Below are 57,671 nucleotides of genomic sequence, written 5' to 3'. Positions count from 1 at the left end.
CTATGCCATTCCTGTCGAATTTGTCCAAATGACACGACTGGTTCAGGCTAATGAAATTTTTGCGATTGAAGGCCGAGAAACGATTGTTTTTGAAGACCAACCGATTTCCGTAGCTCAACTAGCTGATTTATTGGAAATTCGGTGGACTTCTTCTCAGTTTGAACCGGAATCTACAATTTCTCAAGAGTCCAAATCTCGTTTTTCCCTTTCCCCATCCTTGATCCAAAAAAATCCCAGTTCTCCCACAATGGATGTGGCTTCACCCTGCATTATTCTAAAAGTGGGAGAAGAAAAATTAGGATTGTTTGTTGATGCTTTAGTTGATGAGCAGGATGTGGTCTTAAAACCCCAAAGCCAACTATTAAAACGGGTCAGAAATGTGGCGGGAGCCACGATTTTAGGAACGGGGGAAGTCTGTATTATTTTAAGTCCTCAAGACTTAATTAAATCCATTCGTAAACAAGCGGGTGTGATCAGTTCCCCCATCGTCCGATCTGCTTTAAAGGTTCAGGATAATTCCTCTGTTAAACCGGTGATTTTATTAGTAGAAGATTCAATCACCACTCGGACTCAAGAAAAACGAATTTTAGAAGCCGCGGGTTATGAAGTTGTGACGGCGGTGGATGGATTAGATGGGTTTAATAAACTCGGCACTCGTTCCTTTGATGCGGTGGTTTCTGATATCCAGATGCCTAATTTGGATGGGTTAAGTTTAGTCACTAAAATTCGACAAAATCGGGACTATAGTGAACTACCGATTATTCTAGTGACTTCTCTAGCTTCCGATGAAGATAAACGCAAAGGTGCAGAAGTTGGGGCAAATGCCTATATTACTAAAGCGTCTTTCAATCAAGAAGTTTTGATCGAAACTCTAAAAAGATTAGTATGATTAGGAATATCTATCTAATCAGTGACTAACTGTAAAATGCCAATTCGAGTTGTCCTAGTTGAAGATTCGGCTGTTGCTTTGATTATTCTCAAACGAATTTTATCAACATCGACCGAGATAATTGTTGTAGGAACGGCTCGAACCGGTAAGGAAGCATTGATATTGGTGCCCACTGTCCAACCGGATGTGATTTGTACGGATTTTCATATGCCCCAAATGAACGGACTGGAATTTATCCAAGAAGTCATGGTGATTTATCCCCGTCCGATTTTGGTGATCAGTGCTTCGGTTCAATCCGATGATACTCAAAATGTTTTTCAACTGTTAAATGCTGGGGCCGTTGATGTGTTTCCTAAACCGACAACGGGTTTAGCCTCGGATTATGAATTGATCGGACGGGAATTAATTCAAAAAATTAAAGTGCTTGCGGGCGTCAAAGTTTTTACTAAACATCGTAAATCCCAACCCAACGTTAGTAATAACCATTTATCGATCACCTCACCTCCACTGATCAGTAAAACTCTTTTATCCTCACCCCATTCCAAAGTTGTAGGTGAACCCTCAAGATTTTTCGGTGCATCTTCTCAAACAATTAAAATTCTGGGGATTGGTGCTTCTACGGGTGGCCCCCAAGCTTTACATACAATTTTGACACAATTTCCCAGTAATTTTCCCGTTCCTATTGTTTGTGTTCAGCATATTAGCGAAGGATTTTTGCCCGGGTTAGTCAGTTGGTTAAATGGGGAATGCAATTTATCTATTAAAATCGCCATGGTCGGTGAACTTCCCCAGGCGGGCTCGGTTTATTTTGCCCCAGACGGATACCATTTAGAATTTAGCCATACGGGTCGTTTTTCCTATTCAAATGCACCCCCACTGGCGGGTCATCGTCCGGCGGTGACAGCTACTTTAAAGTCTGTTGCTGACTGTTATGGAGCCAGTGCTGCGGGGGTTTTGTTAACCGGAATGGGCCGGGATGGGGCTGATGGAATGAAGGCTATTTTCGATCAGGGTGGGTTAACGATTGCCCAAAATCATGATAGTTGTGTAGTCTTTGGAATGCCCGCAGAAGCGATCGCTTTAGGGGCTGCCCAACACATTCTATCGGTGAATGATATTGCTCCTTTTATTCTTAATCGGGTGAAGGGGTTAATCTAAGATTAATGTATTTTTGAATAAAGGACTATTAAAATGAAGTTTAAGTTAAATTTAAAACCGGAAGTTAATTGTCAGGATAGACTTTTAAACCTAAGCAAAGTTTTGGGTTTAATTGGAGGACTGTCTTTAGTTAATTTTCCGGCTTTGGCACAAATTAATCTTGCTACTTTGACTGATATTATTGGTAATAATAATCAAGTATTTATTGAAAATCAAGTGGCTGAAGTCACGGAAAAAGCGACATTAGGACAGGAAATTAGAACCGAACAAGCCCGCGCTCAAATTGATTTTAATACGGGTGCTAATGGCAGAATGGCAGAAAATTCTAAGATTACGGTTGGTCAATGTGCGGAAATCCAAGCAGGGGTTTTCATTGCTTCTGGCCCTGCTAATGGTTGTATCTTAGGATTTGCCACGGGAGTTCAAGGTACAACTTATGTGTTAAATGTTGATAAAAATAACCAAACCAATGTTACAACCGGGACAATTCAGGTTTTAGAAGGTAAAATTAAATTATTATCAAAAAATGATCTAAATAATCCTAACCCGCTCACAATTGAAGCCGGACAAAAAGTTTCCAGTTTAACCCCTGATTTAACCTTGTCTCAAATTTCTATTGAAAAAATGACGAAACAAGAATATGAGATGATCATTACAGGGCCATTATTCCAAGGGTTTAAAACTCCCCTGCTCCATCAAGATAAAATTAACGATGTTTGTAAAGTTCTCTATGGTAATTGTCGCCCCGTAGGAGGGGAGAAACCCGTGCGAGGATTATGGTAAGAATCAGTAGAGACGTGCCATGGCACGTCTCTACAATTAATCTAGTTCTTGTTCTAAAACATTGGCGATCGCTTGTCTGGCTGTTTCGTTAAATTCTCGAATATTTACACGATTTAATAATACAATTGCTAGAATCATGCCAACAGCTTGTACGGCAAAAACCGAACCATAAGCGAGGAAAGGAACCTGAAAGATCGCCCGTCCTAAATCTAAAATTGCCCCCCCTAAAACCGTTGCTAATCCCCGCGCCATAGCCTGTGCTAAACCCCAGGCTCCAATAAAGGTTCCGGCAGTTTCAGCTAAGGTTAAATCTAACATTAAATTAATCGCTCCTGCTGTCAAAATCCCCGAATTTAAACCAAACAATAATAACGCTCCTTTCAACAATCCAGCATTAGCATAAAAACCTGCTATTATAAAAAATAATAAACAAATTGCGACTCCAATACAGCCGATTTTGACGGTATTTTTTTTACCGATCCGGGGAATAATTAAAAATCCGGTTGTAGCAATTCCGATTAAAGTTCCGATGCCAAAAAACGCATTTAATTTGGTGGTTTCCGAGACACACATTCCAAACACTTCACCGCCATAGGGTTCTAATACAGCATCCTGCATAAATAAACTAATAGTCATCACCAATAAAAAGCTAAAAAATAATCCTGTTTGTCGGCTGGCGGTGAGAACTTTAAGGGCGCGACTAAAGGTAATTTGATCTTCCCTTTCAACTATCTTTGAGCGCAATTTGTAGCGAGAAAATTTGCGTTCAATACCAATTGTTGCCAGAAAAGATAAACCGATTACTATTAATGGGATAACAATAAATAACAGATTAACAGAGGTTTGTAATTGGGGTAAATTTGTAGTTGTTGATGTGGCGATGGGATTATCAACTAAAAGATCTGCACCACAGAGTTCGGGACGATGGAGAATTTTAGAACTAATAATTGCTCCAATTACAATTCCCACCATCAACATTGACCAAACAATACTGACTAATTTAGAGCGATTATTTTCATCGGAAATATCAAATAATAGGGCCGTAAAGGGGGTGGAACTTGCACTTAAAGCTAAACCATATCCAGCAAAAATTAATGCTAATAAACCCGCCCACAAATAGGCAATTCCATTGAATCCATTGCTTTGAATACTAGCACCTAATGGCCAAACTATTTGTAGGGCTACAAATGCCATACTGGTAAATAAAATTAACCCAATCCAAACATAGCTACTGCGATGATATCCCCATAACGGTTTAGCATCGGACATCTGACCAAACCATACCCTAGCCGGGGAAACAAATTGGTGCATAGCGATCGCTCCCGCCGCTACCAATGCTGGAACTTTTAACTCATCAATCATAATCCGATTAATCACCCCCAGGGTCAACAAAGACATAATCCCTAACCCCATTTGAAACAGACCTAACCGAAACATGGTTAATATGTTAATCGAGGGTAAGGGTTGCCCATTCGGGGGATCGGTCGATGGCAATTTATCCGAGGAATCACTATTTTTCATGGAATGTGAATTGGTACAACAAAAGGGGAAAACTAATCTTTGACAATTCCGATTAAAGTTTAGACAAAACTCTAATCTAAGATTATAATAGAATTTGCTCAGAAAAAACGGGTTGTATTTACTCCATAAAAGTTACTAAAAATATCATTAAAAAATGACTCATAAAACAGAAAAAGCACTGTTTCTTATCGGTGGATTAAGCAATGATGATCTACACTGGGTTGTCCATAAAGCAAAGGTAGAAACAATCCCCCCCGGAGAAAGGCTAATTTATGAAAGCCGCCCAATTAATGCGTTATATTTTGTATTAAGTGGATTATTAAGTGTGGTGATCGGTACAAATGAAGATCGAGAATTAGCCCAAATTACAAAGGGGGAAGTGGTGGGAGAAATTTCTTTTATTGATAGTCGGCCTCCTTTGGCAACGGTTAAAGCCATAGAAACGACTCAGGTTTTAGCAATTTCTCGATTTGAACTTAATAGTAAAATACACAGTGATGCTAAATTTGCTGCCCGATTTTATCAAGGTTTATCCCTGTGTTTAGCTAGTCGGATGCGAGGAACAATTCGGCGTTTAGGTTACGAAGATCTGATGGAATATGAACCAGAACCCGATGAATTAAGTTCACAAACACAGGAATTTCTAGCCTTGGCTCAAGCGAAGTTTAACTGGTTAGTTCAAAGTTTGAAATAAAGGGAATAGAAATTACTAATTTAATTTGATACAGAGGCGATTAGTGATTCTCTGTCACCATAATCCACTTCCAAAGCGGATGACTGGGCCCCTGTTTCAATATTTTAAAAATCTGCTGTTCTAAACGTTTTTGATAGGCGGGAGAAACCCCGAATAAAATGTTACGACTATGCCAAACTAATGTGGCTGTTGTTGTACCGAGACACAACCCTAAACCAAGGGCTGCAAAACGGTTATAAGCTAAACCATAGCGAACCGCAGACCAAGTAAAATAGTTTTGCAAAAGGGCAATTTCTTCCCGCAATCCCCACAAACTCAATGGTGCAACTATTACCCACAAAAGTCCAATTACCACCCATCGGCTGTAAACGGTAATTTGGTGCATTTTTTGGACTTGACGCTTAAAATTTGCATCATCCGGTGACGGGTTTAATTCCATTACTATCTCCCTTTTTTTAACTAAAAATAACTGTGTTTTTTAATTAGGACAATTTTAAATTTGGCTATTTTTAGGTATTAAATTGTTGAGCATAAAATTGAGCATAGCGATCGCCTTTTTCTAAGAGTTCTTGATGGGTTCCTGATTCCACAATTTTACCCTGTTCTAATACTAAAATCCGAGTTGCCCGTCTGACTGTGGCTAAACGGTGGGCAATAATAAACACCGTTCGATCCTGCATTAATCGTTCTAAGGCTTCTTGAACTAGGGCTTCTGACTCGGAATCTAAGGCGGATGTGGCTTCATCTAAGATTAAGATTCTAGGGTCTAATAATACGGCCCTGGCGATCGCAATTCTTTGTCGTTGTCCCCCCGATAAATTAACGCCACGTTCCCCAACAAGGGTTTGATATCCATTAGGAAACTCCATAATAAAGGCATGGGCATTAGCAATTTTAGCTGCATTTTCTACGTCATTTAATTCATAATAGGATTGACCAAAGGCAATATTTTGGGCAATAGTTCCTGAGAATAAAGTAATATCTTGGGGGACAATTCCAATTTGTCGCCGTAGGCTTTTTAAGGTGACATCCTGAATATCAATATCATCAATTTTAATTGTTCCTGATTGACGATCATAAAATCGGGGTAACAGGGTAACTAAGGTGGTTTTTCCCGCTCCTGACGGCCCCACTAAGGCCACCATTTCCCCCGATTTAACTAATAGGTTCAAATTTTCTAAAACGGGTTTATTATCTTCCTGGCTTTGGGAAAAATCGGTTTTAGGATAGGTAAAACTAACGTTAGCATATTCAACTTTTCCGGTGACATGGGGTAGAATAAAAGCATGGGGTTTTTCCACAACCGTCGGTTGTACATCTAACAGTTCAAAAATGCGATCGCACGAAGCCTGACCCTGTTTAAAATCACTATAATTACTGGTAGTTAATGATATGGGATCGATTAATAATGCCACCGCCGCCACATAACTAATAAATCCGCCCCCAGTTAAATTCCCTTGGGAAATTTGCCATCCCCCCAAAAAGAATAATAAAATTACACTCATAGCTTCTAAAAAGCCAACAACCACAAATTGTAAAGCCTTAATTTGTTCAGCTAAATATTTAGCTTTGCGGTTTTGTTCGGCTTCTAAACTAAAGCGATTAATTTCATACTCCTCGGCGGCAAATGCCTGGACTAAGCGAATACCACTAAAGACTTCTGTTAATAAAGAGGCTAAATTAGAAACTCGGTTTTGACTATGGCGAGTAAAAGTTAATAATTTTTCGCCAAACCAACCAATTAATACCGCCATAAATGGGGCTATAATTAAAGTAGCTAAAGTTAATTGCCAGTTAAGATAAATCATATATCCCAAAACTACAATTAATTGCAGGATACAGGGAATAAATTGATGGAAAAATTTATTAATTACTTCCCCAATTCTATCAATATCTTCTGTAAGACGATAGGCGAGATCTCCAGTTTTGGCAGTTTCAAAATACCCAATATTTAGTTGTTGTAAATGACGATATACCTTTTTTCTTAATTCCAAAACAATCGTTAAAGCCGCTTTTGCCATCAGGGTATCCTGACCGTATTGTACCGTTCCTCGGACAAGGAAAACCACCGCCGCCACCCCCGCTAATTGAGCAATAGCGTTCACATCTCCCCTACCAATATAACCCGCCATTTGTCCGGCTAACCAGGCTAATAACGGCCAAAATACGGTAAATGCAACCGTACAAACCAAGGCTTTAGTAATAGTTTGTCCTTGGGTACGAATATAGGGAATTAATTTTTTGTAACTAGAGGGTTGTTTTTGTTTCAAGTTGCGATCGCCAAAATACTTTTTTTAACTTATCATATTTTGGTATTAAGGTTACGGTTTTTAGGATTGTTATATTGATAATAAATTGCCCAAATTGCCATCGCCCTTAAATAGTGACTAGCGCGGAAAGTTCCGGCGGCGGTAATTGCTTCTGGTGTGCGAAATTGTAAGCCATTATCATAGATTTGTTTAACCACAACTTCGGTTAATTCTAAGGCTTCGGCTTTCATACCCATTTGCAAGAAAAAGGCGGCTAAACCAAAATTAATTCCTGTCCAAACTTCTAAGGGGTGAGTATCTTTCGGGTTAACTGCTTCTCCATTGGGTCTGACACCATTGGCGGCTCCAAATTGTCCATTATGAAACTTTTTAAAACAGGAATCATAAACGGTTTTTAAAGCCGAAATTGTACAATCAGCAGGAACAATATCCGGCAATTCTAATAGTTTAGCATAGAATTGACCACATAATTGATCTGTCATTACTACATCGGAACCGCTACCACTATCTAAACGATAATATTGACCATTCCAAAGGGTTTTTTGATAGAGAGGTTTAGCGGTTTCTAACCATGTTTGATACAGGGGAATTACCGTATTAGGATGGGGTGTAACGGTTTCTTTTTCTAACAGTGTTCCCATGGCAATCATCGCTTCTAACGCGGCTAACCATAAGCCTCCACAATAGGCACTAATTCCCTGTAATTTCCAATCATCAAAAGTTTGATCCGGTGCGCCACTATTCTCAGGAATAGAATCTTGATCAAGATCAAAAGTTTTCAGATAATTGATGGTTTCAACCATCGCTGACCAACAATCTTTTAAAAACTCATAATCCGTTGCACCTGTCAATAGAAAATCTCGGTAAACTTGCAGGACAAAATCACAGGGTAAATCCTTCCATAAATTACAATCTTGATAACTGGTATAGTTAGTTTTCTCCCAGGGATGTTCATTCGGTGCGCCTAAATCATGGGGGGTTGCACCCACGGCTTTTCTAATAGCTGAAGCCTGATTATAACCAATTATTCGGGGAGTATTATCTCCTTGAGAAACTGCGCGAGAATAGGCAATTAATATGGATTTTTCTAACTCCGGCCATAACATTAATAGAGAAAATGATCCATATAACCGCACATCTAAACTTTCATACCAGCGATAATCTAAACATTCTAAAACCCCAAATTGACCGATAGGATCACGTTCATCCGCAGCACTCCAAATTGCTCCCCCATCGGTGAGTAAATATAACTCATTAAACAGTGCCATTTTAAACCAATTCGGTAAATCTTGACGCTGTAAAATTGGGTTTTGCCATGCTTGAATATGTTCTCGCCAGGTGTCAGAATGTTTCATTGCAGTGCGAATCATTGACCAAGCATTATGACCATTACGACCAAAAAAGTCAGTATAACGACGATAATAATTAATTCCCGATGCGAATTCAGTAATTGGTAAATCCCAAGCTAAATAAAAGGGAATCTTTCTGGTTTTCCCTGGTCTAATCGTAAATTTAACCGCCAAAGCCACCGCAATTCGTTCGTCTTCTTTAGCAGGATGTTCACTTTCTTGGTCTAAAAGTGTACCATCTTCTGAAAAACATTGCCAAATATCTTCCCCATTTCCTGTTGGGTTCCAACGGGTTTGATAATATACTTCAACCGCCGGATTTGTAATAGTTGCGATCGCAATTTGTCCATCTCCTTCCTGTACATCTTCATTGACAGTTGGGCGGGTCATTAAACAGCCAATACGATGAAAGTCTTCGACTAATCTATTAATACTTCCGGCACTTTTTCCCCAATTCGGTTGATATTCATAAACCGGACTTCCATCATCTCTAACTTTCACTTCTGGACTGGCTAAACTATTAGTAAACCAGCCAATTGTATTTTCCCAAGTTAATAATATACTTAATGTAATTGGTTCATCCGTTGGGTTATGGGCTGTCCATTCAAAAATTGCGATCGGATAACTACTTTCTTGATAGTTTTTTGCCCAAACTGGAGAAAATTGTTCACAAGTTAATTGGGCGGAAAAGACATTTTCATAAACAAACCAACTGCGAGGATATAGGGCATGATAGGTTCCATTTTCTGGTTGATTTGGATACCAATTCCATTCCGATAAACTACCATCTTCCGGGGATTCTGTTGATAAAGCATAGGCCTTTTTCTGACCGTTTATTTCTTCATAAATGCTAAATTGACAAGCCGGAAGTGTCTGAAAAATATGTTCTCCCCCGTCCAAATGCCAAAGGTTAAAATCTCCCCTGGAGGAGCGTCCAATGCAACCCGCACCCAACCCCCCTAAAGGCATTCCGTGCCAAGGGCCATCATCTAAATTACTTGCGTAGCGGACGGTATAGGGTTTTTCCCACCCTAAACCAATGGGGCGACTCCAAGTAGACTCAGGAATATTGTTAATAGGGCTGGAATTGGTCATGCTGTTAATGGATAATGCTGTTTTAATAAAATAAAATTCCCCCTTGGGATGTTTTAAATTTTCCCACAATTGAGTTAAATAAGCAAGGGTAATTTTATTTACTCAGTCTTGTTTTATGATAAAAAATCCATAATTCTGCTAGATAATAAAATATAATAATCCCAATTAAACTTGAACTTAAATCGAGTAAACTAAAGGTACGAGTAGGAAAATGAGTTTGCATGATTTCTTCTGCGACGGTCACAATAGCAAACAAAAACGGCCCTAGGGGAAGGAAAAACCGATAAATTACAATCTTTCGTCCTCCCAAGGCTAAATGGCTTAAAAAAGATGCTATTCCATATAAAATAAAGTGCCCATAGACATCATAATAGGGTATTTTTCCTAATAAATTGTAGGGTAAATTTCCCCCATTGGCTGTAATTACAATTAAAAATAATAACATAAAATAGAGGAGGCAGGCAATTCGCCAAGATTTTTGAAATCGTTTCATTGTCAAATGATTGAATCAGGGATTACCCTAAATCTACCACCGCCACCTTGAAGATTTCGGATGATTAACAGTAGAAAGGCTTGATGACTTAAAAATGTAATTTGTGTTATAAATAAACAAATGTTTTCTATAGATAACTAAGTTATGCCACCTCGCTTCATCAACGATCGCTATGCTCTATCCCCCAACCCGCGATCAGGTGGAATGGCAGATGTCTACCGGGCAAGGGACTACAATCAAGAAGAAAGGCTAGTTGCGGTAAAAGAATTCAATCGTGGGCAAATTGAAGCAGATATTATAGCCGAATCTTTCAGACGTGAAACCCTAGCTCTCCAAGAGTTAAAGCACCCTGGAATTGTGGAACTCCTTGATTTTGGAAAGGATGAAACTACGGGTAACTATTTTCTGGTTCTGGAGTGGATGGACAAGGATTTGCTAACACTTCTCAAAGAATCTCCCCCTGATAGTTGGGATTCATTCTGGAAAGCGGTAGCGCTACCCATGTTGGAGGCTTTGGCATTTTCCCATAGTCGAGGCATAATACACCGGGATATTAAACCTAACAATATTTTAGTGGGAAGTGACGGTAAACTCAAACTTGCTGACTTTGGCATATCTAAGCTTAAAAGCTATTTGCAACCCAGTATTACTCTCAAAGAGTTTAGATCGCGTACATTCACGCCGCCAGAATTCGATGATGGTTCCCATACCTACACCCGTGATGTTTTTAGTTTTGGTGTATTGGTTTTGAAGTGTCTAACCAATGTTGAACTTATAGATCATAATAATATTCCCAGCGCATTAAAAGTGTTTGATGCACCCTCTGAAATCCTTGAAATTATCGAGCGTGCTGTTTCCCTTGACCCCGCAGAGCGTCAGCATAATGCAGAGGTACTGTTAGCTGAAATTCATGCTATTCAAGGGAAGACAAAAATAGGAGCAATTAAGAAACGCCCTTGCTTCCTTGAGCTTATACCAAGGTGCTTAGAACGACTTAGGAATGAATTAAAGATTTCTTCTGAAGTTGAGATCAAGAATCTTATCCTTGAAGATATCAATAATGAATCTGGTTGTGGGATTCGTCCCTATAAATGGAAGGAAGAAGTAGACGATCCATATTCTGAAGATCACTACGAAATTTATGGTATTTCCTATCGTTATCATATCAAGGTAGATCAAAACCGACGAAACCACCTAGTGATTTTCAATGCTTGGTCTACTTCTTACTCGCAACTGGAACAGCGTCGAGAACGTGCTTGGATTCTTCCCTACGAGTTCAAACTGGGAACGCCACTGAATTTATCTGAAGCAAAAGAGGTAATTCAGGATCTACAGGATGCAGTTATAGAGCATGAAGATAACTTAAAAGAACAGGAAGATGAGAAAGAAAAGCAACGAATATTTCAAGTTTGGTGGGATATTCTTAGAGCGAAGGGTGATTGGGAAAAAAATAGAGAGAAACCGATTAAATACAAAGACTTTACTCCTCATGGAAATCGCGTTACCTTTGAATTATCAGAACTTCCAGAAGATGATCTAGCTGGACAACCGCGCCATGTGAAAAACGCCAAAGAATTGAGCATCTTGGGGGGAGATGTTGAGCAAGTTATCGGTGACAAATTGACTCTTTATATTAAATATGGAGAAGCATACAGACTCCCAAAATTTGGAGAATTGCGTTTTGATACTCGTGCTGCTGAAGTTGCCCTAAATCGACAAAAAAATGCCCTAGATGCAATTAGATTTGACAGGGGAGTCCGTTCAGACATTCGCCAATTACTTGTCAATCCCCAAGAAGTTCGTATTCCTGATTTAGAAGTGGATGTGCAGTTTGTTCAATCTCTGAATCAATCACAGGAGGAAGTTGTCAAAGCCGCACTTTCTACAGAAGATTTTCTAATTGTTCAAGGCCCACCGGGGACAGGAAAAACAACATTTATTACAGAAGTTGTTCTGCAAATTATTAATCAAAAACCTGATACTAGAATTCTGCTCAGTTCACAAACTCATGTTGCAATAGATAATGCCTTAGAACGGATTAAAGCTAAAGATCCTAACTTGAAATTGTTGCGAATTGGCAACCATGAAAGGGTATCAGAAAATGTTCATTCCCTCTTACTCGAAGAACAGATGGAACAATGGAGAGAGTCTGCGATCGCTAAAGGACAGGAATTTATTGATAATTGGTCAGCAGAACGAGGTATTTCTGAGCATAACAGTGAAATAGCCACACTATTTCAAGAAATGAGAAATCTTGGAATAAAAATTGAAACTTTCAGGGGAGAAGTTGATGTCTGGAAACATAATTTAGATGAAATTCTAGCAATAAATTACGACACAGAAAATCCAGATTCATTGTTAGACACTAACATTCCCAAGGATAAGCTAGAGGAATGTCAGAGTATTGAAGTGGAAATTAGCATCCCACGTCAGCATTTAAAAGAAGCGCGACAGCAACAGAAAGAAAAAGCCAAGCAGTTAAAAGAATTAACCGAAATTAGCATCAATAAACTTTTGAGATTATCGGTTGAGGAGATAGAGGAGCAGATCAATCAACTCATCGATCCCAATACACCGTCCGCGAAAATGCTCCAACGACTGATAGCGATTCAGACAGAATGGTTTGAGCAGTTTGGTCGAAATAACGAATTCAATATACCTTTAATTAAGCGATCGCAAGTAGTTGCTGGGACTTGTATCGGTATTCCTAAAGAGATTCAAGACATAGAATTTGACCTTTGTATTGTTGATGAAGCTTCAAAAGCTACGGCGACAGAAGTATTAGTCCCAATGGCGCGATCGCATCGCTGGATATTGGTTGGCGACCCTAAACAACTACCACCGTTTAAAGATGAAGTTAGTAGAAGTTCTGACTTTCTGGAGGAATACGAACTGACTCAGGATGATATTCGAGAAACCCTATTTGATCGACTGCTGAGAACACTCCCAGATGGGTGTCGCAAGATGTTAACAATTCAACATCGGATGGTTGCACCAATTGGCAATTTAGTTAGTGAATGCTTTTACGAGGGTCAGCTAAAAAGTGCCAGGACTGATATAGATAAAGACCTTGTTAAAATTCTACCACAACCCGTTACTTGGTTAACAACAAGTAAACTTAAAAATCCTCGTGAACAGTCTTTCAATTCTAGCTTTAATAATACCTGTGAAGTGCAAGTCATTGTTGAGTTTCTCAAACAGCTAAATCAGACAGCAGTAAAAGCTGAAAAAAAATATAGTGTGGCTGTTTTGACCGGGTATGCAGCACAGCTAAAATTACTTAATCGTAGCCTTGATTCAGAAGGAAACAATTGGCAAGCATTAACAGTTGAGTGTAATACAGTAGATGCTTTCCAAGGACGGGAAGCTGATATTGCCGTGTATTCTGTAACTCGTTCTAACCAAGAAGGTAAAGTAGGTTTTTTGCGCGATGCAGAACGATTAAATGTGGCTTTATCCAGAGGTAAAGTGGGTTTAGTAATTGTGGGAGATCATTACTTCTGTCGAACCTCACACGAGAATCCATTACACCGAGTTTTGGATTATATTGAATGTCACCCAGAAAATTGCGCTTTAAAGGAGGCTAACTTATGATTTTAGAAGAATCAATTTCTCTTACTCCAGAAGAACAAGAATTGCGTCGCTACGACAATCGTACAGGCTTCGATTTAGTAAGTTGTAAACCCGTTGGTTTACCTGTTTATAAAATTACTGTTCAAGCTCTAACTCAACTTCATAAACAAATTCCACCGATAGAAGAATATGTCTTAAAATCGATTAATGCTGATTTATCTTCTGAAACGGATATTGCTGGATTTCTTGGCCTTGAACTGCCTATTGTCAGGGATGCAATGATCAATTTAAGGATGAGTGAGGATATAGATCTCATAGCTCCTGATGGCTCTCAGATGCAGGTTTGGAAGTTGACAAAAAAAGGTGAAGGAACACTCCGCGAGGCTAAAATTATTGTTCCAGAAGAGCGAACATTTGATATCAATTTTGATGGGCTTTTACGGCATCCTCGCTGGTACGGAAGATTAGAATCACGTTTACTTAAGAAAAAAGACTTGCGTAATCAAGACATTATAGAAATTGACCCCTTTCCGAAAAAGTCACCAGAAATTTCCGATCTTAAACTCAAAGATGTGGACGAAATTATTCGCCAGATTGACAGAGCCAGCAAAGCCAGAGTTAAGCAAGAGCGAGACCTTTTAGCCTTGAAAGATATTGAGCGCAGGTCGATATTTTTTCAACCAGCTTTGATGCTAATTTATAAGGCGAAAGATAGTGATAATATTCAGGTAGCTTTTGCAATTGATGATGTTATTTCTAATGATCATGAAGCAATTTTTGCTCGTACTAATGGTGTAAAAAAACTTCGCATATTAGAAGATTTAAAGGAAAGCGCGCCACGGAAGTTAGCTGAAGAAGTTTTAGGATATGAATTTGTTGCTCAAGCTCCCTTACAAGAAATTGAAGCTATTAAGGAAGAAGTTTTTGCTGCTCAAGCTCAAATAGAAGAAAAAATACAAACAACTCGAAATACCCTTGAACAAACTGAAAATGATCAGGAAAAACTCATTCTTAATCAACAACTTCAAGAAGCACAACAGCAAATAAAAGAACTTCAAGCTAAACTTGATTCTATTCTAGCTTTAGTTCCGATGCGATGGTTAGAAATGTACGAACACCGTCCCATCCTCGAACAAGCACTTCAAGACAGTCAAAAACGTTTAATGATTATCTCTCCTTGGATTCGAGCAAGTTCTGTGGATAAAAAGTTTCTCCAACAGTTTGAAAATCTTCTCAAACGGGGAGTACAAGTTTTCATTGGTTACGGTTTGGGAGAGAACAATGATAAAAATTACAAATCTGATATTCAAGCTGAGAAGAATATTCAAAAATTAGCGAATCAGTACAAAGATAATTTTATCCTTAAGCGTCTTGGAGATACCCACGCCAAAATTCTCATATCTGATGGAAAATTTGCTGTCACAACAAGTTTTAATTGGCTTTCTTTTAAGGGCGATCGCGATCGCACCTTTCGAGATGAACGGGGGACACTTGTATCTGACCTCCAAAAAATCGACGAACTTTTTGATAGCTATAGATCGCGGTTTAACGATTAATACAAAATCTGCTTGATCTAGGCTGCTTCATAAAAAATAATTACTTCGCTTCCTTCCAATTTTGTCCAGCATGAATATCCACAACTAACGGAACACTTAAGGGAAGCACTTGTTCCATAATAGTCTTAATTTGTGGTTGGATTTCTTGCCATTCTGTTTCGGGAATTTCAAAGACTAATTCATCATGAACTTGTAACACCAATTGAGATTGATATTGGCTTAAAAGTTGATGTACTTGTACCATTGCCATTTTGATAATATCAGCACTAGAACCCTGTATGGGGGCGTTAGCAGCGGCTCTTAATAGTTGGGAATCATTTTGACCCATTTTTTTCTTCAATTGGGTTAAATCAATTTCATTAATATCAACTCCTTTTAAGGTTTGTAGACTATCTCCTTGGAAATCAAAATAGCGTCTTCGTCCTAATATTGTTTCGACATATCCTTGAGAAATTGCTTGTTTTTTTACCCTTTCTAAATAGGCAAAAACCTGAGAATACCGTTGATTAAATCGTTCAATAAATATCTTACCTTCTGCACTACTAACTTTGGCTTCCCGGGCGAACCTTTGCGCCCCCATTCCATAAATTACTCCAAAATTAATCGTTTTTCCTAAGCGTCTTTCTTCTGGAGTTACGGTTGCTTTTTCAAACAATAACTTAGCGGTAACAGTATGGACATCTTGATTATTTTGATATGCTTCTAATAAAATCGGTTCTTGACTTAAATGAGCTAAAATTCTCAATTCAATTTGAGAATAGTCGGCTGAAACTAATAACCAGTTTGGTTCGGTAATAAATGCTTTTCTAATTTTACTCGAAAATTCGGTTTTAATCGGAATATTTTGCAAATTAGGATCAGAAGAAGATAACCGTCCCGTGGCGGTAATAGTTTGGTTAAAACTGGTATGAATGCGTTGGTTAGCATCTACTAATGTGGGTAAAGCATCGACATAAGTTGACTTGAGTTTGGCTAAGGTTCGATGTTCTAATATGATATCAATAATGGGATGATCTCCTTGTAATTTTTCTAAAACATTCACATCCGTTGAATATCCGGTTTTGATTTGTCGGGTTTTTTTTGTACTTAATTCTAAGGTTTCAAATAAGAGTTTACTGAGTTGTTTGGGAGAAGCTAAATTAAATTTTTCTCCCGCCACTTCATAAGCTTGAATTTCAGTAATTTCTAACTGTTTATCTAATTGTTCTGCTAAGGTCTGTAAATAGTCAATATCCAGATGCACACCCCCATATTCCATATCAGCTAAAACAGGTTCTAAGGGCTGTTCAACTTCCGTTAGGAGTTTTATTAATTGGGGTTTATCTATGAATTGTGCTTTAATTTTATCGACTAATTGAAAGGTAACATAAACCTGCATTCCGCAATATTCGGCGACTTGAGCAATATTAATATCTGCAATAGTTTTTCCTTTTGGTACTAATTCATTATAACTCGGTGCTGTTAATTCTGAACCCAAATATTTGCGGGTTAAATCAATTAAATTATGAGTATCTTCAGGATCTAATACATAGTTTGCTAACATCGGATCAAAGACAACGCCCTTTAATTCTATCCCATGAACTCTAAAAATTAATCGATCATATTTAGCATTTTGAAAGGTTTTAGGATAGCGATCGCTTTCTAAAATTGGACGTAAAATATTTAAGGTTTCCACTTTATCTAAATTCGTTCCTTGGGTATGATTTAAAGGAATATAAGCCACCTCTGTTGGCGCTATTCCCCAACAACAACCTATTCCAACTAATTCCGCTTCTCTCGGTTCTAAAGAGGTGGTTTCCGTATCCCAAGCAACGGGATAATTAGTATCAGTATGATTTTGTAAAATAGCAACCAACTGTTTTAAGTCTTCCGGTGTTTGAATTAAACGCAATTTAATCTTAGATGCGGGATTATTTGCTGTTTTTTGTTGTTGATAAATTTCGGTTTCTTCCTTGGTAAAAAAACTGGTATCTTCCTCGGTATTAACTGAAGTTTCTGATGTTTTTGGTTGAATATTTCCTTTAAATTGCTTTTGAATTTGATTAACTTTATCTAAAAAGGTTTGCAATTGTAAATGTTCTAAAATCGGTTGAATTTTAGCTGGATCAAAACCTTGTAATTTTAAATCTTCTAAACCAACTTCTAATGGCACATCTTGAATAATTCGCGCTAATATTTGAGAATGATCAGCATCCGGCTTACCTTCTTCTAATTTCTTGCGAGTGGCTCCTTTAATTTCCTCGATATTGGCATAGATATTTTCTAAAGAACTATATTCTCCTAATAATTTAACCGCCGTAGTTTTCCCAATGCCTTTTACCCCAGGAATATTATCGGATTTATCCCCACATAATGCCTTATAATCAATGACTTGATGGGGATAAATCTGTAATTTCTGATAAACCTGTTCGGCTAAAAACTCCGTAGGGTTGCTTCCTTTACCCGGTTCTAAATGTAAAACAGTAATATTTTTTTCCAGATTAATTAACTGAAATAAATCCTGATCTCCCGATAGAATTTTAACCCGATAATTCTCCTGACTTCCCCTATGAGATAACGTCCCTAAAATATCATCAGCTTCATAACCTGGGGCGGTAATAATGCTAAGATCAAAGGCTTGTAATAATAGTTTTAAATTCTCCACATCCTCAATAAAATCTTGAGGGGTTTCTGTCCGATCTGCTTTATAATTTTCATCAGCCTCATGGCGAAAGGTGGGCTGTTTTAAGTCAAATGCGATCACTAAATAATCGGGTTTATGACTCGCCATCACATCCAATAAGGACTTAAAAAATCCAAAACAAACACTGGTGGGAATACCTGTTGACGTGCGTAAACCCCCTTGGCGACTTTTGCCAAAGGCATAATAGGAGCGAAACGCCAACGAATGACCATCAACTAAAAGCAATAGGGGATATTCCAACACTGTTTTAATACCAACTGCAATACAATTCCTATTTTAAACCCTGTATATGTTAATCTGTGCCAATATTGTAATATTTCAGGGTAAGAATTTCTTCACCTTGACTTTCCTCGGTGAATCCTTGGGAAGATTCGACCTTTACCCTATTGATTAGAATAATACTCTGATTCAGGAGATTTAATTATGCCACTTGATTTGCCTTTGGTTTTAGTATTTGTGATGATTGCAGGGCTTACACCTGCCTTAAAAACGATTTCAAATCCTCCTATTTCTCCGTCAGATTCATCCCAACATTCTCCGTCTGTAATCCTATCTCAAAACTCAGAATTGACTGTCAGTGATGTTAAATTAGTGAGATTTGGAGAGAACCCAGTAATTCGTTATTCGATTGAAGGAAAAGTTAAAAATAATAGTTCAACACCGATGCGATCACTAAAAGTTATTTATCGAGAATATCAACAACAAAATGATCAATTAGTTGAAATAGAAGCCGGGGAAGCAACGGTTAATCCCACGGAACTAAAACCGGGAGAAACCGGGATATTCGGTCGAGTCGTCAAGAATCCATCGGAAGTTATTTTAATTGAAAGTATTGTTGCTATGGGTCAGAAAAAAATAACCATTAACCAATGCTATGCCGATAATTTAGAACGGCGAGAAATGTGTCGTAGACAATTGAATCCTCAAGCGGTTTATCCTTTATAAAAAAATATTTGAATTTCCCTTCTTTAGAGTGGGAAATTGATCTTAATTTACATTTTGATCGGGGAATCATCCCAAAAATGGTAATATCAGCAATTAGCTTGTTCAATAGACACCAATGGATATAGCAGAGTTAGCAGCCCCCTTAGAAACCTTTGGACGGCAAAGCCAATTTCAACAGATCACCCAAGCATTAGCCCGTGATCGAGATTTGTTAATTGCCGGAGTGCCGGGCAGTGGCCGTCGAACCCTGGTCAGAAGGGCGGCGACGGAAGTTGGGGCAAAAATTATTGAAGTGGACTGTATTCGGGCAACCGATGGCCAACGCTTGACGCAACTGTTATGTGAGGGGATATCCCAGGCGGTGAAAAGTCCCCAAGCCATTGAGTGTTTGCAACAGTGGACAAATACAGAGGCGGCTCAATTTTTTTCCTGGCAAGGAAATATGGCAAAAAGCTTGCGGTTAATTGCGAAACCAGAAGAAGTTTGGCAAGCCTATAAATTATTAATTCATTTTCCCCAACAGTTAGCAGAATTTGTTGAGCGGCAAGTGGTATTGATTTTGCAAGGGTTTCCCCATATTCGCTCTTGGGATCGACAGGGAGATTGGGAAAAGTTATTGCGTCAAGAAATTCAACAGCAAAGTTCTGTAAGTTATGTTTTAGTTGCTACTTTAGCTGAAACAAGTAATCAAGAGGAGTTTCACCAAAATTTAGATATTGTGCAGTTAACGCCCTTATCTAATGATGTGGTTGCGGCTTGGGCGCACGGGGTTTTACATCGGGAAAATTTGACTTTTGATCCGCGATCGCAAGCATTACAATACTTTTTAGAAGCGGTGCAAGGACATATCGGAGATGCTTCGGCTTTAGTGCGTCGCTTGTGTAAAGTTAAAAGCACAAATGGTCTAATTGGAAATCGGGAAATTGAAGAAACTTTACAGGAATTATTAGCAGATTTTTCAACGGTATTTGAGTCTTTGTTAGTATTACTTCCATCTTCTCAAGCCCAATTATTAGAGTCTTTAGCCCTAGATCCTACAGATAAACCCCAAAGTCGAGAATATATTACTAAACATCATTTATCCCGAGGCGGCAGTTTACAAGGGGCAATTATTGGTTTACAGCATAAAGGCTTAATTTATGGTTCAGAATTAGGCTATAAATTAGCTTTACCGTTATTTGGTTTATGGATTAAACAAAGGTTAAGTTAAATTAAAATTCAGGATAAAATTTAATGGATAGTGACATTTTCATGAAAAAAACAAGTTTATTTTTATTATTGTTTTTATTAACAGGTTGTGAAATCCTATCGGAACATTGGCGACAACTTTCGACGACGATGAATATTGTTAACTCTAGTTCATCCAATAAAATTGAACAATGTGGGGAACAACCTTCAGGAAATATTGCTCCACCTAATATTAAATTAATCAATTTAACCGCTATTAATACCAAGGAATCTGGCCAAATTCGCCAAGGAAGTTATTTAGCTTATCAATTTTCTGCTAAAGCGGGTCAACAGTTAAATTATCGGACGGAAGATAACTTATGTATTTGGGTTTATGCACCCGATAGACAACTAATTAAAACCAAATATTTACCCCAAACAGGTCAATATACAATTGTTTTAACAGCTTTAAAAGGAGCTACAACTTTTGATCTAAAAATGAGTTTAGGATCTCATGGTGCGACAGGAACACAACCCTTACAACCCTTACCTCCTTTTGCTAATTCTCCCACCACTTCCCCAACTCCTACCCCAACTTCGACCCCAACTCCTTCTATTTCTCCTCAAGCTAATAACGCCACCGAAAGGGTTAAATTTGACCCAGGAGCAACGGGAACAACGGTTACAGGTATGATTAAACCCACAGAAAAACGACAATATAAATTAGAATGTGCCGCCGGACAAAAGATGTCCGTTGATGTAAAGGAAGGAACAGTTGATATTAATATTTTAGATCCTAATGGTAAAAATATTGGTACTATTAAAAATAGCAAAACTTGGCAAGGAGAATTACCCATTAGTGGAGATTATTCTATAGAAGTTTCTGGCTCAAAAGAAGCCAACTTTAAACTTAATATTGATGTTCCTGCATTGTAACTCTATTCCTGGGATTATGATGTTAGAATGTGATATTATATAGCAATCCTAAATAGGTTGTAACATTTCAATACTGATATGAAACGGCCAGAAGTATTACCCCAGATCCCTCCCCCCTAGCCCCCCGTGCACGGGGGTTTGGGGGCTGTTCCGGTGTTCCCTTTTGATCAGGGATTTTAAACACAACTCAAATAGGATTGCTGATGCCTTGAGTTTCTATTTAGATAATCAAGAGGAAATTAATCATTATATTGAACAAAATCGCATTCCTGAAGAATTATTAAAACCCCAGCGAGCGAGGACGCTCGCACTACAAAGATTTAAGGATTTAAAAATATAGCAATAAGTAGAGATGGTGTTTAAAACTTCTTTGTGTCTTTGTGGTTAAATTATAACTATATTAATTCAACCCAAATAAATGAAAAACTTTATTGATTTATTCTCCGGCGCAGGCGGAATGTCCTGTGGGTTAGAAATGGCAGGATTTAACTGTTTATTAGGAATAGATTTTGATCGATATTCCTTAGAAACCTTTCAAGCTAATCATCCCCATTCTCAAACAATTTTAGGAGATTTACGCGAAATTACAACCGAATCCATTCAAGATATTATTGGAAATCAAACAATAGATTTAATTTGTGGTGGCCCTCCTTGTCAGGGATTTTCAACTATTGGGACAAATAATCAAAAAGATCATCGAAATTTTCTATTTTTTGAGTTTTTGCGAATGGTAGAAACCTTTAAACCTAACTTTATTATTCTGGAAAACGTTACCGGGTTATTGGCAAAAAAGAATGAAAGTACATTAACATTAATTATTAATAGTTTTAACCAATTGGGTTATACGGTTGATGTTAAGGTATTATCCGCCCATCATTATGGTGTTCCCCAAGCCAGACGACGCACTATTTTATTAGGAAATCGCTTTGGAGTTGGTAATATTTATCCAGAAAAACGATTTAAAGACTCGGAAAAAGATCCTGATCTTTTACCCTTACCCCGCACGGTGGAATGGGCGTTTAACAACTTATTAGAGTTTGAAGGTAAAACCTTTAACCATGATTTGAAAACGGCTGAAATTAAAAATGAATTAGAAATAAAAAGAATTCATCATATCCCTGAAGGGAAAGGAATTCGTTATGAACGAGATCAGTTAGCCTATCTTCCGCCTGCGTTATGGTATGATATAGATTGGAAAAATATTAGAGAAGAACGATTTCGAGAAACAAAATTAAAGCGTTTAGATAGTAATTACCATTCAGGGACAATTAACACAAATAAAACCACTTATTATCATCCCACAGAAGATCGTTATTTGACGCCCAGAGAAGCCGCCTCTATCCAATCTTTTCCCCCCCATTATATTTTTTATGGAACATCATCCCAACAATGGCGACAAATTGGTAATGCAGTCCCCCCGTTATTAGCTGCATCAGTAGGAGAGGCTATTTTAAAGTTAGATAAACTCAAAGATAACTTAGAAAAAACCAATTCTATACCAGATTTTCAAGCTGTACGTTCCCAGGCTTTTAATTATCGGTTTAAGGAAAAAATAACCGAACAATTGCACTAAATCCAGGTAATAACGGTGATGTGATTTCATCCATTTCTAATAGGGTGGCGACCTTAACTAATTGTGCTTGTTCCCGGCGATAAATTTCAACTTGTTTGGTAAAATAATTAACAATCCAATATTCCTGAACTCCGGTAATAGAATAGAGTTTTAATTTAGCTTGTTTGTCTCGACGTTCGTTTTGTTTTCCAGGGGATAAAACCTCAATTACTAATTCCGGCGCTCCGGTTAAATGTCCCGCTTCATCTTCAATTTGTTCGAGTCTTTCATGACTCACCCAAACCACATCAGGAATAACACTATCAGTATCAGAAAAGATTAAACCCGGAGCAAAAATTGTGACTCCTAACTTACTTGACTCTGACCAAGTATCCAGTTGAGTAGAAATCTTAACACAAGCCTGTTGATGGCGACGATGGGGAGAGCGAGTCATAAATAGTTCTCCATTGAGAATTTCATAACGTATCCATTCATTTTCCGGTAGTCCCTCGACATCCTGAATTGTCCAGATTACTTGTTCTAGGGTTTGATTCATCATGACCCCCGTTTTGGGTTTAATCCTTTTAATTATAGCAAAAAATGGGATATTTTCAATACATCATAAATTCGGGACTTCCTAAAATTAATGCGCCTCTTAAATTCGGGGAATTTTTTTCTAAAACGGAGCGAGTTTGAGGGGAGAAATTATTTTCTAATGTCGAGGCTAAAAAATTAGCATCAATGGGTTTTCCATCGTGAAGTAATCCGTTAGATAAGGGAACAGATAAACTACTGCGACGAACCATGGCGTCGGGATTTAACCAAGCGGATTGAATATTTTTGTACCCATCGGGAGACGGACAACCATAGAGAGGCATTCCTAATTGATTCAGGATACCATCTAGGGGTTCAAAATTGGTGACAGTACCGATAATTCGCATAACTGAAACTAGATATCTATAGGGTGTTTTAAATTTAGTTTGATAAGTATTAGTTTGCCAAAATTCGTTACTTTGAAATAGGGTTTGGAGAACAGTTGCAATATTTCCATCGCTATCTAAGAAGGTTTTAGCTAGTTTTTTGACGAGGGAATCGGGAGGAGTATCACTAACAAAATTTTGAGCTAATTGATAACTAATATGTTGGGCTGTGGAAGGATGTCTTGCTAGAATATTAAGAGCTTCTTCTCCTTCATTTATCCCACTGCTTTTAATTGAATTTCCTAAAAATACTTTATCACTAAAATCATGGCGGGTTTCGTCAAAATAAAATCCCGATTTAGTTGAGGTTTTTACAATCGGTTTGAATAGTCCCCATCCGGTTAGAATTTTGGCTAATTCAATAATATCTTTTTGGCTATAACCCCCATTAACTCCTAAAGTATGTAATTCTAATAATTCTCGCGCATAATTTTCATTTAACCCTTTAAATGAGCCCTTTGCCCCCGGACTTCCTGGTGCAGTATTTTGCCAATTATCTAAATAGACTAACATGGCGGGATGTTTAGCAGTTGCCCCTAATAATTGTCTAAAGTTTCCTAAAGCATGGGGTCGGATAGCGTGTTGTTCATAGGAACTAAAAAACTGTCGAGTTAAAACTCCTTTACCAAAAAATACATTAAAATGGTTATACCAAAAATCCACCATTATTTCTTCTAATTGACGAGGACTGGCAAAGGCTCTTAATAAACGTCCTCGTTTGGCTTGCTGGATAATTTTTTGATAAAAACTTTGCTTAATTTTCATCATTGATTTACTATCTAAACCGAGGGTTTTGGCTTGTTCTATGGTTTGTTTTTCTGCTAGAATAACTTCACCTGGTTGCCAAACTAATGTATTTAAAGGATTAAGTTTTTCAGTTAAATCGGCGGGATAGGAAATCGTTTGCGGTTGCAGTTGAGTCTTAATATAAGCATCAATTCCCATCTGTTGCACCTGTTGAGTTTGTCCTGGGGTGACACCAAAACTTAAACGATTAATTAGATGAAAAATTTTAGGTTCAGTCATAAATCAGGGAACAGGGAACAGGGAACAGGGAACAGGGAACAGGGAATAGCCCCCCAAACCCCACGTGCACGGGGGGCTAGGGGGGGAGGGAACAGGGAACAGGGAACAGGAGTAATACTTCTCGTTATTTGATATCAGTCGTAATTCGTAATTCATAATTCGTAATTCATAATTCCCCCTCAATTACAAATTCTAACAATTGCCCCTGAGAACTGCCAAATTTTAACTGCATTCCCGATATTAACGGAATTTCTTGATGGTGGATGCGTTGCCATTCTTGAGTATGAAAAACCAGAGTTCCATAGCGAGAAAAATCCCTTAAAAAATAATTAGGTTGGGTTTTGCCATCGGAACTATGACGACAAAAAATTTCGGCGTGTTTAGAAGAAACCCACTGTTCAGAAATAATCACATCATTCCCATCCCCGCGACCTACCCGCATTAATCCGGTATCAATCGGCAAAACCTGGGCTGGGGTATTACTCCCGGGGTTATAGAGTCGTAACCACGCCCGAGGAACATCCCCAAACCCCGTCACCGTACTACTAGGCATTTCCGTCCTAATCCGTTCTAAGGGCTGGACTAACACCCCGTCAAATTCCGGGTGCATATATAATATCGGTAACGTCCAAGCGGGTTGATTAAACTTATATAAAGCTAATAACTGCTGACGGGCGATGGCCACGGCCTGATCCACGGGAAGACGTTCCCCTAAAGCTCTAGCAAAGGCCTGAATAAAGGTTAACGCCTCGCCGTCGGTAATGGAGTCCCGCATACCCAACACCGCCGGAACCCCATGATGGATTAATACCTTAGCTAAACTACTGCTAGGAATCGCTTGAAATAGGGAATTAGAGGGAGTTGACACCGTTTCTACCGCCGGGTGAGCACTCCAACAGGCGTTAAACACCGCTAGAATAATCCCACATCGGACTAAGACCTGGGCCAATTCTGTCCCATTAATGGTGGTATCCCGACACAGAAATAATAACCCACCATCGGGGGCCGGAACTCCATGTCCAGCATAAAATAAAACGTTATAACGGTCGGTTTCTAATTCCGCAATCAGTTCTTCAACAGTGGGTTCAATCAGGGTTTTAACGCCACAGTAAACCCCGCTCTCGACTCGATTTCCCTGGGTATCCATGCCACATTGTTCAAAGGCTTTACCCAGGGCGATCGCTTCTTTTTCTAAAGCCAATTTCGAGAATTCGGAATTAGGGGAAACCCCAGGGGTTTGACTTTCCCCCAAAACCAACAAAATATTCAACCCTTGGGCCACCAAACGCTGGGGGAGAGGGTTAACATCAAAGGTGGTACGACTAAACCACAGATTTTGACTCAGGGAAATCGCTGGTTGACCGCCTTGGGGTTGCATCGTTTCCCAAGGAATAGGGATTAAATCAGGATCTCTCAGGTCTAAGCGAATGCGGAGGGGTTGATCCTGGCCAATGGCAATCCCTTGACTACGGTGTAAACTAGCTTGAATTGACCCCTGAAATAACCATTGCCAGAGATTAATCCCAAATTGCTGCATTAAACGGGTAGTATAACTAAGTTGTCGTCCCGAATTGGCAGCAGCAGTTAAGGACAAATTGCCAGGAGGGGGAGAACACAAACCATTAGGAATACTATGGGGCGAAAATAGTTCTAACCACGCTTGCCAAGTTTGGGAAAGGGGTTCGGGCCAGCTACTATCATGGTGAACATATCCATTCCAATCGGGAGATTGTACCACCCAAGTTGCAAAATGATGGGCAACGGAGGTATTCATCCGAGCGATCGCAATACTTAAGCAAGGAGTTTCTGAGGGGGACATTCAACTGAACACACAGTTTTATTGGGATTTTCTGCTAGTTTATCGCGTTTTTAGCACCAGCGATCAGTTCTTGATCACAATTAATGATAATCTGGGTTAAACATTGCCTAGAAAACAACATTTGAATACAGCAACTAATAATCGAGAAAACTTGCAAGGAGTTAAAAGCGTGCATCTTGATATTTTATCTGGTCAAAGCTACCCCTTGGGAGCCACAGTTTATGCTAATGGGGTGAATTTTTGTATTTTTTCTAAAAATTGTACCGCTATAGAATTACTTTTATTTGATACCCCCGATGCCCACGAACCGACCCGGGTGATTCCTTTTGATCCTAAACATAATAAAACCTTTTATTATTGGCATATTTTTGTGCCTGGAATTCAAACTGGACAAATTTATGGCTATCGAGTTTATGGCTTATATGAACCGGAATTAGGCTATCGTTTTGACCCTCAAAAAGTATTATTAGATCCCTATGCAAAAGCCATTGTTAATACTGAAAATTATAGTCGGGCTGCCGCTTCTATTCCAGGGGATAATTGTAGCCAAGCCTTAAAAGGAGTGGTGATTGATAAGCGAGGTTATGACTGGGAAGGAGATAAACCTTTAGAATTACCCTACGCCCAAACAATTATTTATGAACTGCACGTTGGCGGTTTTACGCGCAATCCTAATTCGGGAGTTGCTGCTGAAAAACGGGGAACCTACGCGGGATTAATTGAGAAAATTCCCTATTTGAAAGATTTAGGAATTACGGCTGTTGAATTACTCCCGATTCATCAATTTGATGAACAGGATGCAGTTCCCCCTCGCAGTAATTATTGGGGATATAGTACCATCTCATTTTTTGCTCCCCATCGCGAATATAGTTCTAATCGAGATGATTCTGGCCCGATTAATGAGTTTCGAGATATGGTCAAGGCTTTTCATAAAGCTGGAATTGAAGTTATTTTAGATGTGGTTTATAACCATACCGCCGAAGGGAATGAAGAAGGCCCGACCTTCTGCTTTCGCGGATTAGATAACAGTATGTATTATATTTTAGAAAAAGATAATCCGGCGTATTATAGTAATTATACTGGCTGCGGAAATACCATTAAAGCCAATCATGAAATCTCAGGACAGTTAATTATTGATAGTCTGAGATATTGGGTTTCAGAAATGCACGTCGATGGATTTCGCTTTGATTTGGCTTCAATTTTATCCAGGGATAAAGAAGGAAATCCGATTGAAGATGCCCCGATTTTATGGATTATTAAATCTGACCCCGTATTAGCCGGGGCAAAATTAATTGTTGAAGCTTGGGATGCTGGCGGATTATATCAAGTGGGTTCTTTAGCGGGCGATCGTTTTGCGGAATGGAATGGACAATTTAGGGATGATGTCCGTCGTTTTGTCAAGGGAGATGAAGGACAAATTGAAAAATTAGCCTATCGAATTATGGGGAGTCCTGATATTTATCCCCATCCCGATCGAGAAGTGCATTGTAGTATTAATTTTGTTACCTGTCATGATGGTTTTACCCTGCATGATTTAGTTTGTTATAATGAAAAAAATAATGAGGCTAATGGAGAGGAAAACCGAGACGGTTCTGAATATAATTTTAGTTGGAATTGTGGCATTGAAGGGCCGACGGATGACCTCTATATTCAAGCCTTACGCCTGCAACAAATTAAAAATCTGTGGGTGATTTTATTATTGTCTCAAGGGACTCCGATGATGTTAATGGGGGATGAGGTTTGTCGAACACAATTTGGAAATAATAACGCCTACTGTCAGGATAATCCGTTAGGGTGGTTTGACTGGAGTGATGTCGGGAAACATCCTGATATCTTGCGGTTTGTGAAAAGTTTAATCCGCTTTAAAAAAGAACTCCATCTCTTTCAATTAGATGATATTTTAGAAATGAATATAGAGGGTGATTTGCCCTATGTGATTTGGCATGGAGTCAAAATAGGAAAACCTGACTTACATGACAGTTCTCGCACTGTTGCTTTTAGTTTATATCATCCCCAAAAAGGAGAACATCTCCACATTATGTTAAATTCCTATTGGGAACCCTTAAACTTTCAATTACCTCCCCTCTCTAAAGGAGAACGTTGGCATCGTTTAGTAGATACGGCTTTAGCGGTTCCTAATGATATTAGTCGCTTGAATGTTGCCCGACCAATTATAGGAAAATATTATCATCTCAGCCCCCGTTCTGCTGTGGTTTTAGTTGCTATGGTAGGGAATATGGAACAGGGGATGTAACCTGAGATCTAGGAGTAATTCATGAATTACTTAATTTTTTAGTAGCTTTATTAGAATTCTATCACGATCATTAGAGAATTGCCCAAAATTTTCCCACTTGTTGAACAGACAAATGATGAGTTAGTCTTTTGTTGCGATGCGGCGTATTGAAGCCCAACAACGAACTTTTTATATCAAGATTATAAGTTGTAATTTTCATGGGTTTTGATTAAAGCGATCGCCTCCAATTAAAAAACCGTTCTAAAAGCGTTTGTTGCCAAGTATTAGCTGCATATTTTTGTTTTTGTAACAATAAAGCTGCTTTACTATTAACTTCAGATAAAGTCGGATAAATATGAATCCCAGTTAAAGCAGAAACCTTCAAACGATGGGACATTGCTAAAACAATTTCATGAATTAACTCTCCGGCGGATGCACCCACTAAATGAGCCCCTAAAATTTCACCATTACTCCGAGTAATAATTTTAGCAAATCCTAGGGTTTTTGCTTCAGCAATGGCGCGATCAACTCCCGCAAAAGGTTGTTTCAAAACACAAATATCCTCCCCATACTGTTCCTTTGCTTGTGCTTCTGTTAACCCAACTCTGGCTAATTCAGGATCGGTAAAAGTAGCCCAAGGAATCACCCGATAGTTAACTTTACTAATCGGAAAAAATAGGGCATTGGTTAACACCACAACGGCTTCATAACCCGCAACATGAGTAAATTGATACCCCCCAATCACATCCCCACAAGCGTAAATATAGGGATTAGTTGTTTGGAGTTTATGATTAACTTTAATCCCCGATTGATTAATAGTAACACCCGCCGCTTCCAAATTCAAGGATTCAACATTAGGAACTCGTCCAACTGAAACTAAAATTTCATCGGCTAAAATAATATTATTCCCCGCAATAATTTTCTTTTTGCCATTTTCTATTTCAACTCTTTCCGCTTTAGTATTATTTAAAATAACAATATTTTCCGATAATAATTGCTCTTGAACTACCTTTGCAGCTTCAGGATCTTCTTTCGGCAAAATCTGATTTCGACTCGATAAAATTGTCACCTTTGACCCTAACCGTGAAAAGGCTTGTCCCAGTTCACAACCAATCGGCCCCCCTCCAAAAATTGCTAAGGATTCAGGACAATTTTGTATAGAAAATATCTGTTCATTAGTAAGAAAACCCGCTTGATTTAACCCTGGAATATTAGGAATAGCCGCCCGGGAACCCGTGGCAATTACAAAAGCTCTAGCGGTTAGTTTACGCCCATTAATACTGAAGGTTTTGTTATCTAAAAACTGACCATCTCCAAAAATAACCTCAACTCCTAAAGATTCAAACCGTTCGGGAGAATCATGGGGTTGAATAGTAGAAATAACCTGTTGAACATGACTTGCAGCTTTGGCAAAATTAATGTTATAATTATCAGTATAAATCCCAAATTTAGCCGCGTTTTTTACTTCATAAGCTACCCGGGAAGCATGAATTAAAGACTTACTAGGAACACAGCCAAACCATAAACAATCCCCCCCTAAGCGATCGCGTTCTATTAAGGCAACTTTTGCCTTTAATTGGGCAGCGGCACTAGCAACAACTAACCCCCCAGAACCACCTCCAATCACCACTAAATCATATTCAACGGCCATGATTTTACCTTTAAATTGTAGAAACCGGATTTCTTCAGCTATCCTTCTATTATGCAGCAAAGGTTAAGGCAGAAACCCAATTTCTCGGAATACTAAACAGTTAATACCTGTTCTGCGGTTAAGGATAATTCCGAAAAAGTGGGTGATATAATCCGATCATTCCCTCTAAATTCGTTATGATCGCAACAATTAACCCTATCCTAACTGCGGTTACAATCGTTAATTGTAGCGTGTGTTAGTACAGCGATCGCATCATCTAGGATATCTTGAATCATTGGATCATTAATCAACAGCCTTGAATTAAAATTCAGGCTCAAAGCTAAAACCTATTAAAATAGGTTGAAAGCTGAGTGAATTTAAAACTTTAGTTAGTTAAAATTGACTAAAGTTTTTAGTATTTAGGAGTAAGGATAGATGCCAGCTAAAGACTTTTATCATGATCCAGTAAAAAATGCCTTGGTTAAAGATGGCTGGACGATTACAGAGTCAGAGAACTTTTTGTAGATTTGGGGTTAACTAAAACCGGATTGTTTGTTGTATCTGGCTGTTCGTAAAACAACCTATCAGGCGATTTTTTCTGAGCCAATTGGACAGTTAGTGATTAACAAATATCGAGTTAATTTATTAATTTTTGAAAGTCAAAAGGAGGAAATTGTTCAATGGATAGTTTAGTTCAATATCGAGAAGTTATTCAAGAAAAACTTAAAGAATATACAGAAATTCCCTATGCTTATGGGGATTTACAATGTCGTTTGATTGTGAGTGAAGATAGGAACAATTTTTTATTGATTACTTTGGGATGGGAAGATGATGTACAGGTTCATGGGTGTTTGGTTCATATCGAGGTGATTGGCGATAAAATTTGGATACATCGAGATGGATTAGAGGATGGAATTGCCAATGAGTTAGTTAAGGCAGGAATTCCTAAAACTCAAATTGTTTTAGGGTTTCATCCCCCTAATATTCGTCCTCACACGGAGTTTGCTGTTAATTAATAATAAAAAGGGGAGGGTTCAGTGAAATTTCTTGCAGGTATTCGAGATATTGGCGAACCCGCCCCTACGGAAATTATATTGAATTAAGCGGAGAGAAAATCGGATGAAGAATAGCGAATTGTGCTATTAGCTGTGGATACATTACGAGCGATCGCTAATACTTCACTATTATTACTGCTTAAAACAATAGCGGTATCATTTGCAGAGAAGCCGTAAAGATTACCAGGCTTAAGGGCATATTGACTTAAACTACCTTGGATTTTGATATAGTCATCCCGCCAGTTAAAATCCTCAATAACAGCATAACTATTTCCTAAGTAACCTTTGCCGTAAGAATCACCAATAACAAAGGTATCTACACCTGCATCTCCCCTTAAGTAATCAATTTCTCCATTACCACTAAGACCACTGTAATAAAAGGCATCCAAGACATCGTTGCCATTACCACCCGTTACGGTATCGTTTCCTGTCCAACCCATTAATGAATCATTCCCATCATTACCAAATAGTTGATCATTGCCACTATTCCCATTAAGGGTGTCATTTCCTGCGGCTCCTGATACGGTGTCATTTCCAGCTAAACTATTGATATTGTCGTTACCCGCACCACCAGTAATATTATCGTTACCAGATGTGGGAGTTCCCCCCGGAGTTGGCGTTGTTCCACCAGTTATAGGTACAAATTTCGCACTGTTAAATGCAGTTGTACCAGGGGAAACAGTGCGCGAGTTGAAATATTGTCCGGCAAAGTTTGCTTCCGACATAGTGAATGAGCCATCAGCGTTAACTCGTTCTACAAAACCTACATGACCGACATCATATGATCCCCCTTGCCAGGGGTCCCAAACAACAAAACTATTAGCTGATGGTTGACGAGTCCATCCTCCTAAATTATCATCCCACTGACCAGCATTTCCAAACCATTTTGCACCTAAGCCTTGATTGTTTTGAAATAGCCCTTTTTCAATGGCACGACCATAAGCAAATTCCGTACACCAAAAAGTAGGATCATTGTTACCAGCAACAATCTTATTGCCTGCTGCTTGATAGTTGATAGAACTAAGATTGATTCCAAAGTCTGAAGGACTAGGCATGATTTTGTCTCCTTGAAAGATGAGTTGATTAACTGTTGTTCTGAACACTAGATTAAAGATTTTCTCTTGAAGCGTCAGTAGATTAAAGTGAGTAATTAAAAATCATTTTTTAACTTTAAATCAGGTAATAAAGTTACCCATAGTTAACCAAAGTAAGTCAAAGTCATCTATAGTTATTATTTAGAGGCTGCGACTTACCAGTGGATACATCTATGGACATCACTTCAGCGTTGGACTTTATCAGTTCACAACTAATGGCCAAGAAGCTCAAAACCTTGAGTACCCTTGAAACTACTATCTTGAAAGAAGCGTGGAAGGGTAAAGATGGCAAAAGTTATGACGAAACTGGAAATAGCGAAGGGTTTGCAGGTGAAAGTGTTAAGACGGCTGCATACAAGCTTTGGCGAAGGTTGTCAAACCTATGTGCAGAAAAGGTAAATCGGGATAATGTACAAGCGGTTGTAGAGCGTTACTATAATAAAGTTGCGATCGCCTCTCCCTCCACACCTATACCCTCTGCACCTAATTCTATTGAGAGTAACAGTGCGATCGCAATTGCCGAAAATATTGTTAACGAAAATATTAATTTTATTGGTCGGGAAAATGCGATCGCTCACCTTAAAACCAAAATCAATCAAGGTGCAAAAATTATTTTAATTCAAGCCGCAGCAGGAATTGGTAAAACAACTCTGGCTACAGAATTTCTGAAGAATCAAAATTTTGATAAAATCTTATATTTGACGATGGCGAAGGAAAGGGAAACCATCTCGCCTGTTGAAAGTATTGTTGAGGAATGGCTAAGAAAGGATTTTGAGGAGGAACCTGGACGGGATTTTATGGTATCCTTGGAACGACTCAAACGACTGTTACAAAATCAAAAAATTGGGATATTAATTGATAACTTAGAACCTGCACTGGATTCTGAGTTTAGATTTATTGAACCCCATCGACGTTATATCGAACTATTGAGAATGTTAACAGATCCGATGGTGCAGTCAGTAACTTTAATTACCAGTCGTGAACGTTTGTGTGAAGGAGATATTACGGTTGAAACCTACCGTTTACCTGAGTTGGACTATTGTGCATGGAAACAATATTTTGAATATTATCAGATTAATAATTATGAGTCTATTTTAACTGAAATGCACAAAGCTTATGGGGGAAATGCTAAGGCGATGCGAATTCTCTGTGGTGCAGTTCAAGAAGATGATCAAGGAGATATTCAAGCTTATTGGAATTATAACAAGGCTGAAATTTTAGCTAAACCCGATTTAAAAGATTTAGTAAATTCTCAGTTTAAGCGTTTGCAAGAACTTGATATTAATGCGTTTAAATTATTATGTCGGTTGGGGTGTTATCGTTATCAAGATGTTCCCACTGTTCCTGATAATGGGTTATTGTGTTTATTATGGGATGTTCCAGAAGGTGAACAGCGCAGAGTAATTGAGTCGTTAAAAAATCGTTCTTTAGTAGAATTTCAAAAGGGTGAATTTTTTTTACATCCAATGGTTAGGGAAGAAGCTATCGCACGTTTAAGAAAAAGTGAAGATTGGGAAACCGCTAATATTAAAGCTGCGGAGTTTTGGACGGAGAGTGTTAAGTGTGTTGAAACAGTGCAAGATTGCTTAACAGCTTTAGAAGCTTATTATCATTATGTAGAAATTGATGATTTTGAACAAGCAGGTTCTATAATAGAAAAAGAAATGGATAATAAGTGGGAAAAAGGTGACTCACTAGGTAGATCATTTTCTAGATTTGGCTTATTACAACAAACTGCTTCATTAATTAATAAAGTTAAAGACAAGCTAGATAATAGTTATGTTAAAGCTAAATTATATAATATATTAGGTTATATAGAAGGGCTAAGAGGCCATATATACCAAGCAATAAATCATCATAAGGAATCTAAATCAATAGCAGAAAAAATAAAAACAATATATATTGATAAAAGTGAACATTGGAAACCTAGAGACAGGATTTGGAATAAAGCTTACACTTTTCTATTTTTAGGGACAGCATACAAAAATATCAACGAAACTCTGAAGTCATTTCAAATGTATAATCAAGCCATATCATCTGCTGAAGAAGCTAACTATACTCAAGTAAAAGCCAAAGCCTTAACAGGTCTAGGCGAACTTTACCGAATACAAGGCGAATTTGCAGAAGCACTCACCCATCATCAAGAATCTATAGAAATCTTAGAATATATTGGGGCAAAATGCGATCTAGCTGAAGCCTATTATCAACAGGCTTTAACCTATCAACTGATGGGAGATAGGGAAAACAGCAAACCTAATTTTGATAATGCTATTCAACTATTTACAGAAATTGAAGCACCTCTACAGGTTGAGAGAGTGATAAAGTCAATCATTTGAGAAAAAGCAGGTTATTCCAGTAGCTTAGTCTGTGATTTCACCTTAAAAGCAACTACAATTTGACCCGTCACCACAGTCCGTGATAAAGCAAAATGAAACATCACAAATTCCTTGTAAAATATCTTCAGGTTTGCATTGACACTTCTGACTGATTAAATTTTGACACGGACGCTGTTTTTTCTGCGTTTCACTGTGGAGAATAAGAGAAGCATTTTTACAGGATTTGAAGCGTTGATTAGCTAAGGGAATAGCATCAATTATACCATATTTTATAATCAATTTTTTAATATATTGGGAGCAAGAATCAGTCTTGTGTAAAACTCGATATGCACAGGAGAATCCTTTACGCGGAGAGATATATTTCTGATATCCCGTAATTGCTGCGATCGCAGTTTGATTCACAGCAATTTCTAAAGTGTTTCCTAATAAATCGGTAACTGAACTTTTCATGACAATATTGCCTTTTAAATAGAAATAAATCAAGGATGTGATAGACCCATGATCAAGATCAATTGATTAAGAATTTTATTCTGTACTGAATGTTCCGATTAACTGACCATTAGCCCAAATTATAGATGCTTTTGCCATGAAATTCACCGATTTTACACTGACCCTTCATAACTCACAAGCGTCATACCCTCTAAAAAAGAGAATAAAACCCCCAAAATTTTGTAAACTTAAATGCTAAGTAGTTACACAAAATAAATTACCTAGTTGAGAGAGGGAACAGCCCCCCCAAACCCCCCGTGCACGGGGGGCTAGGGGGGGAGGAAACAGGGTGGAGGATGTGTAATTAATTTTGTTTAGGTACTTATTAATCACCAAAATCCTATAACTGGTTTCTAGTAAATATATTTTTTTTTCCCTTGCCTTTAGTTCCCAATTAATGTTATAGGATGACAGGAGGTTTTAATCTGGTTAAGAATCTAATGCAAATGGACAAAAAACTTGCTGTTTCTCTTTTGAGTCTTCTTTTCACCGTTAGTTTTCCCCTCTCGGTTTGGGCGGAAACTGTGTTAGAAAAAGTCAGCCGAACAGGGGTACTGACGGCCGGGGTGAGGACGGATGCGGTTCCCTTTGGTTATACAGACAAAAATGACACCTTACAAGGGTATTCCGTTGATTTAATTAAACTTATTCAACAGCGCCTAGAAAAACAACTGAATAAACCGATTAAATTAGAATTAAAAACCGTTAACTTGAAAAATAGATTTGAGCAGGTAGAAACAGGTAAATTAGATATTGTCTGTGAAGCAACCAGTATTACTCCAGAACGAGAACAAAAGGTAGATTTTTCTACTCCCTATTTTACCAGTGGTATTCAACTTTTAGCAAGAGAAGCGGATGCAGAACGTTTAAACCCGACTCGCACTTCCGAAACCAAATTAAAAACAGTCAGGGAAAGTAATATTACAGTGGGATTCCTATTGGGAACAACAACCGATGATCAATTCCGTCCTGTTTATCCTGAAGCGAAATGGCAAGTTATTGGAAGTCGTGCGGATGGAATTCGTCGCTTAAAAGCGGAAGAAATTGATTTAATCGCTAGTGATGGGATTCTATTATTAGGCGAATTGTGGCAACAAGGACTAGACTTTAAAGCCTTTGCTTTAGTCCCCTCACAACCCCTAACCTTTGAAAATTATGGTTGTATTTTACCTAAAAATAGTTCTCAATGGGGAACTTTAGTTAATCAAACTATTACCAGCGAAGAAAATACCCAACTCTGGAATAAATGGTTTGATCCCAAAACCGGGCGTTTTCCTTATCAACGGTTTCAAACTAGCACAAAATCTTAAAAAAATAGAACCACAGGCTGTTAATTCCTGTGGTTTTAGTTCTGGGTTTAAGAGTAATTTATGATATTTAATCAACAACATGAATTAGCCCCCGTCTTAAGCGTTCAAAAACTTGATCAATATAGGAATGTTCCTCTACACTTAATGAGTCTTTGGAAAGTAGCAATGACATCAATAATCGTTGGTCATTGCGGGTGATTTTTCGAGAGCAAAAAATTTGATTGACTAATCTTTCAACACTAACAGAGGGTTCAGTTATTAACATGGGAAGCACCTAAAACAAAAACGGGTTCTGTCTTCTAATATTATTGATTGAAAGGATAATTTTGCCAGTGACAGAAACCCTGAAATGAATGTGATTAAAGTCACTTTTTAATCGTGATTTTGATCAACTTAATATAAATAGAGATCAAACCGAAAGTCTGCTTGAGAACGGTAGCAATTACCCCAATAATATTCTATCATAGCGATAAAAATCTTTTGATTAGTCTGTCATGAAACAAAAAATTATCGCTGGTGTTGCTCTGTTAGCAGTATTCAGTCCCCTAACCCCAGCCCAAGCCGAAAATTTACAGCAGACTCAACAACTTCTGTCAACTAAACAATGTCAAAATTGCGACCTTAGTGGTGCGGGTTTGGTACTGTCGAATTTAGTCGGTGCTAACCTCAATGGTGCTAATCTGGTGGGAGCGAACCTCAGCCGAGCTAACCTGACGGGAGCAGACCTGCGGGGGGCAAACCTAGCTGGGGCAAGTTTATTCGGGGCTAACTTAACCGGGGCGAACCTGGCGGGGGCTAACCTCAACGGCACAGATTTAAGAAGTTCCTATCTCACTAATGCGATTTTAGATGCCAAAAGTATTAATAATGCTCAGTTAGTGGGTGTTATCGGACTTCCGGCGAGTGTGGGCGATGCGGAGGACTTTTACCGTCTGGGAGTGAGTGAAGCGAAAGCGGGACATTATGTTAATGCTATTGATTTTTATAATCAAGCATTGAGATTAGATGACAAGTTAGCCGCTGCCTATTTTGCTCGCAGTATGGCGCTGGCTGATTTAGGGAATTTAACAGGGGCTATGGCTGATGCAAAACAAGCCGAACAACTGTATAAAACTTTAAATTCCCCAGAGGGCGAAAAATTTTCCCTCCAGTTAGTTGAAGCCTTGGAATATAAATTAAATCCTGAAGAAAATAAACCTCGGGGCGGATTTGTCGGAATGTTAGAATCGGCGGCCCCGATATTATTAAAGTTGCTGTTTTAATCCAGAAAATCCTAGGAGCAAAACTCGTTTAAAAATAGGAGTTGATTTGAGCTAAAATAATTTAATGCCAACTATTATATAGCAATCCTATTTGAGTTGTGTTTAAAATCCCTGATCAAAAGGGAATAGAGAACAGCCCCCCCAAACCCCCCGTGCACGTGGGGCTAGGGGGGGGAGGGATCTGGGGTAATACTTCTGGCCGTTTCATATCAGCATTAAAATGTTACAACCTATTTAGGATTGCTATATCATGGCTTTAGGGGAGTTCAGGGGAGAATAAATCAATGGGCGATCGCAAAAGTAAATCCTTATGGAATTCGATTAGTCAAAAAGCAGCCAAAGCTAGTCAATCTTTAACGGAAAAAGCCACCGAAGCCGCTAAAAATTCCGTATCCCATGCGGGAGAAGCCATTACCCATAAAGCCACCGAAGCCGGAAAAACGATTCGGGATACAGCAACCCATTCCGTAGAATCTACTTGGAAAAAAGGTCAAGATTGGATGGATTATTTGGGTTCAGAATTAGAAGAACCTTTATCCAATCCCCACGGAACTGATTGCAGTTTAGATGAACTGTATCATATTTTTATAGCCTATCAAACAGCCGATCAAGGGGGAAGTCAAACCGTTACCTTAAAAAACGGTAAAACCTATACCGTGAGAATTCCGCCCCACCGCACAGAAGGAGCAAATTTACGACTAAAAGGCTGTGGAATTAGGGGAAATGATGCCTTTTTAGTCCTGCATAGTTTTTATAACTCAGAATTGAATATAGATCGACAAATCAATCGTTTAATTAATCAATTCTCTCTCTATGAACAAACTAAGACTAGATGTTTAGAAGCCTATAATCGTCTCAATAATGGACAAGCAACCCAAGATTTTACTGCCTTAGATTTATTAGATTATTTGGTGCTAACCTCTAAACTGTATTCTGATATCGGTCAACGTTATATTATTGCCAGCCATCATTCCCGTTGTTTGACCTTAGAACATTGCTTGGAAAAAGCCTTAGAAACATCGGATTTAGAGTTAGAAGAAAAAAATCAGTTAAAAGGAACCTATCAATATATCCGTTCAGGGGAAGCGGTTCCCGATTTAGATGCGTTAACAAAAATTGATACGATTATTCTCAATTCCTCCTTAAAATCCAACTTAAAAAAATACTATTTGCGCGGAAGTATTACCGCCAGAGTTTTAACCTTAGATATTCTGATTATTAATACTATTTATAATCAATCCCAATTATCCGAATCCGATAAAAAGCGCTATGCAAAAACCTATATTCAACTACGAGAAGGGAAAAATATTCTCGATGCTTTAACCTTAATTAGTTTAAATGAATGGATGATCAATGCAGAGATTCCAGCCCAGGGAAAAGTGATTTATCAACTCATCCGTCAACCGAATTTAGCTTTAAATAATGAGTTTGACGATAATGAATATTTAGAAGCATTTAAAACTATTCAAACAACGATGCAATCTATTTTAGAAAAGCATCAAGATTATCCCAGAATTGATATTCAACGGATTGATATTGCGGAGGTCAAAATAGATCGATTAGCGGAAAAATCCTATAATTCTGTTTCTCGGGGCGGCTTGGGTTTATTATCGGGAAATGTAATTATTAAAGGGGCGATTCCTTTAATAGAAATTACCGCTAGGGTGGCGATCGCAGATGTAGCACAAAAGTCAATTTCTGATAAAATTAAATTAGGGATTCCGACGGTTTCTGAAACTAGAAATCCCTCCACGGCGATCGGCAATAATTGGATGGCGGTGGGTTCCTTTGGAGAGGGAGAAAAACCGATGGATCATCTATTCGGTGCGGCATTTTATCGGACAATTATGGGTGAAATAGACGGGGTAAGCGGCTTTGCTGAACCCGCTAGTAATAAACCGATTCATCAGGGGTTAGGACTGCTGAAACTCTTGAAAGGACAACCGGATAAACAACGAATTATTAAGGATTTGGAAACTCAAATGTATCGTTAAACCTTTAACGGTAAAATAGAATTGTTTAAAGATTAAATTGGATAATTTACCATGACTTCAGAAGCTAATATATCAACGGAATCAACAACGGGCGCGGATGCAATTGATGTGGCGATCGCGAAAGGAATTGACTTTGATGGTACACCCATTCCTCCGGTTAAGTTAGATCTTTACCATAAAGTTATGGGTTTAGAAGCCGGACGTCAACGCAGTGGTGTTAGTAATACCATGCGGTCTCGAATTGTTCGGATTGGTGCTAAACATATTCCTGAAACTGAACTGAATCAATTATTAATTGATGCGGGATTTCAAGGCTTAAAAGAGAAGGAAATCCTGTTCTATTATGGCGGTAAATCCTAAACAATTGAGTCGTCTAATATTTATACGATAGGCCATTCGTTGTTGCGCTTGTTGTTGCGCTTTAGCGCATGGGCGACGCATCGTAACAACGAACTTTATTATTTATAAATTTGTAGTTGTTGTCTCAACTCATCCAATGCAGAATCAGAGGTTTCTAATGGTTCGGGTTCATCGGGACAGAATTCTAGTTCGATTTCAATGGTAAGTTGAGGTTCTGATAAGTTATTATAGTTGGCGATCGCTTTAAATCTCAATTTTCCACTTTTCCAAGATGCAGCGCCTAACTTTAATAGTTGACAATCAATTTCCTCACTAATTGTATTCCAGCTACTTTGATTGATTTCAAAGGAGAACTTATTATCAATATTATATTTTGAATTTAGCTGGTGAAAAAAGGATTTATGATAACTATTTCTGCTTCCTCCATCAAAGAGAAATTGCATTTTCTGATTTAAACCATTAAGTAAATGCTCTTTAATTTTTTCTACAATAAATATATTCTTTTCATACATTAACATACAATCATCACTCAGCGTATAAAATGTATTGTTCATGTTGATATTATCCTCAAAATTAAAATTTTATTTGATATAGCAATTTTAAATGAATGATAACACAGATCCTCCAGAAACCCGGTTTCTAAGAACCCACTGAAATATCCCCCAATTCTAGTATTATTTATAAATTTTTTAGTTGTTGTCTCAATTCATCCAATGCAGCATCAGAGGTTTCTAATGGTTCAGTTTCGTCGGGATAGAATTGTAATTCTATATCAATTTCCGATTTTGGGTAAGATGGAGATTTGGGATCATAAGTAAAGTTTTTATAGTCTTCAGGAAAAAAGTTAACAGTGCTTTTTATAATTAATTTGCCACTAATCCAACCTTTACCAGAAGTTAAACTTAATAATTTACATTCAATAGACCCACTAACATTACTCCAAGAGCTTTCTGTTAATGGTAGTCTTACTTTATCATCAATTATATAATTATAATTATTAAGAATATTAAATAAAAGTTTTAACCTTTGTTCTTTCGGATAATGATTGGGGTCATCGTAAATTTTTTGATTCAAAGAATACATCGCAAATTCTTTAAACCTAGCAACAGTAAAAGTATCTTTATCAATCAATAAAAGATCATCATCACAAGTTAAAGGATAAAAATTATCAGTCATTGGGCTTAACCTCAAAAGCAAATGTAGACATAAATCGCCCCTATCCTCAAAACCTATTAATCAAAATAGAATCATTCTTGGGTATATTATAGGAGAATTTAAGAAATACCTAGGGAAATATAGCAATCCTAAATTCATAATTCGTAATTCGTAAAGCGCGGGAATCGACTGCCTTTTGCCATGGTCTTAAACTTTCCATAACAACTTCAAACGCTCCCCGCCTCCCCTGCTTTCTTATTTAACCCGGGTGGCTCGGTTAGCCGGATTTCGTTCAATTTCTCTGGCAGATTTTCCTCGCCAAATTAACTTAATCGGTGTGCCTTTAAAGCCCAATTGTTTACGGAATTGACCATCAATATAACGACGGTAATTGTCATTAAATCGTTTAGGATCATTAACAAATAAAACCAGCGTCGGAGGTTTACTACTGACTTGGGTTCCATAGTAGATTTTCCCCTGTTTCCCTTGGCGAGTGACGGGGGGAGAATGCCAACTAATCGCTTCTTCAATCACTTCATTAATTACGGCCGTTGATACTCGTCGTTCGTGACCTTCGGCGGCAGTATCGACTAAATTCAGAATTTTTTCAACCCGTTGACCCGTTTTAGCACTGATAAAAATTAATTCCGCCCAATCCATAAAATAGAGTTTGGCTCGGACTTCTTTTTCATAGTCTAAAATAGTATAGGTATCTTTCTCGATCGCATCCCATTTATTCACCACAATTACACAGGATCGACCTTCTTCAATAATTCGATCAGCTAATTTTTGATCTTGATCAGTAACTTGATCAATCGCATCAATCACAAGTAACACCACATCCGCCCGATTAATAGCTTTAAAAGCTCGATTAATCCCAAAAAATTCCGCCCCATATTCCACATTTTTCTTGCGTCGAATTCCGGCGGTATCAATTAAGCGATAGGTTTTTCCATCCCGTTCAATTACTGTATCAATTGCATCTCTGGTTGTCCCCGAAATCGGACTAACAATGGCGCGATTTTCCCCTAAAAAGGAATTCAATAAACTTGATTTTCCAACATTCGGACGACCAATAATTGCTACTTTAATTTCTTTTTCAGTTTCGATTTCATCAATCGGGGGTAAATGTTTAATCAAATCATCTAATAATTCCCCGGTTCCCGATCCATGAATCCCAGAAACCGGATAGGGTTCCCCTAGTCCCAATTCCCAAAAATCGGCAGCTTGAACAATTCCAGTGGTGGGAGATTCACATTTATTTACTGCTAATAAAATCGGTATTGATTGTTCTCGTAACCAACTTGCGATCGCTTCATCCCCACCCGTCAAACCCACCTGACCATCTACCACAAAAATCGCGGCGGTGGCTTCGGTTAAAGCGATCATTGCTTGTTCTCGAATCATGGGCAAAAATTCTGTGTCATCATCAAAGACTAAACCGCCCGTATCGACGACTTGAAATTCTCGATCCTGCCAAAAGGCGGGGCGATAGGTGCGATCGCGGGTAATACCGGGCTGATCATGCACAATCGCTTCGGGATTTCCCGCCAAACGATTGGCTAGAGTTGATTTTCCGACATTGGGACGGCCAATAATAGCAACAATAGGTAAAGACATAAATCTGTTTGGTAAGACGTAATTAACGGTAGGGGTATAATTGCTTTTCTCCTACAGTGTGCTGGGGCTAACAGTAATTGGCAAAGGGTTGATTTTGGATTCTGACGCTTTTTGCACAGCATTCTAATTGTACATTGAAAATCTACATTAAATCAAACAATTATGGAACGTGGAATTTCACTTTTGGGATTATTTGTTTTTGTAGGAATTTCCTATCTCTGCTCTGTGAATCGTCAAGCGGTGCGTTGGCATCCGGTTTTATGGGGGATTGGATTACAGTTTATTTTAGCCGTACTCATCCTCAAAACTCAGGCTGGTTTTGCTTTATTTGAGTTTTTAGGAAATGCGGTCAGTCACTTTCTTAACTTTTCTGATCAGGGGGCTAAATTTGTTTTTGGAGAAGATTTTCAAGACCATTTTATTGCTTTTAAAGTTTTACCAACAATTATTTTCTTTTCCTCTTTTATTTCTATTTTATATCATTATAAAATTTTACAAAAAATTGTAGAAGCTGTGGCTTGGGTAATGATGCGAACTTTGAAAACATCAGGTTCAGAAACTTTATCCTGTTCGGCGAATATTTTTATCGGACAAACGGAGGCTCCATTATTAATTAAACCCTATATTCATACCTTAACAAATTCAGAACTTCATGCGGTGATGACCGGGGGATTTGCTACAATTGCGGGAGGGGTGATGGCCGCTTATATTTCCTTTGGTATTCCCGCCGAACATATTCTGGCGGCTTCTGTGATGTCGGCTCCTGCTGCTTTAGCAATTTCTAAAATATTCTATCCTGAAACGGAAATCTCTTTAACTAAAGGAAAAGTTAAAATAGAAGTTCAACCTACTTCTGCTAATGGAATTGATGCGGCGGCAACTGGCGCCAGTGATGGCATGAAATTAGCTTTAAATGTGGCGGCTATGTTAATTGCTTTTTTAGGATTATTAGCCTTAATTAATGGGGTTTTACAATGGTTGGGAAGTTTTTGGGGGATGCCTTCTTTATCTTTAGAAGGAATTTTTGGTTATTTATTTGCTCCGGTGGCTTGGTTAATGGGAATTCCAATCGCAGATTGTTTACAGGTGGGAGTTTTATTAGGTAAAAAAACAGTTCTAAATGAATTTATTGCCTATTTAGATTTAAAACAATTGATCGAAAATTCTCAACAAATTGCTCAAGGCAAGGGGGGAGAAAATACCCTTTCTACAATTTCTGAACGGGCTATAATTATTTCTACTTATGCCCTCTGTGGGTTTTCTAATATTGGTTCGATTGCCATACAAATTGGGGGAATTTCTGCGATCGCTCCCGAACGACAAGCCGATGTTGCTCGATTAGGAATTAGAGCGATGATCGCGGGTTCTATTGCCTGTTTTATGACCGCTTGTATTGCTGGTATATTATTATAATAAATAACAGCCCCCATCCTCGTCAAAAAATGATTAATTTTTGTAAAGCAAAACCAAAAACTTGCAACACTATTTTACATTAATTGAGTCGATTCAAAACTACAATATTAATAAAACATAAAAAGATTATTTGCTGTTGCTAGACTTATGAATTATTTGTCTACTTTTGTTTCTCTTTATAAAAAGATATTATAATAATTGTTATGGTTACTGATTCTTGAAATTACTATGACTGCATCTCAATTGATCGTTTCTCCAAAATGGTTAGCAGAACATCTCGAAGATGATAATATTGTGATTGTAGACTGTCGGTTTTCCTTGGCCAATCCCAAATTAGGACAACAACAATATCAAGAAGGTCATCTTCCAGGAGCATTTTATTTAGATTTAGACCAAGATTTATCAAGTCCGATTCAAAAACACGGCGGACGTCACCCCTTACCTAACCCAGAAAAACTATCAGCAAAGTTATCAGAAATTGGTATAACTTCTCAACAAACCTTAGTCGTTGCTTATGATGATTCTCGGTTAGCTTTTGCTTCTCGGTTGTGGTGGTTATTGCGTTATTTTGGGCATAATCAAGTTGTTTTATTAGATGGAGGGTTTAGTCAATGGAAAAATTTAGACTATCCCATTAGTTCTAATATTCCTAATCCAAAATTAGGAATATTTAAGCCAGAAATCCAGTCAGAAATGTTAGTTGATATTGAAACTGTAAAAGCTCGAAAAGACTTACCCGGAGTGGTGCTGATTGACTCCAGGGAACCCGAACGCTATTTAGGAAAAACCGAACCCATTGATCCAATTGCCGGATGTATTCCGGGGGCGGTAAATTATCCTTGGCAAGAGGTGACAGAAACCACGGGTTTTGTTAAAATAAACGAACAATCCCAACGCTGGCAGAATATTAAAGACTCAGAAGAAATAATCGTTTATTGTGGTTCAGGAGTTACTGCCTGTGTGAATTTATTTTCCTTAGAATTAGCAGGAATTGATCAAGCTAAATTATATGGGGGAAGTTGGAGTGATTGGTGTTCCTATTTAACAGAAGCACAAAAATCAGATCACGGATTTAAGATGATTACGCAGATTAACACAGATTAAAATTAGAACACGGATTTAAGATGATTACGCAGATTAACACAGATTAAAATCTGTGAAATCCGTGAAATCCTCCTAAATCCTTGATCCTCATTACCCATTACCCATTACCCATTACCCATTACCCATTATGCAAACCATAGAAAAAACTAACTCATCTTTCCTTGATACTTCCTTAATTATTGCGGGAAAAACCTTTAAATCTCGGTTAATGACCGGGACGGGGAAATATCGTAACCTCCAAGAAATGCAGGATAGTATTACCGCCAGTGGGTGCGAAATTGTTACCGTGGCCGTTAGACGAGTCCAAACCCAAGCCCCAGGACATGAAGGGTTAGCCGAAGCTATTGATTGGAGTAAAATTTGGATGTTACCAAATACCGCCGGATGTCAAACCGCAGAAGAAGCAATTCGGGTGGCTAGATTAGGACGGGAAATGGCAAAATTATTAGGACAGGAAGACAATAATTTTGTCAAATTAGAAGTAATTCCTGATAGTAAATATTTACTTCCTGACCCGATTGGCACGTTAGAAGCGGCGGAACAGCTAGTCAAAGAAGGTTTTGCCGTTTTACCCTATATTAATGCCGATCCGCTGCTGGCGAAACGTTTAGAGGATGTTGGCTGTGTCACGGTGATGCCTTTGGGTTCTCCCATCGGTTCAGGACAGGGAATTAGAAACGCTGCCAATATTGCCATTATTATTGATAATGCCAGGGTTCCAGTGGTTGTGGATGCTGGTATTGGTGCGCCCAGTGAAGCAGCCTTAGCGATGGAAATGGGGGCGGATGCGTTATTAATTAATTCGGCGATCGCCCTGGCCCAAAATTCCACCGCCATGGCCAGAGCTATGGGAATGGCCACGGAAGCCGGACGTCTGGCTTATCTGGCTGGGCGAATTCCGGTCAAAAGCTACGCCCAAGCGTCCTCACCCCTAACTGGGACAATCGCCCGTTAAACTGTCAGTCTTCAAATTATTAAGTTTTTCCATGGAGTGTAAATTTTTGTTAAATTTTTGTTATTCTTGATCCCAGATAGTAACATAAGGATTTTTCATCATGCCCTATATCAATGAACAAGGTGGACGTCTGAATAACTTCGCAGTGGAACCTAAAGTTTATACAGCCGAACCCCCTACCAATTCACAAAAACGGAATTATATTATCGGTGGTCTTGCTGGGATTGCCTTGGTAGGGGTTTTATTATTCCTTGCCTTCACTGTATCCTGAGATATTAATCATTCAGTCCGGGCGGGTTTTGGGTATTTTTACGTTTGCTAATCGTAAAATGCCCCCCGGATTTGAAGCAAACCACAAAGATATAGAGACACAAAGAATAGGAATAACCCTTAAAAACCCGCCTCTCTCCTGAACCTGAACCGCCAGATGGAAGAAGATAATTAGATGTCCTAGGTGATGGTTTAAGGGTTGATAATGGCGATGACCAATAATTGTTCTGTTTTAGTTTCCCAAACTCATCAGCGAATCTACGATCGTTTACAACAGGCGCTGGCTTTGCAACTTCGCCGTCAAGTTTTTCTTGGAGTTTGTGATAACTTAAATCTGCGAAATCATTTGGCGCTACAGTTACGAACAGATTTTTTATCCAAACATCAGGAGAATATTATACCCCAATCTCCCATTTCTTCAGGTTTAATTAGTGTAAAACTTGATTTAAGTGATCCGAATCCATTTCAGGCAATTATCCAATGGTATGCTCAAAATAAATCTAATGAGAGTCATCCAGATATTATCGGATTTCAAATTTTAGGGGTAGAACATTTAACCCGTCAACCTCCGGCGGTACAATGGTCATTTTTAAGATATTTACGCACTTTAGAAAACCATCTCGACCAATTTGAATTTAGTTTGCTGTTGTGGATTTCTTCCCCTTGGTTATCTTGTATTCAACAGTCAGTACCAGAGTTTTGGGAGCGACGAACCGGAGTATTTGAATGGATCAGTGATCCCACTCCGAGTAACTTGGAGTCGGAGACCATTTCCTTAGATTTTGGGGAAACTTCCGAACCTGTTGAACGGGGTCAAATATCTGATCCGTTGCAGGAACTTCTCGATCAGATTCAACAATTTGAGCAACATTCTGCCCTTTCCTGCTTATCTCCAGCCTATCGTAAATTAGGGAATATATACCGCGATCGCATTTTAGCTGGGGACAATTCAGAACTCAACTATACCCAGGCTATTCAAGCATACGAAAAAGTTTTAGAAATTATTCCAGAATTGAATAAAAGTTCTATTGCTTCCGACGATCTTGATGATTCTATTAATGTTTTTAATGACTTAGGAACATTATATTGGATGGAATTTCGCCAAAGGGTTCAAGAGAATCCAAAATCTCTGGATGTGATGTGTTATTTAGAAAAAAGTATTATTTTTTATCAAAACGCTTTAATGAAAGTTGATCCTGAAATTCAACCAAATTTATATATACAAATCCAAAAAAACTTAGGAGCGACTTATGCAGATTTAGCGACTTGGCAAGATGGGAGTAAAAATTTAGAACAGTCAATTATTGCTTATACAGAAGCCTTATGTTATTTGAATTTGAACCTTTCTGAAATCAAGGGTTCCCAGATTCAAGATTATGCAACAATTCAAAATAATTTGGGAACGATCTATTGGAAACTGGCCCAAAAAACCCAACCCATTCCTCACCTGAAAGCTGCCATTGCTGCCTATACCGAAGCAATGGAATTTTATACCCCGCAACACGATCCCCTCAATTATGCCCTGCTACAAACCAATTTAGGCACAGCCTACTGGACATTGAGTCAACATCAACCCTCGGCTAAATTGCTATTACAAGCCACTCACGCCTATCATCAAGCCTTGAGCTATCGGACGACCGCCTCAGCCCCAATTGCCTGTGCAGCCACCTATAATAATTTGGGTATCGTCTATTGGCATTTGGCAAACCACTATCAAAAATCGGAAATTCGGGCTAAATTTTTAAAAAGAGCCATTGCAGCCTATCAAAAAGCCCTCTCCATTACGGCGGATCTCAGTCGGGCCCAACTCAATTTTGATCCCTTAGCAACCCATAATAATCTGGGACTAACCCACTACCAACTGGCAACCGATCCTCATTTACATCTCGAAAAAAACACCAAAATTTCTTTTTTAAAAGCCGCACTCAAACATCACATTCAAGCGATTATTAATGATCTTAATCAACCAGAAGGACAAGAGTTTATGGAGAGTTCTGTTTCCCAATCAAAAACCACCGAACATCATCAAACAACTTTGGGTTACTTGCTGCGAACTATTCGCGCCTTCTACAATGAGTCTGGATTAGAAGGACAAAATCAGGCTTTATCTCAGATTCCTGCTCATCTATTGTCTGAAATATTACCAAAAATTTGGGTCTAAAGTTCTCTATTTGTTTGGCTAAAAATGGTATTCTTTCCCAATCAAGAGCAGTCCATTCAACTCGCTCCCGGAAACTGAGGCATAATCTGGGGATTATTACGGTTTTTGCTAAATTGATATTTTATTGGGTGTAGGTTCAAGTTTTCCATTAACATTGAGATGTCTATTTAATATTCTGGCTCAACCTTCTGCTTAATATGCTTGGTTATGGCATCTGTAAAAATTCTCGTAGTTGATGATGATCCAGCAATACGGAACCTCATAAGTCGTTATCTTAGCCAACAGGACTATCAAGTTGAAATAGCGAGTGACGGCCATTCCGCATTGGAAAGGTTTGAACAGTTCAATCCTGACTTAGTGGTATTGGATCTAAATTTGCCGGATACAACCGGTTTAGCATTGTGTAGGGAAATGCAAAGTCGAACCAGTGTATTTATCCTAATGCTAACCAGCGAAAAAGATCCCAAACTTGGGTTAAAGGAGGGAGCCGATGACTTTGTGACCAAACCCTTTGATTTAGAAGAATTAAACCTTAGAATCAAAGCAATTTTAAAGCGTCAACGAAATCAAGTAGATACACAACCCAAAAATTTAATTTATGGGGATTTAATCATTGATCCAAATCGTCGAGAGGTTTATATTGGTGGTGAATTAATCGCCCTAAGTGCATTAGAATTTGACCTGCTCTACTGTTTAGCCCGCAAACCGGGTCGAGCCTGGCGACGGTCAGAATTATTGCAGGAAGTGTGGGGTTATGAGTATGAAAAGGAGCAGCGGGTTGTTGATGTTCATATTGGTCAGATTCGCAAAAAAATCGAACTGGATGTGGAGCAACCTTCCTTTATAAAAACAATTCGGGGTGTGGGATATATGTTTGATCGGCGCACAGGTGAACGTTAATTGTAATGGATAATTGTCCTATATTCTTAACCATTCATGCCCGATTATCAATCGTTAAATTCTCACGGGCTTTTTAGTTATGAACTCAGCAAAGATTCTTGTTGTTGATGATGATCCGGCAATCCGAAATTTAATTAGTCGTTATTTAAGCCAACAGGATTACCAAATAGAAGTGGCCGCTGATGGCAAGACGGCGTTGAAAGTATTTGAACAGTTCAACCCCGATTTAGTCATTTTAGATCTGAATTTGCCGGATACAACGGGTTTAGTATTATGTCGAGAAATGCAAAATCAAACTCATGTTCTGATCCTGATGCTCACCAGTGAACAAGATCCAAAACTCGGGTTAAAAGAAGGAGCCGATGACTTTGTAACCAAACCCTTTGATTTGGAGGAGTTAAGTCTGCGGATTAAGGCTATTTTAAAACGCCGCATATCTATGTCTAATTTAGAACACAAAAATTTAGCCTATCGGGATTTAATTATTGACCCGAATCGGCGAGAAGTCTATCTGAAAGGAGAATTAGTAATTTTAAGTGCGTTGGAGTTTGATCTGCTTTATTGTTTAGCCAGTAAACCGGGTCGGGCTTGGAAACGCACAGAACTTTTAGAAAAAGTTTGGGGTTATCAAGACGATAGTAGTGAAGGGGGGCGGGTTATTGATGTTCATATTGGTCAAATTAGAAAAAAAATTGAACCTGACCCTAAAAATCCTTCTTTTATTCAAACGGTTAGAAGTATTGGCTATCGTTTCAATTAATAGAGGGGATTATTAGTATAATGTTTATGGTTTATTGTCTACTCTGGTCTAACTGCTGTCTACGTTCTGTCTTCTGTCCCATGTTCTACTATGCCTAAGTTGGGTCAATCGTCATTTCGCCGGATTTTACTCTCGCAGATTTTACTGCTTAGTCTTCCTGTACTACTGGTGGGAGAATATGTTACCTATAGAAAAGCCCGTTCTGGTTTGCTCGAAACGGCTAGGTTAAATTTAACAGAAAGTGCGAGTAAAAAAGCACAAACCATTAATGAATGGATTGATTTTAACAAGTCTGGTTTGACGATTGCCACCAATAATATTGTTTTACAACCCGAAAAACCTCAACAGTATTCTGTGCTGCTTTCTCAACTTCAGCAGCAGTTTTCTCCCTTGGTTAGTTGTCTCCAATTGACTGATCTACAAACGCAAAAACTGATTGCTACGACCTGCGGGAAAAAGCCTATACATTCTATTCCTAAAAACTTTTGGTCGTCCCAAAAACAGCAAAATCCTGAGATTTATATTAATTATTTAGTTCCCAGTCTCGATCAAAAAAATTCAGAATGGCGAAATCAAATTACATTAGTATTCAACTCCCCGATTTATGTCAATCAAAACAATAAAAATCAATTAAAATATGCGTTAAGTCTGCAATCAACTTTATATTTAGAATCGAAAGAACGTCCTAAATCTTTAACGGGATTTACTGTTATTATTGATCAAGGAGGAACAATTATTAGTCATCCAAGTTTGAATAAATTGGGACAAAATATTCAAGATCAAGCCGATGCTAATAGACTCAAAAATTTATTATCTAATGCGTTAGAGAGTAAAAAAAATTCTTTTATTCACTTATTTTCTTTTGATCAATCGGGGAATGAACTTCTAGCGGGATATGATTCAATTCCTAGCCCGATTACCTCGGAAAACGATAAGCAATGGGTGATTTTAGCGGTTGTTGATTTACAGCAAGCTCTATCGGGATTAAAAGATATTAAATCGTTGTTAATCTCCTTGGTTTTATCTTTAGTTATTGCTAGTATTATTGCTGCGGTGTATGTTTCTAGGGATTTAGCAATTCCTTTAGAAAAATTGAGAGATTATGCACTCAGAGCTAAAAATTTAGATAGTCCGGGTGATGTTCCTGACAATCTAAGAATAACAGAGTTTAATCAGTTGGCTGAAGCTCTAAATACAATGGTAGCAAGTCTTAGAGCGAGAGCGCAAGCCCTAGAATATGCGTCCAAAGAAGCCCAAGTTGCTAATCAATTAAAAAATGAATTTTTACGAGTTATTTCCCACGAATTAAGAACCCCTTTAAATGGGATTATTAATTCAATTAGTCTGATTCAAGATGGTTACTGTGATACCAAAACAGAGGAGGAAGAATATCTGAAAATTGCCTCGGATTCCAGCCAACATCTATTAAATTTAGTTGATGATATTTTAGATATTGCTTTAATTGAAGAAGGCAAATTATCTGTGATGCTTGAACCCACGGATTTAATGCAAATTGTCAAAGATGCGGTGAATTTGCAAATGTTGGATATTCAACACAAAAACTTAACCCTCGACTTACCCACCCCCGATCAACCGATTATTGTTCAGGCTGATCCTGATAAGTTAAAGCAAGTTTTTATTAATATTCTCAATAATTCTGTCAAATTTACTAAATCGGGAGGAATCACCATTTCTACCCGGATTGAATTGGCTACCAATTCTCTGATTGAGATGCAAAATAATACCGCCTCAAAATCTACGACCGTGCGATATCAAGTTGTAGTCACCATTACCGATACCGGAATTGGTGTGGCGTTAGGACATCAGCAAAAAATCTTTGAACCCTTTGCCATGGCCGATGGTTCAACCACAAGGGAATTCGGGGGAATTGGATTGGGTTTAGCTATTTCTCGCCGTTTAATGCAAATGATGGGGGGTTTTATTACCCTAGATAGTCCAGGTTTAGATCTCGGAACCACTGTGATGATTAGTATTCCCCTATCTGATACTAATACAAAATCACCTTCAACTCAAAGCTCTATTTCTTCCCATCCCTTAAAACTCATGAATTGAGACTAATTTAATCCTGGTGTCGGGCGATTCTCTGAGCTAAATCAACAAAAATCGCCCGATTTTCTATGCGCTATATATAAGTAGTTGCACAAAATAAATTACCTAGTTGAGAGAGGGAACAGCCCCCCCCAAACCCCCCGTGCACGGGGGGCTAGGGGGGGAGGGAACGCCGGATCTGGGCAGAAGATGTGTAATTAATTTTGTTTAGGTACTTAGCGTAATTGCGTAAGTCCTGAAAGAGTTAAAAACATTAATCGCAGTGTTCCCCTACCTATCCGCCATAATTCCATCCTGTGCTGGCGAGGTTAAGAATTTCGGCTTCTTGATGAACACCTGCGGCGATGACTTCCCCGACGAATACCGTATGGTCGCCGTGTTCAACACAACCCACCACTTGACATTCTACATAACCCAGGGCGGCGGAAATAATCGGACAACCGGTTTCTCCTAGATAAAATTCGATGTCTTCAAATTTGTTTCCCACTCGATGTTGGGGTTTAAAGAATTTCTGGGCGATGTCTTTTTGACCTTCAGCCAGGAAACTGAGGGCGAACACACCACTGGTTTTAATCATGGCATGGGATTTAGAATCATTTTTAACACAGTTGACCACTAAGGGCGGTTCAAAGGAGGCTTGTGTCACCCAACTGGCGGTAAAACCATTGACTTCCTCTCCCTCTTTGACTCCACAAATATAGAGGGCGTGGGGAATTTTACGCAGAATTGTTTTTTTAGCGGCTTCGTCTAACACGGTTTTAATTTAAGTATTGAGTGATTTTACGCAATTAGTTTAGCAAAAAACTAGAAGTTAAGACGGCATTACCCCTAAAACATAATCCCATTGATTTACGGAATGATTTTTGGTGATATCGAAAATGAGTCCGTCTCCTTCGGCGAAAACCTCCCGAATTTGGGGTAATTCTCCAATTTTATTAAAACTCAAAATAGTATAGAGTTTCTGATTTTTATAAATAGTTTCTCCCAGTTTAACATAAAATTCAATCATGCCTCCGCCGGGGGAATGATAGCGTTGAATTTTGTGTTTAGGGGTAAGATGAATCTGATGATTGGGGTTGGAAGCTAAGGGGAAATCTTTTATTGATAAAAGTCCTTTGGTCACTAGATAATTTTTGATTCCCCTAATTCCTTTCTGCACAGATTCGGGATTCATTTCTAACCCGGAACCAAGTTCTAATGTCCAAGATTCTATCTCAAATCTAATATTTTTTCCTAGTTTAGCTAATTCGTTTTCTAAGGCTAACCAGGGCTTCATAAAGGCTTCATCAAAGGCATCCCCATCATAATCATTCATTAATATTCCTGTATCTAATAGAAAGGCATTAGCACTTGCTTCTCGACTGTGAAAACAATATAAATAATCCAGGGCGTTATTCGTTGAACTGTGTAAATCAATCAGATAATCAGCATCTAGGGCTAGGTTTTGGAGTTGATAGCGATAATAATTATTGTAGGAAACTCCGGGGTAACTTCTAATGAGTTTAGCCAGTTGATAAAATTGATTTAAAATAGTTTGACGATATTTTGCTTGAATTTCATCTTGTTCTAAATCCTGATTATCTTGGGCAAATTGGCTAATATCTGCTCCGGTTTTTTCATAATCCCAAAAAATTCTATTCCAGTCTTTGCCATCATAAAGATTATATCGACCGGAGGAAAAATAATGCGATCGCTGATTCACCCCCAAAGGATTACAAACAGGAACTAATAAAATTTCTCCAGTTAATTGAGTTTTGTCTAAAGTCATCAAGAACTGAATTAGATCATGAATAACAGCATTTCCACTAATCTCAGCCCCGTGTAAATTAGATTGTAAATAAACTTTTTTGCCTGGATTTTCGCCTTTAAACTGATAACTTTGAATAAATAATTGATCGCCAGAAGCTAGTTGAATCAAGGGAATAGTTGAAATATTAGGAATCATAAATCAGTCATCAGTAATCAGTTAACAGTTATCAGTTATCAGTTAACAGTTAATAAGTTTACAGTTAATAAGTTTACAGTTAAATGGCAGGTCTCTACACTTTTGAAAAAAATCCATGCTATGATGGGGGTTTTAACGTTAAAATTAGTCTTATTATTTATATTCCTGTGTCCTACTCTACCGAAAACAATCCCCAACTGGATCTCAACGCCCTATTTCCATTTCCCCTGGATGACTTTCAACACGATGCGATTACAGCGTTGGATGATGGAAAGTCCGTTGTGGTTTGTGCGCCAACGGGTTCGGGAAAAACCTTAGTAGGAGAATATGCTATCCATCGGGCCTTAGCAGGGAATCGGCGGGTCTTCTATACCACACCCCTAAAGGCACTATCTAATCAGAAGTTTCGGGATTTTCGAGAGCAGTTTGGGGCGGACAAGGTGGGGTTATTAACGGGGGATATTTCCGTTAACCGGGACGCGGCGGTGGTGGTGATGACCACGGAGATTTTCCGCAATATGCTCTATGGTACACCGATTGGAGAAGTCGGAGTTTCCATGGAAGCGGTGGAGGCGGTGGTTTTGGATGAATGCCATTATATGAACGACCGCCAACGGGGAACGGTTTGGGAAGAATCAATTATTTATTGTCCCAGGGAAATTCAATTAGTGGCGTTATCGGCAACGGTGGCCAATAGTGAACAATTAACCCACTGGATTTCTCAAGTTCATGGCCCAACGGAGTTAATTTATTCTACCTTTCGGCCAGTACCCTTACAATATCATTTTTGTAATATTAAAGGCTTCTTTCCCCTATTAGATGATTCCCTGAAAAGAATTAATCCTCGCCTCAAAGAAAAAAAGGGCCTTCCTCCACGGGGTAGACGCAATGATATTCCGAATTTAGGCGCGACTATATCCCATCTAAAAGAAAGGGATATGTTACCTGCTATTTATTTTATCTTTAGTCGGAAAGGTTGCGATCGCTCCGTCGGAGAAGTGCGTCATTTATCATTAGTTAATGAAGCCGAAACCGCCCGGTTAAAAGAACGAATTGATGCGTTTTTAGCCTCAAGTCCCGAAGGCATTCGTCCCGAGCAAGTGGAAATTTTATATAAAGGAATTGCCGCCCACCATGCCGGACTTTTACCGACTTGGAAAGGGTTAGTAGAAGAATTATTTCAACAGGGATTAATTAAGGTGGTATTTGCCACGGAAACCCTCGCCGCCGGGATTAATATGCCCGCTAGAACTACGGTAATTTCTAGTTTATCAAAACGCACCGATGACGGTCATCGCCTGTTAAAAGCCTCGGAATTTCTGCAAATGTCAGGACGGGCGGGACGGCGCGGCATGGATACGGAAGGCTATGTGGTGACGGTACAAACTCCCTTTGAAGGAGCCAAGGAAGCAGCCTATTTAGCGACGTCTAAAGCTGACCCCTTAGTAAGTCAATTCAGCCCCAGTTATGGCATGGTCTTGAACTTATTACAACGGCATAGTTTAGAAAAATCTAGGGAATTAGTTGAACGAAGTTTCGGACAATATCTGTCTACAATTAATTTAATTCCGGCTCAAGAAGAAATTGATATCATGCAGGCGGAATTGTCGTTAATTGAAGCCCAATTTGGCTTTAGTGGCGAACAAAATATGGCATTGTTGGAAGAAACCCTAGCCAGTTTTGAAAAAGTTTATGACCGTCTACGGGAAGAACGTCGTTTATTAAAATTATTACAACAGCAAGCCGAAGATGTCCGAATGCACCGGATGGCATATTACATGGATGCTACCCCCTTGGGTACAACTGTAGGTTTACGGGGAAAAAATGTTCCTACGGCTCGCAAAATTGAGTCTGACCCCATTCCGGCCGTATTAGTCGCCAAAACCCCCAGTTCGGGACAGGCGCCCTATTTCCTCTGTTTAGGACGGGATAATCGCTGGTATGTGGTGAGTGCGGCTGATATTGTGATTTTGCAACCCGATTCTAAACGGTTAAATGTGGATTATCTGGAAATTCCTAATATTCCGTTTAAACTCGGTCAATGTCGTAAAGGAGATGAGTTAACCGTAGCCATTATCCAACAAATTTCCGAATTAAATATACCTGAACCCCCTCCAGAAGTTATCGCTCAACAAAAACAAGTCGAAAGGTTAGAGTTAGAATTAGACGCCCATCCTATTCATAAATGGGGTAAACCGAATAAACTGTTAAAACGGTGGCAACGCTGGGCAGAATTAAATGAAATGATTGAAGAAATGCGAGGGGAATTAGAAGAAGATTTAGCCCGTCATTGGGATGAATTTATGGCTTTAATTTCAATTTTGCAATACTTCCAAGCCCTAGATGAGTTGAAGCCTACGGATTTAGGACAGGCTACCGCCGCCCTGCGGGGAGATAACGAATTATGGTTAGGGTTAGCCTTGAAGTCGGGGATTTTTGACCAACTTGACCCCCACCATTTAGCAGCGGCCTGTGCAGCTTTGGTAACTGAGGTTTCCCGTCCCGATAGTTGGACGCGGTATGACTTATCGGAGGAGGTGGAAAACGCCCTAGGACAGTTGCGCCATCTGCGCCAGGAATTGTTTAAACAGCAACGACGGTATCGGGTTGCTTTACCCATCTGGTTAGAAAGGGATTTAACGGGTTTAATTGAGCAATGGGCTTTAGAAACCGATTGGTTGGAGTTGGTCTCTAATACCAGTTTAGACGAAGGAGATATTGTCCGAATGTTCCGAAGAACTTTAGATTTTCTTTCTCAAATCCCCCATGTTCCTTATTTAAGTGAATCTTTGAAAAAAAATGCCCTACGCGCCCGTCAGTTAATAGACCGATACCCGATTAATGAGGCGATAGATTAGGCTTTTGTCTCCCCTACCTCCCCCTGCTCCCATGGCTGTTTCATTCTTTTCGGTAAATCCCTCGTGACCTAACCCCCCAACCCCCTTCCCGACCTCTCCCTGCCCTCTCCTACAAGGAGAGGGAAAAGGAAGAATATTTTTATTCGGAAGGGGGAGTAATTAATATTTTTAAATGCAACTACCGATTTAATATTAGCAAAAAATTCCC

Annotated in this window: 46 protein-coding genes (1 of these 46 running past the window's edge); 28 read left to right on the top strand and 18 right to left on the bottom strand. The window is 38.7% G+C overall.

Annotated features, from left to right (window positions below; translation table 11 throughout):
* The 3 genes in view from AC559H_RS04470 to AC559H_RS04460 are tightly spaced (at most 36 nt apart) and all read left to right on the top strand, a layout consistent with a single transcriptional unit that may run on beyond the window.
* Positions 1 to 889, top strand: partial view of a hybrid sensor histidine kinase/response regulator gene (locus AC559H_RS04470; RefSeq protein WP_026793852.1) — the 3' portion only. The gene continues 1,586 nt to the left of window position 1, outside the view; the window shows 889 of its 2,475 coding nt (coding positions 1,587-2,475); the start codon falls outside the window, past its left edge; the stop codon is at positions 887 to 889.
* Positions 890 to 925: 36 nt separating this feature from the next.
* On the top strand, positions 926 to 2,047 hold the full coding sequence (cheB, locus tag AC559H_RS04465) for a chemotaxis-specific protein-glutamate methyltransferase CheB (RefSeq protein ID WP_026793851.1): 1,122 nt from the start codon (positions 926 to 928) through the stop codon (positions 2,045 to 2,047).
* Positions 2,048 to 2,080: 33 nt separating this feature from the next.
* On the top strand, positions 2,081 to 2,830 hold the full coding sequence (locus AC559H_RS04460) for a hypothetical protein (RefSeq protein WP_043938697.1): 750 nt from the start codon (positions 2,081 to 2,083) through the stop codon (positions 2,828 to 2,830).
* Positions 2,831 to 2,866: 36 nt separating this feature from the next.
* Here the strand turns inward: AC559H_RS04460 and AC559H_RS04455 are convergent, their stop codons facing one another.
* Entirely contained in the window at positions 2,867 to 4,351 is a 1,485-nt protein-coding gene (locus AC559H_RS04455) for a BCD family MFS transporter (protein ID WP_026793850.1), read from the bottom strand.
* Positions 4,352 to 4,505: 154 nt separating this feature from the next.
* Between AC559H_RS04455 and AC559H_RS04450 the strand changes: the two genes are divergently transcribed.
* The gene (locus AC559H_RS04450) at positions 4,506 to 5,045 is read left to right on the top strand and encodes a cyclic nucleotide-binding domain-containing protein (protein WP_026786916.1); all 540 of its coding nucleotides are present in this window, start codon (positions 4,506 to 4,508) and stop codon (positions 5,043 to 5,045) included.
* 40 nt (positions 5,046 to 5,085) lie between these two features.
* On the opposite strand, the gene AC559H_RS04445 is transcribed toward AC559H_RS04450, so the two are convergent.
* The 4 genes from AC559H_RS04445 to AC559H_RS04430 form a co-directional block, all read right to left on the bottom strand.
* Entirely contained in the window at positions 5,086 to 5,484 is a 399-nt protein-coding gene (locus AC559H_RS04445) for a hypothetical protein (RefSeq protein WP_026793849.1), read from the bottom strand.
* Between the two features lie 70 nt (positions 5,485 to 5,554).
* Positions 5,555 to 7,315, bottom strand: coding sequence for an ABC transporter ATP-binding protein (locus tag AC559H_RS04440; RefSeq protein WP_026793848.1), 1,761 nt, complete (start codon positions 7,313 to 7,315; stop codon positions 5,555 to 5,557).
* Between the two features lie 32 nt (positions 7,316 to 7,347).
* Positions 7,348 to 9,759 (bottom strand): GH116 family glycosyl hydrolase, encoded by a 2,412-nt coding sequence (locus tag AC559H_RS04435; protein ID WP_026793847.1) that lies wholly within the window; start codon positions 9,757 to 9,759, stop codon positions 7,348 to 7,350.
* 94 nt (positions 9,760 to 9,853) lie between these two features.
* A complete protein-coding gene (locus AC559H_RS04430) occupies positions 9,854 to 10,252 on the bottom strand; it encodes a VanZ family protein (protein ID WP_026793846.1) in 399 nt (132 codons plus the stop codon).
* A gap of 144 nt (positions 10,253 to 10,396) precedes the next feature.
* Between AC559H_RS04430 and AC559H_RS04425 the strand changes: the two genes are divergently transcribed.
* Both AC559H_RS04425 and AC559H_RS04420 read left to right on the top strand, forming a co-directional pair.
* Positions 10,397 to 13,846 (top strand): serine/threonine-protein kinase, encoded by a 3,450-nt coding sequence (locus tag AC559H_RS04425; protein WP_026793845.1) that lies wholly within the window; start codon positions 10,397 to 10,399, stop codon positions 13,844 to 13,846.
* Positions 13,843 to 15,381: a phospholipase D-like domain-containing protein gene (locus AC559H_RS04420; RefSeq protein ID WP_026793844.1), complete on the top strand. Its 1,539-nt coding sequence runs from the start codon at positions 13,843 to 13,845 to the stop codon at positions 15,379 to 15,381. The genes AC559H_RS04425 and AC559H_RS04420 overlap by 4 nt, the downstream gene beginning before the upstream one ends.
* Before the next feature lie 40 nt (positions 15,382 to 15,421).
* Here the strand turns inward: AC559H_RS04420 and polA are convergent, their stop codons facing one another.
* Positions 15,422 to 18,307, bottom strand: a complete 2,886-nt coding sequence (polA, locus tag AC559H_RS04415) for a DNA polymerase I (protein WP_173400991.1) — start codon at positions 18,305 to 18,307, stop codon at positions 15,422 to 15,424.
* Positions 18,308 to 18,487: 180 nt separating this feature from the next.
* Here polA and AC559H_RS04410 point away from each other — a divergent pair, with 180 nt between their 5' ends.
* The 4 genes from AC559H_RS04410 to AC559H_RS04395 all read left to right on the top strand — a co-directional run bounded on the left by AC559H_RS04410 (position 18,488) and on the right by AC559H_RS04395 (position 22,685).
* Entirely contained in the window at positions 18,488 to 19,009 is a 522-nt protein-coding gene (locus AC559H_RS04410; RefSeq protein ID WP_036831746.1) for an FxLYD domain-containing protein, read from the top strand.
* A 115-nt stretch (positions 19,010 to 19,124) separates the two neighbouring features.
* Positions 19,125 to 20,219, top strand: a complete 1,095-nt coding sequence (locus AC559H_RS04405; RefSeq protein WP_026793842.1) for an ATP-binding protein — start codon at positions 19,125 to 19,127, stop codon at positions 20,217 to 20,219.
* A 23-nt stretch (positions 20,220 to 20,242) separates the two neighbouring features.
* Positions 20,243 to 21,112, top strand: coding sequence for a hypothetical protein (locus AC559H_RS04400; protein ID WP_051319518.1), 870 nt, complete (start codon positions 20,243 to 20,245; stop codon positions 21,110 to 21,112).
* A gap of 418 nt (positions 21,113 to 21,530) precedes the next feature.
* Positions 21,531 to 22,685: a DNA cytosine methyltransferase gene (locus AC559H_RS04395; RefSeq protein ID WP_026793841.1), complete on the top strand. Its 1,155-nt coding sequence runs from the start codon at positions 21,531 to 21,533 to the stop codon at positions 22,683 to 22,685.
* On the opposite strand, the gene AC559H_RS04390 is transcribed toward AC559H_RS04395, so the two are convergent.
* The 3 genes from AC559H_RS04390 to AC559H_RS04380 form a co-directional block, all read right to left on the bottom strand.
* Positions 22,654 to 23,220, bottom strand: coding sequence for a Uma2 family endonuclease (locus tag AC559H_RS04390; protein WP_026786926.1), 567 nt, complete (start codon positions 23,218 to 23,220; stop codon positions 22,654 to 22,656). The two genes, AC559H_RS04395 and AC559H_RS04390, sit on opposite strands and share 32 nt — an antisense overlap.
* 55 nt (positions 23,221 to 23,275) lie before the next feature.
* A complete protein-coding gene (locus AC559H_RS04385; RefSeq protein ID WP_026793840.1) occupies positions 23,276 to 24,670 on the bottom strand; it encodes a DUF1800 domain-containing protein in 1,395 nt (464 codons plus the stop codon).
* 166 nt (positions 24,671 to 24,836) lie between these two features.
* A complete protein-coding gene (locus AC559H_RS04380; RefSeq protein ID WP_026793839.1) occupies positions 24,837 to 26,489 on the bottom strand; it encodes a CHAT domain-containing protein in 1,653 nt (550 codons plus the stop codon).
* A gap of 169 nt (positions 26,490 to 26,658) precedes the next feature.
* Here AC559H_RS04380 and glgX point away from each other — a divergent pair, with 169 nt between their 5' ends.
* Positions 26,659 to 28,743 (top strand): glycogen debranching protein GlgX, encoded by a 2,085-nt coding sequence (gene glgX, locus AC559H_RS04375; protein WP_026786929.1) that lies wholly within the window; start codon positions 26,659 to 26,661, stop codon positions 28,741 to 28,743.
* Positions 28,744 to 28,951: 208 nt separating this feature from the next.
* Here the strand turns inward: glgX and AC559H_RS04370 are convergent, their stop codons facing one another.
* The gene (locus tag AC559H_RS04370) at positions 28,952 to 30,373 is read right to left on the bottom strand and encodes a dihydrolipoyl dehydrogenase family protein (protein ID WP_026793838.1); all 1,422 of its coding nucleotides are present in this window, start codon (positions 30,371 to 30,373) and stop codon (positions 28,952 to 28,954) included.
* 414 nt (positions 30,374 to 30,787) lie between these two features.
* On the opposite strand from AC559H_RS04370, the gene AC559H_RS04365 reads away from it, so the two are divergent.
* From AC559H_RS04365 to AC559H_RS04355, 3 genes are read left to right on the top strand one after another with little or no spacing between them, the layout of a single operon-like run.
* Positions 30,788 to 30,877, top strand: a complete 90-nt coding sequence (locus AC559H_RS04365) for an element excision factor XisH family protein (RefSeq protein WP_071782549.1) — start codon at positions 30,788 to 30,790, stop codon at positions 30,875 to 30,877.
* Positions 30,878 to 30,904: 27 nt separating this feature from the next.
* Positions 30,905 to 31,045: an element excision factor XisH family protein gene (locus AC559H_RS04360; RefSeq protein WP_081696189.1), complete on the top strand. Its 141-nt coding sequence runs from the start codon at positions 30,905 to 30,907 to the stop codon at positions 31,043 to 31,045.
* Positions 31,033 to 31,368: a XisI protein gene (locus AC559H_RS04355; RefSeq protein WP_026793837.1), complete on the top strand. Its 336-nt coding sequence runs from the start codon at positions 31,033 to 31,035 to the stop codon at positions 31,366 to 31,368. Before AC559H_RS04360 ends, AC559H_RS04355 begins: the two co-directional genes overlap by 13 nt.
* Positions 31,369 to 31,451: 83 nt before the next feature.
* Here AC559H_RS04355 and AC559H_RS04350 read toward each other — a convergent pair whose 3' ends face one another.
* Positions 31,452 to 32,462 (bottom strand): CHAP domain-containing protein, encoded by a 1,011-nt coding sequence (locus AC559H_RS04350; RefSeq protein ID WP_051319519.1) that lies wholly within the window; start codon positions 32,460 to 32,462, stop codon positions 31,452 to 31,454.
* Between the two features lie 212 nt (positions 32,463 to 32,674).
* Here AC559H_RS04350 and AC559H_RS04345 point away from each other — a divergent pair, with 212 nt between their 5' ends.
* A complete protein-coding gene (locus AC559H_RS04345; protein WP_026793836.1) occupies positions 32,675 to 34,837 on the top strand; it encodes a tetratricopeptide repeat protein in 2,163 nt (720 codons plus the stop codon).
* A 42-nt stretch (positions 34,838 to 34,879) separates the two neighbouring features.
* Here the strand turns inward: AC559H_RS04345 and yidD are convergent, their stop codons facing one another.
* Entirely contained in the window at positions 34,880 to 35,287 is a 408-nt protein-coding gene (yidD, locus tag AC559H_RS04340) for a membrane protein insertion efficiency factor YidD (protein WP_051319521.1), read from the bottom strand.
* A gap of 485 nt (positions 35,288 to 35,772) precedes the next feature.
* Here yidD and AC559H_RS04335 point away from each other — a divergent pair, with 485 nt between their 5' ends.
* Entirely contained in the window at positions 35,773 to 36,636 is an 864-nt protein-coding gene (locus tag AC559H_RS04335; RefSeq protein WP_026786934.1) for an amino acid ABC transporter substrate-binding protein, read from the top strand.
* Between the two features lie 67 nt (positions 36,637 to 36,703).
* Here the strand turns inward: AC559H_RS04335 and AC559H_RS04330 are convergent, their stop codons facing one another.
* Positions 36,704 to 36,901: a hypothetical protein gene (locus AC559H_RS04330; protein WP_026786935.1), complete on the bottom strand. Its 198-nt coding sequence runs from the start codon at positions 36,899 to 36,901 to the stop codon at positions 36,704 to 36,706.
* Positions 36,902 to 37,130: 229 nt separating this feature from the next.
* Here AC559H_RS04330 and AC559H_RS04325 point away from each other — a divergent pair, with 229 nt between their 5' ends.
* The 3 genes from AC559H_RS04325 to AC559H_RS04315 all read left to right on the top strand — a co-directional run bounded on the left by AC559H_RS04325 (position 37,131) and on the right by AC559H_RS04315 (position 40,252).
* Positions 37,131 to 37,898 carry a pentapeptide repeat-containing protein gene (locus AC559H_RS04325; protein WP_026793835.1) on the top strand — a complete coding sequence of 256 codons (768 nt, stop codon included), beginning with the start codon at positions 37,131 to 37,133 and terminating at the stop codon, positions 37,896 to 37,898.
* A gap of 284 nt (positions 37,899 to 38,182) precedes the next feature.
* Positions 38,183 to 39,892, top strand: coding sequence for a hypothetical protein (locus AC559H_RS04320; protein ID WP_026786937.1), 1,710 nt, complete (start codon positions 38,183 to 38,185; stop codon positions 39,890 to 39,892).
* 51 nt (positions 39,893 to 39,943) lie between these two features.
* The gene (locus tag AC559H_RS04315) at positions 39,944 to 40,252 is read left to right on the top strand and encodes a small RNA NsiR4-regulated ssr1528 family protein (RefSeq protein WP_026786938.1); all 309 of its coding nucleotides are present in this window, start codon (positions 39,944 to 39,946) and stop codon (positions 40,250 to 40,252) included.
* Between the two features lie 98 nt (positions 40,253 to 40,350).
* Here the strand turns inward: AC559H_RS04315 and AC559H_RS04310 are convergent, their stop codons facing one another.
* The 3 genes from AC559H_RS04310 to der all read right to left on the bottom strand — a co-directional run bounded on the left by AC559H_RS04310 (position 40,351) and on the right by der (position 43,027).
* Positions 40,351 to 40,806: a KGK domain-containing protein gene (locus AC559H_RS04310; RefSeq protein ID WP_081693676.1), complete on the bottom strand. Its 456-nt coding sequence runs from the start codon at positions 40,804 to 40,806 to the stop codon at positions 40,351 to 40,353.
* A gap of 124 nt (positions 40,807 to 40,930) precedes the next feature.
* Positions 40,931 to 41,428, bottom strand: a complete 498-nt coding sequence (locus AC559H_RS04305) for a KGK domain-containing protein (protein ID WP_026786939.1) — start codon at positions 41,426 to 41,428, stop codon at positions 40,931 to 40,933.
* A gap of 234 nt (positions 41,429 to 41,662) precedes the next feature.
* Positions 41,663 to 43,027 (bottom strand): ribosome biogenesis GTPase Der, encoded by a 1,365-nt coding sequence (gene der / locus AC559H_RS04300; RefSeq protein WP_026786940.1) that lies wholly within the window; start codon positions 43,025 to 43,027, stop codon positions 41,663 to 41,665.
* Positions 43,028 to 43,189: 162 nt separating this feature from the next.
* On the opposite strand from der, the gene AC559H_RS04295 reads away from it, so the two are divergent.
* From AC559H_RS04295 to AC559H_RS04260, 8 genes are all read left to right on the top strand, one after another.
* Positions 43,190 to 44,440 carry a NupC/NupG family nucleoside CNT transporter gene (locus tag AC559H_RS04295; protein WP_026793834.1) on the top strand — a complete coding sequence of 417 codons (1,251 nt, stop codon included), beginning with the start codon at positions 43,190 to 43,192 and terminating at the stop codon, positions 44,438 to 44,440.
* A gap of 228 nt (positions 44,441 to 44,668) precedes the next feature.
* Positions 44,669 to 45,544, top strand: coding sequence for a sulfurtransferase (locus tag AC559H_RS04290; protein ID WP_043937081.1), 876 nt, complete (start codon positions 44,669 to 44,671; stop codon positions 45,542 to 45,544).
* A gap of 127 nt (positions 45,545 to 45,671) precedes the next feature.
* On the top strand, positions 45,672 to 46,499 hold the full coding sequence (locus AC559H_RS04285; protein ID WP_026797626.1) for a thiazole synthase: 828 nt from the start codon (positions 45,672 to 45,674) through the stop codon (positions 46,497 to 46,499).
* A 100-nt stretch (positions 46,500 to 46,599) separates the two neighbouring features.
* Positions 46,600 to 46,770: a photosystem II assembly protein Psb34 gene (psb34, locus tag AC559H_RS04280; RefSeq protein WP_144018157.1), complete on the top strand. Its 171-nt coding sequence runs from the start codon at positions 46,600 to 46,602 to the stop codon at positions 46,768 to 46,770.
* Positions 46,771 to 46,980: 210 nt separating this feature from the next.
* Positions 46,981 to 48,930, top strand: a complete 1,950-nt coding sequence (locus AC559H_RS04275; RefSeq protein ID WP_026798446.1) for a tetratricopeptide repeat protein — start codon at positions 46,981 to 46,983, stop codon at positions 48,928 to 48,930.
* 207 nt (positions 48,931 to 49,137) lie between these two features.
* Entirely contained in the window at positions 49,138 to 49,830 is a 693-nt protein-coding gene (locus AC559H_RS04270) for a response regulator transcription factor (protein ID WP_026798445.1), read from the top strand.
* 79 nt (positions 49,831 to 49,909) lie between these two features.
* Entirely contained in the window at positions 49,910 to 50,590 is a 681-nt protein-coding gene (locus AC559H_RS04265; RefSeq protein ID WP_026798444.1) for a response regulator transcription factor, read from the top strand.
* A 90-nt stretch (positions 50,591 to 50,680) separates the two neighbouring features.
* Positions 50,681 to 52,663, top strand: a complete 1,983-nt coding sequence (locus tag AC559H_RS04260; RefSeq protein ID WP_051319772.1) for a sensor histidine kinase — start codon at positions 50,681 to 50,683, stop codon at positions 52,661 to 52,663.
* A 271-nt stretch (positions 52,664 to 52,934) separates the two neighbouring features.
* On the opposite strand, the gene AC559H_RS04255 is transcribed toward AC559H_RS04260, so the two are convergent.
* On the bottom strand, positions 52,935 to 53,414 hold the full coding sequence (locus tag AC559H_RS04255; protein ID WP_026786946.1) for a flavin reductase family protein: 480 nt from the start codon (positions 53,412 to 53,414) through the stop codon (positions 52,935 to 52,937).
* A 57-nt stretch (positions 53,415 to 53,471) separates the two neighbouring features.
* Entirely contained in the window at positions 53,472 to 54,605 is a 1,134-nt protein-coding gene (locus AC559H_RS04250; RefSeq protein ID WP_026798443.1) for a M14 family zinc carboxypeptidase, read from the bottom strand.
* Positions 54,606 to 54,772: 167 nt separating this feature from the next.
* Here AC559H_RS04250 and AC559H_RS04245 point away from each other — a divergent pair, with 167 nt between their 5' ends.
* Entirely contained in the window at positions 54,773 to 57,463 is a 2,691-nt protein-coding gene (locus AC559H_RS04245) for a DEAD/DEAH box helicase (protein WP_026798442.1), read from the top strand.
* Positions 57,464 to 57,671 lie beyond the last annotated feature (208 nt).

Source organism: Planktothrix prolifica NIVA-CYA 540 (assembly GCF_963864145.1).
In the GTDB taxonomy this organism is placed as follows: domain Bacteria; phylum Cyanobacteriota; class Cyanobacteriia; order Cyanobacteriales; family Microcoleaceae; genus Planktothrix; species Planktothrix agardhii.
This window is presented reverse-complemented; position numbering and strand designations above follow the sequence as displayed.

Excerpts from the sequence above, each read along its gene's own strand:
- cheB (WP_026793851.1), top strand. The coding sequence starts at position 926 with ATGCCAATTCGAGTTGTCCTAGTTGAAGATTCGGCTGTTGCTTTGATT.
- AC559H_RS04460 (WP_043938697.1), top strand. The coding sequence starts at position 2,081 with ATGAAGTTTAAGTTAAATTTAAAACCGGAAGTTAATTGTCAGGATAGA.
- AC559H_RS04455 (WP_026793850.1), bottom strand. The coding sequence starts at position 4,351 with ATGAAAAATAGTGATTCCTCGGATAAATTGCCATCGACCGATCCCCCG.
- AC559H_RS04450 (WP_026786916.1), top strand. The coding sequence starts at position 4,506 with ATGACTCATAAAACAGAAAAAGCACTGTTTCTTATCGGTGGATTAAGC.
- AC559H_RS04445 (WP_026793849.1), bottom strand. The coding sequence starts at position 5,484 with ATGGAATTAAACCCGTCACCGGATGATGCAAATTTTAAGCGTCAAGTC.
- AC559H_RS04435 (WP_026793847.1), bottom strand. The coding sequence starts at position 9,759 with ATGACCAATTCCAGCCCTATTAACAATATTCCTGAGTCTACTTGGAGT.
- AC559H_RS04430 (WP_026793846.1), bottom strand. The coding sequence starts at position 10,252 with ATGAAACGATTTCAAAAATCTTGGCGAATTGCCTGCCTCCTCTATTTT.
- AC559H_RS04425 (WP_026793845.1), top strand. The coding sequence starts at position 10,397 with ATGCCACCTCGCTTCATCAACGATCGCTATGCTCTATCCCCCAACCCG.
- AC559H_RS04420 (WP_026793844.1), top strand. The coding sequence starts at position 13,843 with ATGATTTTAGAAGAATCAATTTCTCTTACTCCAGAAGAACAAGAATTG.
- AC559H_RS04410 (WP_036831746.1), top strand. The coding sequence starts at position 18,488 with ATGCCACTTGATTTGCCTTTGGTTTTAGTATTTGTGATGATTGCAGGG.
- AC559H_RS04405 (WP_026793842.1), top strand. The coding sequence starts at position 19,125 with ATGGATATAGCAGAGTTAGCAGCCCCCTTAGAAACCTTTGGACGGCAA.
- AC559H_RS04400 (WP_051319518.1), top strand. The coding sequence starts at position 20,243 with ATGGATAGTGACATTTTCATGAAAAAAACAAGTTTATTTTTATTATTG.
- AC559H_RS04395 (WP_026793841.1), top strand. The coding sequence starts at position 21,531 with ATGAAAAACTTTATTGATTTATTCTCCGGCGCAGGCGGAATGTCCTGT.
- AC559H_RS04390 (WP_026786926.1), bottom strand. The coding sequence starts at position 23,220 with ATGAATCAAACCCTAGAACAAGTAATCTGGACAATTCAGGATGTCGAG.
- AC559H_RS04385 (WP_026793840.1), bottom strand. The coding sequence starts at position 24,670 with ATGACTGAACCTAAAATTTTTCATCTAATTAATCGTTTAAGTTTTGGT.
- AC559H_RS04380 (WP_026793839.1), bottom strand. The coding sequence starts at position 26,489 with ATGTCCCCCTCAGAAACTCCTTGCTTAAGTATTGCGATCGCTCGGATG.
- AC559H_RS04370 (WP_026793838.1), bottom strand. The coding sequence starts at position 30,373 with ATGGCCGTTGAATATGATTTAGTGGTGATTGGAGGTGGTTCTGGGGGG.
- AC559H_RS04365 (WP_071782549.1), top strand. The coding sequence starts at position 30,788 with ATGCCAGCTAAAGACTTTTATCATGATCCAGTAAAAAATGCCTTGGTT.
- AC559H_RS04355 (WP_026793837.1), top strand. The coding sequence starts at position 31,033 with ATGGATAGTTTAGTTCAATATCGAGAAGTTATTCAAGAAAAACTTAAA.
- AC559H_RS04350 (WP_051319519.1), bottom strand. The coding sequence starts at position 32,462 with ATGCCTAGTCCTTCAGACTTTGGAATCAATCTTAGTTCTATCAACTAT.
- AC559H_RS04345 (WP_026793836.1), top strand. The coding sequence starts at position 32,675 with ATGGACATCACTTCAGCGTTGGACTTTATCAGTTCACAACTAATGGCC.
- yidD (WP_051319521.1), bottom strand. The coding sequence starts at position 35,287 with ATGAAAAGTTCAGTTACCGATTTATTAGGAAACACTTTAGAAATTGCT.
- AC559H_RS04335 (WP_026786934.1), top strand. The coding sequence starts at position 35,773 with ATGGACAAAAAACTTGCTGTTTCTCTTTTGAGTCTTCTTTTCACCGTT.
- AC559H_RS04330 (WP_026786935.1), bottom strand. The coding sequence starts at position 36,901 with ATGTTAATAACTGAACCCTCTGTTAGTGTTGAAAGATTAGTCAATCAA.
- AC559H_RS04325 (WP_026793835.1), top strand. The coding sequence starts at position 37,131 with ATGAAACAAAAAATTATCGCTGGTGTTGCTCTGTTAGCAGTATTCAGT.
- AC559H_RS04320 (WP_026786937.1), top strand. The coding sequence starts at position 38,183 with ATGGGCGATCGCAAAAGTAAATCCTTATGGAATTCGATTAGTCAAAAA.
- AC559H_RS04315 (WP_026786938.1), top strand. The coding sequence starts at position 39,944 with ATGACTTCAGAAGCTAATATATCAACGGAATCAACAACGGGCGCGGAT.
- AC559H_RS04310 (WP_081693676.1), bottom strand. The coding sequence starts at position 40,806 with ATGAACAATACATTTTATACGCTGAGTGATGATTGTATGTTAATGTAT.
- AC559H_RS04305 (WP_026786939.1), bottom strand. The coding sequence starts at position 41,428 with ATGACTGATAATTTTTATCCTTTAACTTGTGATGATGATCTTTTATTG.
- der (WP_026786940.1), bottom strand. The coding sequence starts at position 43,027 with ATGTCTTTACCTATTGTTGCTATTATTGGCCGTCCCAATGTCGGAAAA.
- AC559H_RS04295 (WP_026793834.1), top strand. The coding sequence starts at position 43,190 with ATGGAACGTGGAATTTCACTTTTGGGATTATTTGTTTTTGTAGGAATT.
- AC559H_RS04290 (WP_043937081.1), top strand. The coding sequence starts at position 44,669 with ATGACTGCATCTCAATTGATCGTTTCTCCAAAATGGTTAGCAGAACAT.
- AC559H_RS04285 (WP_026797626.1), top strand. The coding sequence starts at position 45,672 with ATGCAAACCATAGAAAAAACTAACTCATCTTTCCTTGATACTTCCTTA.
- psb34 (WP_144018157.1), top strand. The coding sequence starts at position 46,600 with ATGCCCTATATCAATGAACAAGGTGGACGTCTGAATAACTTCGCAGTG.
- AC559H_RS04275 (WP_026798446.1), top strand. The coding sequence starts at position 46,981 with ATGACCAATAATTGTTCTGTTTTAGTTTCCCAAACTCATCAGCGAATC.
- AC559H_RS04270 (WP_026798445.1), top strand. The coding sequence starts at position 49,138 with ATGGCATCTGTAAAAATTCTCGTAGTTGATGATGATCCAGCAATACGG.
- AC559H_RS04265 (WP_026798444.1), top strand. The coding sequence starts at position 49,910 with ATGAACTCAGCAAAGATTCTTGTTGTTGATGATGATCCGGCAATCCGA.
- AC559H_RS04260 (WP_051319772.1), top strand. The coding sequence starts at position 50,681 with ATGCCTAAGTTGGGTCAATCGTCATTTCGCCGGATTTTACTCTCGCAG.
- AC559H_RS04250 (WP_026798443.1), bottom strand. The coding sequence starts at position 54,605 with ATGATTCCTAATATTTCAACTATTCCCTTGATTCAACTAGCTTCTGGC.